At 64.3% G+C, this 55,152-nt stretch carries 58 protein-coding genes (1 of these 58 only partly in view); 37 read left to right on the top strand and 21 right to left on the bottom strand.

All coding sequences use genetic code 11. The features are described from left to right. Window positions 1-400, top strand: partial view of a ribonuclease T2 family protein gene (locus AX725_RS09465; protein ID WP_066115106.1) — the 3' portion only. It extends 317 nt beyond the left edge of the window; 400 of the gene's 717 nt are visible here — the last part of the coding sequence; its start codon lies off the left edge, out of view; its stop codon occupies window positions 398-400. Here AX725_RS09465 and AX725_RS09460 read toward each other — a convergent pair. Both AX725_RS09460 and AX725_RS09455 read right to left on the bottom strand, forming a co-directional pair. After that, window positions 397-1,746, bottom strand: a complete 1,350-nt coding sequence (locus AX725_RS09460; RefSeq protein WP_060978091.1) for an MFS transporter — start codon at window positions 1,744-1,746, stop codon at window positions 397-399. The two genes, AX725_RS09465 and AX725_RS09460, sit on opposite strands and share 4 nt — an antisense overlap. Next, window positions 1,743-2,078 (bottom strand): antibiotic biosynthesis monooxygenase family protein, encoded by a 336-nt coding sequence (locus tag AX725_RS09455; RefSeq protein WP_060978092.1) that lies wholly within the window; start codon window positions 2,076-2,078, stop codon window positions 1,743-1,745. The genes AX725_RS09460 and AX725_RS09455 overlap by 4 nt, the downstream gene beginning before the upstream one ends. Window positions 2,079-2,207: 129 nt before the next feature. Between AX725_RS09455 and AX725_RS09450 the strand changes: the two genes are divergently transcribed. Both AX725_RS09450 and rpoZ read left to right on the top strand, forming a co-directional pair. Continuing rightward, window positions 2,208-2,867 (top strand): class I SAM-dependent methyltransferase, encoded by a 660-nt coding sequence (locus tag AX725_RS09450; RefSeq protein WP_060978093.1) that lies wholly within the window; start codon window positions 2,208-2,210, stop codon window positions 2,865-2,867. Between the two features lie 66 nt (window positions 2,868-2,933). Then, window positions 2,934-3,278 (top strand): DNA-directed RNA polymerase subunit omega, encoded by a 345-nt coding sequence (rpoZ, locus tag AX725_RS09445; RefSeq protein WP_023837137.1) that lies wholly within the window; start codon window positions 2,934-2,936, stop codon window positions 3,276-3,278. 236 nt (window positions 3,279-3,514) lie between these two features. Here rpoZ and AX725_RS20510 read toward each other — a convergent pair whose 3' ends face one another. Further along, entirely contained in the window at window positions 3,515-3,817 is a 303-nt protein-coding gene (locus AX725_RS20510; protein ID WP_269454095.1) for a GIY-YIG nuclease family protein, read from the bottom strand. A gap of 92 nt (window positions 3,818-3,909) precedes the next feature. Here AX725_RS20510 and AX725_RS20910 point away from each other — a divergent pair, with 92 nt between their 5' ends. After that, window positions 3,910-4,158 carry a hypothetical protein gene (locus tag AX725_RS20910; RefSeq protein WP_155645823.1) on the top strand — a complete coding sequence of 83 codons (249 nt, stop codon included), beginning with the start codon at window positions 3,910-3,912 and terminating at the stop codon, window positions 4,156-4,158. A 176-nt stretch (window positions 4,159-4,334) separates the two neighbouring features. On the opposite strand, the gene ettA is transcribed toward AX725_RS20910, so the two are convergent. Continuing rightward, entirely contained in the window at window positions 4,335-6,014 is a 1,680-nt protein-coding gene (ettA, locus tag AX725_RS09440) for an energy-dependent translational throttle protein EttA (protein WP_060977817.1), read from the bottom strand. Between the two features lie 114 nt (window positions 6,015-6,128). Between ettA and AX725_RS09435 the strand changes: the two genes are divergently transcribed. Next, a complete protein-coding gene (locus tag AX725_RS09435) occupies window positions 6,129-7,523 on the top strand; it encodes a M20/M25/M40 family metallo-hydrolase (protein ID WP_060977818.1) in 1,395 nt (464 codons plus the stop codon). 281 nt (window positions 7,524-7,804) lie between these two features. Continuing rightward, window positions 7,805-8,344: an RcnB family protein gene (locus AX725_RS09430; RefSeq protein ID WP_060977819.1), complete on the top strand. Its 540-nt coding sequence runs from the start codon at window positions 7,805-7,807 to the stop codon at window positions 8,342-8,344. Window positions 8,345-8,428: 84 nt separating this feature from the next. Here the strand turns inward: AX725_RS09430 and AX725_RS09425 are convergent, their stop codons facing one another. After that, window positions 8,429-8,917, bottom strand: coding sequence for an SH3 domain-containing protein (locus tag AX725_RS09425; protein ID WP_060977820.1), 489 nt, complete (start codon window positions 8,915-8,917; stop codon window positions 8,429-8,431). A 133-nt stretch (window positions 8,918-9,050) separates the two neighbouring features. On the opposite strand from AX725_RS09425, the gene AX725_RS09420 reads away from it, so the two are divergent. Beyond that, window positions 9,051-10,079: a 2-hydroxyacid dehydrogenase gene (locus AX725_RS09420; protein ID WP_060977821.1), complete on the top strand. Its 1,029-nt coding sequence runs from the start codon at window positions 9,051-9,053 to the stop codon at window positions 10,077-10,079. A gap of 139 nt (window positions 10,080-10,218) precedes the next feature. Next, window positions 10,219-11,565: an ammonium transporter gene (locus AX725_RS09415; protein WP_060977822.1), complete on the top strand. Its 1,347-nt coding sequence runs from the start codon at window positions 10,219-10,221 to the stop codon at window positions 11,563-11,565. A 21-nt stretch (window positions 11,566-11,586) separates the two neighbouring features. Here AX725_RS09415 and lepA read toward each other — a convergent pair whose 3' ends face one another. Then, entirely contained in the window at window positions 11,587-13,392 is a 1,806-nt protein-coding gene (gene lepA / locus AX725_RS09410; RefSeq protein WP_060977823.1) for a translation elongation factor 4, read from the bottom strand. A gap of 104 nt (window positions 13,393-13,496) precedes the next feature. On the opposite strand from lepA, the gene AX725_RS09405 reads away from it, so the two are divergent. The 3 genes from AX725_RS09405 to AX725_RS09395 all read left to right on the top strand — a co-directional run bounded on the left by AX725_RS09405 (window position 13,497) and on the right by AX725_RS09395 (window position 17,204). After that, window positions 13,497-14,333, top strand: a complete 837-nt coding sequence (locus AX725_RS09405) for a diacylglycerol kinase family protein (protein ID WP_060977824.1) — start codon at window positions 13,497-13,499, stop codon at window positions 14,331-14,333. Further along, the gene (locus AX725_RS09400) at window positions 14,330-15,061 is read left to right on the top strand and encodes a metallophosphoesterase family protein (protein WP_060977825.1); all 732 of its coding nucleotides are present in this window, start codon (window positions 14,330-14,332) and stop codon (window positions 15,059-15,061) included. The genes AX725_RS09405 and AX725_RS09400 overlap by 4 nt, the downstream gene beginning before the upstream one ends. Before the next feature lie 91 nt (window positions 15,062-15,152). After that, complete coding sequence (locus AX725_RS09395) at window positions 15,153-17,204, top strand: GMC family oxidoreductase N-terminal domain-containing protein (protein ID WP_060977826.1); 2,052 nt, start codon at window positions 15,153-15,155, stop codon at window positions 17,202-17,204. Between the two features lie 14 nt (window positions 17,205-17,218). Here the strand turns inward: AX725_RS09395 and hrpB are convergent, their stop codons facing one another. From hrpB to AX725_RS09375, 4 genes are all read right to left on the bottom strand, one after another. Then, window positions 17,219-19,663 carry an ATP-dependent helicase HrpB gene (gene hrpB, locus AX725_RS09390; RefSeq protein ID WP_066044234.1) on the bottom strand — a complete coding sequence of 815 codons (2,445 nt, stop codon included), beginning with the start codon at window positions 19,661-19,663 and terminating at the stop codon, window positions 17,219-17,221. Between the two features lie 57 nt (window positions 19,664-19,720). After that, on the bottom strand, window positions 19,721-21,106 hold the full coding sequence (locus tag AX725_RS09385) for an MATE family efflux transporter (protein ID WP_060977082.1): 1,386 nt from the start codon (window positions 21,104-21,106) through the stop codon (window positions 19,721-19,723). A gap of 166 nt (window positions 21,107-21,272) precedes the next feature. Then, the gene (locus AX725_RS09380; protein ID WP_060977073.1) at window positions 21,273-21,647 is read right to left on the bottom strand and encodes a hypothetical protein; all 375 of its coding nucleotides are present in this window, start codon (window positions 21,645-21,647) and stop codon (window positions 21,273-21,275) included. Window positions 21,648-21,650: 3 nt separating this feature from the next. Next, window positions 21,651-22,679, bottom strand: coding sequence for a polyprenyl synthetase family protein (locus AX725_RS09375; RefSeq protein ID WP_060977081.1), 1,029 nt, complete (start codon window positions 22,677-22,679; stop codon window positions 21,651-21,653). 93 nt (window positions 22,680-22,772) lie between these two features. Here AX725_RS09375 and AX725_RS09370 point away from each other — a divergent pair, with 93 nt between their 5' ends. Continuing rightward, entirely contained in the window at window positions 22,773-23,060 is a 288-nt protein-coding gene (locus tag AX725_RS09370) for a chorismate mutase (protein WP_060977072.1), read from the top strand. Between the two features lie 4 nt (window positions 23,061-23,064). On the opposite strand, the gene AX725_RS09365 is transcribed toward AX725_RS09370, so the two are convergent. Next, window positions 23,065-23,430: a hypothetical protein gene (locus AX725_RS09365; protein WP_208597791.1), complete on the bottom strand. Its 366-nt coding sequence runs from the start codon at window positions 23,428-23,430 to the stop codon at window positions 23,065-23,067. Window positions 23,431-23,459: 29 nt separating this feature from the next. On the opposite strand from AX725_RS09365, the gene AX725_RS09360 reads away from it, so the two are divergent. Both AX725_RS09360 and AX725_RS09355 read left to right on the top strand, forming a co-directional pair. Beyond that, window positions 23,460-24,581 carry a serine hydrolase domain-containing protein gene (locus AX725_RS09360; protein ID WP_060977080.1) on the top strand — a complete coding sequence of 374 codons (1,122 nt, stop codon included), beginning with the start codon at window positions 23,460-23,462 and terminating at the stop codon, window positions 24,579-24,581. 56 nt (window positions 24,582-24,637) lie between these two features. After that, window positions 24,638-25,246 carry a hypothetical protein gene (locus tag AX725_RS09355; protein ID WP_060977070.1) on the top strand — a complete coding sequence of 203 codons (609 nt, stop codon included), beginning with the start codon at window positions 24,638-24,640 and terminating at the stop codon, window positions 25,244-25,246. A 42-nt stretch (window positions 25,247-25,288) separates the two neighbouring features. Here the strand turns inward: AX725_RS09355 and AX725_RS09350 are convergent, their stop codons facing one another. Together AX725_RS09350 and pdxH are read right to left on the bottom strand one after the other, a co-directional pair. Beyond that, a complete protein-coding gene (locus tag AX725_RS09350; protein WP_060977079.1) occupies window positions 25,289-26,098 on the bottom strand; it encodes a PhzF family phenazine biosynthesis protein in 810 nt (269 codons plus the stop codon). A gap of 11 nt (window positions 26,099-26,109) precedes the next feature. Continuing rightward, window positions 26,110-26,736, bottom strand: coding sequence for a pyridoxamine 5'-phosphate oxidase (gene pdxH / locus AX725_RS09345; protein WP_081097020.1), 627 nt, complete (start codon window positions 26,734-26,736; stop codon window positions 26,110-26,112). 85 nt (window positions 26,737-26,821) lie between these two features. Here pdxH and AX725_RS09340 point away from each other — a divergent pair, with 85 nt between their 5' ends. From AX725_RS09340 to AX725_RS09300, 9 genes are all read left to right on the top strand, one after another. Next, the gene (locus AX725_RS09340; RefSeq protein WP_060977068.1) at window positions 26,822-27,283 is read left to right on the top strand and encodes an ABA4-like family protein; all 462 of its coding nucleotides are present in this window, start codon (window positions 26,822-26,824) and stop codon (window positions 27,281-27,283) included. A 79-nt stretch (window positions 27,284-27,362) separates the two neighbouring features. Next, window positions 27,363-28,301: a DnaJ C-terminal domain-containing protein gene (locus tag AX725_RS09335; protein ID WP_060977078.1), complete on the top strand. Its 939-nt coding sequence runs from the start codon at window positions 27,363-27,365 to the stop codon at window positions 28,299-28,301. A 15-nt stretch (window positions 28,302-28,316) separates the two neighbouring features. Next, complete coding sequence (locus AX725_RS09330) at window positions 28,317-29,210, top strand: YihY/virulence factor BrkB family protein (RefSeq protein WP_060977077.1); 894 nt, start codon at window positions 28,317-28,319, stop codon at window positions 29,208-29,210. 11 nt (window positions 29,211-29,221) lie between these two features. Further along, on the top strand, window positions 29,222-30,025 hold the full coding sequence (gene fabI / locus AX725_RS09325; RefSeq protein WP_060977067.1) for an enoyl-ACP reductase FabI: 804 nt from the start codon (window positions 29,222-29,224) through the stop codon (window positions 30,023-30,025). Between the two features lie 216 nt (window positions 30,026-30,241). Then, window positions 30,242-30,457 carry a hypothetical protein gene (locus tag AX725_RS09320; protein ID WP_060977066.1) on the top strand — a complete coding sequence of 72 codons (216 nt, stop codon included), beginning with the start codon at window positions 30,242-30,244 and terminating at the stop codon, window positions 30,455-30,457. Between the two features lie 79 nt (window positions 30,458-30,536). After that, complete coding sequence (gene aroC, locus AX725_RS09315; protein ID WP_060977065.1) at window positions 30,537-31,607, top strand: chorismate synthase; 1,071 nt, start codon at window positions 30,537-30,539, stop codon at window positions 31,605-31,607. Window positions 31,608-31,772: 165 nt separating this feature from the next. Beyond that, window positions 31,773-33,122, top strand: coding sequence for a spinster family MFS transporter (locus AX725_RS09310; protein WP_081097069.1), 1,350 nt, complete (start codon window positions 31,773-31,775; stop codon window positions 33,120-33,122). Between the two features lie 40 nt (window positions 33,123-33,162). Further along, window positions 33,163-34,947 (top strand): SLC13 family permease, encoded by a 1,785-nt coding sequence (locus AX725_RS09305; protein ID WP_060977064.1) that lies wholly within the window; start codon window positions 33,163-33,165, stop codon window positions 34,945-34,947. A 69-nt stretch (window positions 34,948-35,016) separates the two neighbouring features. Next, on the top strand, window positions 35,017-36,255 hold the full coding sequence (locus AX725_RS09300; protein WP_060977075.1) for a dicarboxylate/amino acid:cation symporter: 1,239 nt from the start codon (window positions 35,017-35,019) through the stop codon (window positions 36,253-36,255). Here the strand turns inward: AX725_RS09300 and AX725_RS09295 are convergent, their stop codons facing one another. From AX725_RS09295 to AX725_RS09285, 3 genes are all read right to left on the bottom strand, one after another. Further along, window positions 36,256-36,684 (bottom strand): hypothetical protein, encoded by a 429-nt coding sequence (locus AX725_RS09295; protein WP_060977063.1) that lies wholly within the window; start codon window positions 36,682-36,684, stop codon window positions 36,256-36,258. A gap of 75 nt (window positions 36,685-36,759) precedes the next feature. After that, window positions 36,760-37,920, bottom strand: a complete 1,161-nt coding sequence (locus AX725_RS09290; protein WP_060977062.1) for a M14 family metallopeptidase — start codon at window positions 37,918-37,920, stop codon at window positions 36,760-36,762. Further along, window positions 37,917-38,543 carry a hypothetical protein gene (locus AX725_RS09285; protein WP_082730820.1) on the bottom strand — a complete coding sequence of 209 codons (627 nt, stop codon included), beginning with the start codon at window positions 38,541-38,543 and terminating at the stop codon, window positions 37,917-37,919. The genes AX725_RS09290 and AX725_RS09285 overlap by 4 nt, the downstream gene beginning before the upstream one ends. Before the next feature lie 249 nt (window positions 38,544-38,792). Between AX725_RS09285 and ykgO the strand changes: the two genes are divergently transcribed. From ykgO to AX725_RS20505, 4 genes are all read left to right on the top strand, one after another. After that, window positions 38,793-38,918 carry a type B 50S ribosomal protein L36 gene (ykgO, locus tag AX725_RS09280; RefSeq protein WP_003046794.1) on the top strand — a complete coding sequence of 42 codons (126 nt, stop codon included), beginning with the start codon at window positions 38,793-38,795 and terminating at the stop codon, window positions 38,916-38,918. A gap of 104 nt (window positions 38,919-39,022) precedes the next feature. Beyond that, window positions 39,023-39,646: an HAD family hydrolase gene (locus AX725_RS09275; protein ID WP_060977060.1), complete on the top strand. Its 624-nt coding sequence runs from the start codon at window positions 39,023-39,025 to the stop codon at window positions 39,644-39,646. Window positions 39,647-39,675: 29 nt separating this feature from the next. Continuing rightward, complete coding sequence (locus tag AX725_RS09270) at window positions 39,676-39,942, top strand: type II toxin-antitoxin system Phd/YefM family antitoxin (RefSeq protein ID WP_060977059.1); 267 nt, start codon at window positions 39,676-39,678, stop codon at window positions 39,940-39,942. Further along, entirely contained in the window at window positions 39,939-40,337 is a 399-nt protein-coding gene (locus AX725_RS20505) for a type II toxin-antitoxin system VapC family toxin (RefSeq protein ID WP_081096882.1), read from the top strand. The genes AX725_RS09270 and AX725_RS20505 overlap by 4 nt, the downstream gene beginning before the upstream one ends. Here AX725_RS20505 and pyk read toward each other — a convergent pair. Further along, a complete protein-coding gene (gene pyk, locus AX725_RS09265; RefSeq protein WP_060977058.1) occupies window positions 40,325-41,782 on the bottom strand; it encodes a pyruvate kinase in 1,458 nt (485 codons plus the stop codon). The two genes, AX725_RS20505 and pyk, sit on opposite strands and share 13 nt — an antisense overlap. 113 nt (window positions 41,783-41,895) lie before the next feature. Between pyk and AX725_RS09260 the strand changes: the two genes are divergently transcribed. The 9 genes from AX725_RS09260 (at window position 41,896) to ruvB (ending at window position 46,751) form a co-directional block, all read left to right on the top strand. Further along, window positions 41,896-42,219 carry a DUF1244 domain-containing protein gene (locus AX725_RS09260; RefSeq protein WP_060977057.1) on the top strand — a complete coding sequence of 108 codons (324 nt, stop codon included), beginning with the start codon at window positions 41,896-41,898 and terminating at the stop codon, window positions 42,217-42,219. A gap of 70 nt (window positions 42,220-42,289) precedes the next feature. Continuing rightward, on the top strand, window positions 42,290-42,532 hold the full coding sequence (locus AX725_RS09255) for a DUF2312 domain-containing protein (RefSeq protein ID WP_060977056.1): 243 nt from the start codon (window positions 42,290-42,292) through the stop codon (window positions 42,530-42,532). A gap of 7 nt (window positions 42,533-42,539) precedes the next feature. Next, window positions 42,540-43,034, top strand: a complete 495-nt coding sequence (locus AX725_RS09250; RefSeq protein WP_060977055.1) for an arsinothricin resistance N-acetyltransferase ArsN1 family B — start codon at window positions 42,540-42,542, stop codon at window positions 43,032-43,034. A 69-nt stretch (window positions 43,035-43,103) separates the two neighbouring features. Next, entirely contained in the window at window positions 43,104-43,847 is a 744-nt protein-coding gene (locus tag AX725_RS09245; RefSeq protein ID WP_060977054.1) for a YebC/PmpR family DNA-binding transcriptional regulator, read from the top strand. Between the two features lie 44 nt (window positions 43,848-43,891). Continuing rightward, window positions 43,892-44,377, top strand: a complete 486-nt coding sequence (ruvC, locus tag AX725_RS09240; RefSeq protein WP_060977053.1) for a crossover junction endodeoxyribonuclease RuvC — start codon at window positions 43,892-43,894, stop codon at window positions 44,375-44,377. Between the two features lie 161 nt (window positions 44,378-44,538). After that, window positions 44,539-45,138, top strand: a complete 600-nt coding sequence (gene ruvA, locus AX725_RS09235) for a Holliday junction branch migration protein RuvA (RefSeq protein ID WP_060977052.1) — start codon at window positions 44,539-44,541, stop codon at window positions 45,136-45,138. 46 nt (window positions 45,139-45,184) lie between these two features. After that, window positions 45,185-45,433, top strand: coding sequence for a type II toxin-antitoxin system ParD family antitoxin (locus AX725_RS09230; RefSeq protein ID WP_060977051.1), 249 nt, complete (start codon window positions 45,185-45,187; stop codon window positions 45,431-45,433). Then, window positions 45,430-45,732, top strand: a complete 303-nt coding sequence (locus AX725_RS20500) for a type II toxin-antitoxin system RelE/ParE family toxin (RefSeq protein WP_066044237.1) — start codon at window positions 45,430-45,432, stop codon at window positions 45,730-45,732. Before AX725_RS09230 ends, AX725_RS20500 begins: the two co-directional genes overlap by 4 nt. Continuing rightward, window positions 45,729-46,751 carry a Holliday junction branch migration DNA helicase RuvB gene (gene ruvB, locus AX725_RS09225; RefSeq protein WP_060977050.1) on the top strand — a complete coding sequence of 341 codons (1,023 nt, stop codon included), beginning with the start codon at window positions 45,729-45,731 and terminating at the stop codon, window positions 46,749-46,751. The genes AX725_RS20500 and ruvB overlap by 4 nt, the downstream gene beginning before the upstream one ends. A gap of 3 nt (window positions 46,752-46,754) precedes the next feature. Here the strand turns inward: ruvB and AX725_RS09220 are convergent, their stop codons facing one another. From AX725_RS09220 to AX725_RS09210, 3 genes are all read right to left on the bottom strand, one after another. Further along, a complete protein-coding gene (locus AX725_RS09220; RefSeq protein ID WP_060977049.1) occupies window positions 46,755-47,843 on the bottom strand; it encodes a PepSY-associated TM helix domain-containing protein in 1,089 nt (362 codons plus the stop codon). Then, window positions 47,843-50,011, bottom strand: a complete 2,169-nt coding sequence (locus AX725_RS09215) for a TonB-dependent receptor (protein WP_156442099.1) — start codon at window positions 50,009-50,011, stop codon at window positions 47,843-47,845. The genes AX725_RS09220 and AX725_RS09215 overlap by 1 nt, the downstream gene beginning before the upstream one ends. Window positions 50,012-50,176: 165 nt before the next feature. After that, a complete protein-coding gene (locus AX725_RS09210) occupies window positions 50,177-53,302 on the bottom strand; it encodes a TonB-dependent receptor domain-containing protein (RefSeq protein WP_060977047.1) in 3,126 nt (1,041 codons plus the stop codon). Between the two features lie 308 nt (window positions 53,303-53,610). Here AX725_RS09210 and AX725_RS09205 point away from each other — a divergent pair, with 308 nt between their 5' ends. Continuing rightward, window positions 53,611-54,153: a hypothetical protein gene (locus AX725_RS09205; protein WP_060977046.1), complete on the top strand. Its 543-nt coding sequence runs from the start codon at window positions 53,611-53,613 to the stop codon at window positions 54,151-54,153. A 114-nt stretch (window positions 54,154-54,267) separates the two neighbouring features. Here AX725_RS09205 and AX725_RS09200 read toward each other — a convergent pair whose 3' ends face one another. Further along, window positions 54,268-55,059: a TonB-dependent receptor domain-containing protein gene (locus tag AX725_RS09200; RefSeq protein ID WP_066119123.1), complete on the bottom strand. Its 792-nt coding sequence runs from the start codon at window positions 55,057-55,059 to the stop codon at window positions 54,268-54,270. Between the last annotated feature and the right edge of the window lie 93 nt (window positions 55,060-55,152).

Genomic DNA, 55,152 nt, shown 5'->3' with positions numbered 1-55,152 from the left:
CACGCCGCCCTCACCGGTGCCGCTGTCGGTGGTCCGCCAGAACCTCTGCTCCATGCCCTCGCAGCGGCTCATCCAGCATCAGTGGGACAAGCACGGCAGCTGCATGGCGCGCGATCCCGCACGCTATTTCCTGACCGCGCGAAAGCTGTACCAGTCGGTGAAGTTGCCCGATATGGAGCGGCTGTCGCGTCGCCCGCTGACCCAGGGGATGATGCGGCGCGAGATCGCGAGGCTGAACCCGGGAATGCCAGCAACCGCCATCGCGCTCAAGGCGAACGGCCGCGGCTGGCTGCAGGAGGTGCGGCTGTGCCTGGGGATGGATTACCGCCCGCGCGCCTGCCCGGCTTATGTCCGCCAGTCGCGTGGCGATACGCCCTTGAAGATCTGGCGCGGGCTCTAGTTCGGCCGCACCAGCACCTCGTCCGCCTGCAGCGCCGTGCGCCCCCAGACCAGCACGAACACGCACAGCCCGATGATGATCGCGAACGATTCGAGCGGCGCGATATTGTACAGCCACACGCCGATCGCAGGCGCGATGATATAGGCCGCGCCGTTGACCGAGGCGACGATGCCCGCCACCTGCCCCTGCTCCGCCCTTGTCACCGCGAGCGAGGAACCCGCGGTAAAGCCCGGGCGGAAAAGGCCAAATCCCAGCGAGGCAATGGCAAAGCCCAGGGTGATGGCATTGAGGCTTTCCGAAAAGGCGACCATCGTGCACCCGCTCGCAGCCAGCGCCATGCCCCAGAGCGTCGAGGTGCGCGGCCCCATCTTGAGATAGGGGATCAGCCCCCATTGCGCGAGCAATGTCGCGAACGCGCCCGCCATCAGCACCAGGCCGGTCGGGCCAGCCGCCAGCTCGGGCGTCGCGCGCAGATCGAGCCGATCGAGCAGCATGAAGCCGACCAGCCCCAGGATCATCGCGTTGGCATGGCCGCCCACAAGCCCCGCGATCAGCCATGGCCGCAGCCGCGCATCGCGCCAGGACAGGCGCTCGACCACGGGAGCGACCGGCTCGGGCTCGGCATCATGCTCGTCGGCATCATAGACCTCGCCCGCCGATCCCGAGCTCATCGGCTCGGACACCAGCCGTCCGCGCGCGGCATAGCTCGGCGTATCGTCGGGCAGCCGCAGCTTCAATGTCACCAGCACCAGCAGGCCGAAGGCCGCAAAGACGAAGAACGGGCTGGGCAAGCCGAGAAAGGGCAGGATGATCAGCGGCGCAAGCGCGGGGCCGATCACCGTGCCGAGCCCGAACGAGGAGGAGATCATCGAGAGCGCCTGCGTGCGCTCCGCACGGCTGGTGCGCGCGGCGACATAGGCCTGCACCGCAGGCGGCCCCGCCGAGCCCAACCCGCCATAAAGACTGCGGAACAGCGCGAAGATCAGCATCGTCGCGAGCGCCGAGAGATAGCCGTGCAGCCCCGCGATCAGCGTCAGCCCGCACAGCGCGAACGAGGATATGAAGCCGAGCAGCCCAAGGTTCATCAACGCCTTGCGCCCGCGTCGGTCGGACATGCGCGCCCAGCGCGGAGCACATACCATCCACAACAGCGCCGACCAGCTATAGGCCAGGCTCACCCAGAAATCGGCGACCCCCAGCCGCGTGCCGATCGCGGGCATTACCGATTGCATCGCGGTATTGCCCGCCGCGGTCACCAGCATGACCGTGAACAACAACGCCATGCGGTCGGCGGGCAGTTTCTGCGTGGCTTCGAGCGCCGGTTCGGGGGGCTGGTGCACGTTCATGGCCAGGCATAACCCCGTTCGATGCGGGCGACATGCAGCGTGTAATGCGCGTACCAGCGATCCCGCCCCGCCTCGCGCGCGGCGCGATGCTCGGGATTGTCGCGCCAGGCCTTGGCGCTCGCATCGTCCGCCCAGTAGCTCACGGTGATGCCGAATCCGCCCTGCACGCCGGCATGGTCCATGCCCAGATAGCCCGGCTGGCGCGCGGCAAGCGCGTCCATCGCATCAGCCATCATGCCATAGCCCTCGGCATCGCGGCCGCTATGCTGCGCAGCAAAGATCACGGCGATCGCGCCGTTGGCATGAATCCGGGAATCCGCTTTTCCGCTCATGCGCGCTGGTCTAGGCGCTCGGCGTCCGCTTGCAAAGTACTGCTATGCAACACTGACACACATGATTGCTTAACCCTCTGGAATCTGCAATTGTGGCACTTCGTTGACAGCCATTTCGAGGGGTTTTGCATGCATTCTACGGACCTGGTCCAGCTGCCGTTGCGGCAGCGGCTAAAAGCGCGCGCGGAGCGGGTTTTCGGGGCCTGGGGCGTGTTTGCCAGGGAATTCTTCAAGCACCCACGCATGGTGGGATCGATCGTTCCCTCGTCCGACCGCACCATCCGCAAGATGCTGGGCCCGGTCGACTGGCAGAGCGTGCAGCTGTTCGTCGAATACGGCCCCGGCGTCGGCACCTTCTGCCGCGCGGTGCTCGACCGTCTGCCGCGCAACGCGACCTATATCGCGATCGACACCAATCCCGATTTCATCCGCTATCTGCGCAAGACCATTCCCGACAGCCGCTTCATCGCGGTCCATGGATCGGCGGCCGATGTCGAGGCAATCATTGCCGCGCACGGTTTCGACCATGCCGATTACGTGCTGTCGGGCCTGCCGCTCTCGACCCTGCCCGACGGCGTGGCCGATGCGATCGCGCAAGGGACCTATCGCGCGCTGCGCCCCGGCGGCGCGTTCCTGGTCTATCAGTTTACCCGCTTCACCAACCAGCTGATCCGTCCCTATTTCGACCGTGTCGATCGCGGCTTCGAAAGCTGGAACGTGCCCCCCTGCTACCTGTTCTGGGGCTGGAAGGCCGGCGGCGAAGCCACGCAGACGCCGACCTATCATTGACTCTGCGGCCCGTAGCCGCTAGGGGCCGCCTTTCCCTCATATTCGCACAGAGTCTGGAGCCCGTTCATGGCGCGCGTTACCGTTGAAGATTGCATCGACAAGGTCACCAACCGGTTCGACCTGGTTCTGCTCGCCGCGCAGCGCGCGCGCGAGATCAGCGGCGGTGCCGAACTGACCATCGACCGCGACCGCGACAAGAACCCCGTCGTCGCGCTGCGAGAGATCGCCGACGAGACGATCCTGCCGGAAGACCTCAAGGAAAGCCTGACCCAGTCGATGCAGAAGGTCCAGGTCGACGACGATGACGATGCCGACGAAATCGGCTCGCTGAGCCTGTCCGCCGAGGCTCTCCGCCTGACGGCCTCGGCCCCGGCGCGCACCAGCAGCATGGGCGGCGATTTCGACGCCTGATTGCTGGAGTCAAGAGTTACGAAAAGCCGCGCGAGCCGGATGGTTCGCGCGGCTTTTTTGTTGGTCAAAAAACCGACCACTCCACATGCTTCCAGCCGTCACCCTGAACTTGTTTCTGGGTCCATTTGTCCCCACGCAGCTTCGGCGGCTGGGGCACGATGGATCCTGAAACGAGTTCAGGATGACGAGGGGTGGACTGCGCGCCCCGGCCCCGCGCCACCCAGCACCACGCCCGCTCAGCCTGAGCCTGTCGAAGGCCCCGCGCCCTCACCAGCGGAATTACGTAACCCCCTCGATAGCCTCGAAATCAAATCCCAATCACCCCTAATCAGCGCTTCCTTCTTCGCCCGCGACCAACCCTTGATCTGCCACTCCACCCCAAACGCATCCTCACGCGTGGGGAAATCCTCCGACCAGACCAATTCAACAGGACGCCTTTTCGCGGTATAGCCCCCGCAGACACCGCTGGCATGCTGGGACATCCGGTGTTCGAGGTCGTCAGTATGACCGGCATAATAGCTGCCGTCCCTGCACAGCAAAAGCTAAGCGTAAAAAGGCATAGCCCAGAATAGCGGTTTCGCGGGGCCTTCGACAGGCTCAGGCTGAGCGGGGGTGGGGCGGCTTTGGAACCGTGGAAGAAAAAGCCTGCCGTTCCGCAAACGACCCCATTGCGGCCATTTGCCATCAATGCGAACGTCAGAAAATGAGTAGTCGCGCGAAGTTCATTTCACTGCTTGTTGCTGCGCTGATCGCCGGGGCGTTTCTGGGCTGGTGGCTGCGGGAGCAGCGAGACATTTCCGCTTGCCTTGATGCAGGTGGCGGTTGGGAAACACCGGGCGGCTACTGTCTCGGTGCTAAGTTTGGTTCGCCAGAATACTAGCGGCAGCTTCCCACCCAATCTCAGACATTCGCGCAGGGCGGGGCTTCCTCCAAAGGCAGACATCGCCCTGATGCAGTGCTGTCAATGCATAGATTGATTGGCGGCACAACCCGGCGCGTTCACCCCCACCCAACCCTCCCCCATCGAGGGGGAGGGTCATCAGGGCAGCACCAAAATCACCGCGTCAGCTTCTTGTAGCTCATCCGCGTCGGGCGGTCGGCCTCGTCGCCGAGACGGCGGCGCTTGTCTTCCTCATAGCTCTCGAAATTGCCTTCGAACCATTCGACATGGCTGTTGCCTTCGAACGCCAGTATGTGCGTGCACAGGCGGTCGAGGAAGAAGCGGTCGTGGCTGATGACCACGGCGCAACCGGCAAAGCTCTCCAGCGCCTCTTCGAGCGCGCGCAGCGTTTCGACGTCGAGGTCATTGGTCGGCTCGTCGAGCAGCAGCACGTTGCCGCCCTCTTTCAGCATCTTGGCCATGTGCACGCGGTTGCGTTCACCGCCCGAGAGCTGGCCGACCTTCTTCTGCTGGTCCTGGCCCTTGAAGTTGAACGCACCGACATAGGCGCGGGTGGGCACGTCGTGCTTGCCGAGCTTGAAGAAATCGAGCCCGTCGGACACCTCTTCCCACACGTTCTTGTTGGGGTCCAGGTCATCGCGGCTCTGGTCGACATAGCCGAGCTTGACCGTATCGCCGATCGCGATGGTGCCGCTATCGGGCTGTTCCTTGCCGGTGATCAGCTTGAACAGCGTCGACTTGCCCGCGCCGTTCGGCCCGATCACACCGACGATGCCGCCCGGCGGCAGTGTGAACGACAGGTCCTCGAACAGCAGCTTGTCGCCATAGGCCTTGGTCAGGCCATGCGCCTCGATCACCTTGCCGCCCAGGCGCTCGGGGGTCTGGATGACGATCTGCGCCTTGCCGGGGGCGCGGTTTTCCTGCGCCTCGACCAGCTCGTCGAACGCCTTGATACGCGCCTTGGACTTGGTCTGGCGCGCCTTGGGGCTCTGCCGGATCCACGCCAGCTCGTCCTGGATCGCCTTCTGGCGGCCCTCGTCCTCGCGCGCTTCCTGCTCGAGACGCTTGGCCTTCTTGTCGAGATAGGTCGAGTAATTGCCTTCGTAGACAAAATACTTGCCGCGATCGAGCTCGAGGATCCAGTTCACCACATTGTCGAGGAAATAGCGATCGTGGGTGACGAGGATGACATTGCCCGGATAATCGACCAGATGCTTTTCCAGCCAGGCGACGCTTTCGGCGTCGAGATGGTTGGTCGGTTCGTCGAGCAGCAGGATGCTGGGCTTTTCGAGCAGCAGGCGGCATAGCGCGACGCGGCGGCGTTCACCGCCCGACAGGTTGGTGACATCGGCATCGCCCGGCGGACAACGCAAAGCCTCCATCGCGATTTCGAGCTGGTTGTCGAGCGTCCAGCCGTCGACCGCGTCGATCTTTTCCTGGAGCGTGCCCATTTCCTCCATCAGCGCGTCGAAATCGGCGTCTTCCGGCGGATCGGCCATCAGCGCGCTGATCTCGTCGAAACGCTCGACCAGATCGGCGACCGGGCGCACGCCGTCCATCACGTTCTGCTTGACGGTCTTGTTGGGGTCGAGCTCGGGCTCCTGCGCCAGATAGCCGACGGTGATCCCCTCGCCGGGCCAGGCTTCGCCGGTGAAATCCTTGTCGATCCCGGCCATCACCTTCATCAGAGTCGACTTGCCCGATCCGTTGGGGCCGACAATGCCGATCTTGGCATCGGGATAGAATTGCAGGTGGATGCCGTTGAGCACCGGCTTGTTCGCGCCGGGAAAGGTCTTGGTCAGACCCTTCATCACGAAGGAATATTGAGCAGCCATGCGGGAGTACGCCTCTATGCGGGTATGTTGGTTTGCCCCGCGCCTTAGCCGCGAGCGCGCTTTGCGGCAAGTCGCCATTGGCAAAGCCGGGACGTGGGATTAAGCCATGCGGCCATGACGAAACGCACCCTGCTGGCCCTGGCCGCCCTCGCCCTCCCCTTCCCCCTTCTTGCCCAGAATTCTCCGGCGCACGATCCGGCTGCGATCCAGCAAATGGCGCTGTCCGACGGCACCGCCTATTCGATCGTCGAAGACCTCACCACCGAGTTCGGCCCGCGCCTCGCCGGGACCGAGCGCGAGGCGGCGGCGCGCGCCTGGGCGGTCGAACGCCTGAAGGCCATGGGTTTCAGCAACGTGCGCATCGAGCCGTTCGACATGAAGACCTGGGTGCGCGGCATCGAGACGGCTGAGATCACCGGGCCGTTCACCGGCAAGATGCACATCAGCGCGCTCGGCAATTCGGCGAGCACCGGCGACAAGGGGCTGGAGGCGGAGGTCGTCTATTTCCGCACGCTCGCCGATCTGCAGGCGGCACCGGCGGGGAGCCTCAAGGGCAAGATCGCGTTCGTCAGCCACAAGATGACGCGGACGCAGAGCGGCGCGAGCTATGGCCAGTTCGGCGGCGTGCGGCGCGCCGGCCCCGGCCTGGCCGCGCAAAAGGGCGCAGCCGCGATCGTCATCCGCTCGGTCGGCACCGATTATCACCGCAACCCGCATACCGGCGGCACCAATTTCCCCGAAGGCGTGACGCCGATCCCTGCGGCCGCGCTGTCGATCCCCGATGCCGAGAATCTCGAACGGATGATCGCGCGCGCATCGAAATCCGGCCAGGCGGTCAAGATGAAGCTCGTCCTCACCCCGCGCCAGATCGGCACCACCCAATCGGGCAATGTCATCGCCGAGGTGCCGGGCAGCGATCCGCAAGCGGGCGTGATCCTGGTCGGCGGGCATCTCGATAGCTGGGATCTGGGCACCGGCGCGATCGATGACGGCGCGGGCGTCGCGATCACCGCGGCGGCGGCCAAGCTGATCATGGATGCAGGCCAGCCGAAACGCACCATCCGTGTCGTGTGGTTCGGCGCGGAAGAGGTCGGGCTGTTCGGCGGCATGGCCTATGCCAAGGCGCATGGCGCGGCGGACCATGTGCTCGCGATGGAATCGGATTTCGGCGCGGACCGCATCTGGCAGGTCGATTTCAAGCTGCCGCAAGGCACCGACGACCTGAAAATGCGCATCGCCAATGCGCTGGCACCGCTGGGCATCGGCCGCAGCAACGATGTCGCGGGCGGCGGTCCCGATGTCGGCCCGACCGTGGCGCTGGGCGTCAACGCCATCGACCTGCAACAGGACGGCACCGACTATTTCGACCTGCACCACACGCCGGACGACACGCTCGACAAGATCGATCCCAAGGCGTTGCAGCAGAATGTCGCCGCCTGGGCGACGGTGCTGAGCATCGTCGCGAACGATTCCACGGATTTGCTGCCGAAGGGCAAGGCGGGGGACTGAGCGCGGACCTCGATCCCAGCCCAACCGTCACCCTGAACTTGTTTCAGGGCCCATTCCTCCCCACGCGGCTTCGGCTTTTGGGGCAGGATGGATCCTGAAACAAGTTCAGCATGACGGGTGAAGGGAAACCCGGGGCGTTGACTCCACCCCCCCGTTACATCTCGCGACAACATTTCTTGAAAATGAGCGGCACATTCGCAACCCGTTCAGCCAAGGGCGCGTATTCCTGAACATGTCCAGAGCAGCCCCCCTCTGCTCAGGCCATGACAGGAGTAAGAACCATGAAAACCCTTTCGAAAGCCCTGATCGGGACCCTGATGCTGGCCACCACGCTGCCGGTCGCAACCGCCCCCGCCTTTGCCCAGTCGCGCGGCGAGGTGAACCGGTCCGAACGCGAGCTTCGCCGCGAGCAGCGCGAACTCCAGCGCGATCGCCGCGATCTGCAGGAAGCCCGCCGCTATGGCGACCGCCGCGATGTCCGCGAAGAGCAGCGTGATCTGCGCGACCAGCGTCGCGACGTGCGCGATGCCCGCCGCGAATATCGCGAGGACCTGCGCGACTATCGCGACTATCGCGCCAGCAATCGCCAGGCATTTCGCGGTCCCGCTTTCCGGTCGAACTTCCGCTATCAGCAGTTCCGCCCGGGCGTCCGCATCGCGCCGAATTATTACGGCCAGCGCTATGTCGTGAACAACTATCGCAACTATCGCCTGCCGAACCCCGGCGCGCGGCAGACCTGGGTGCGGCACTATAACGACATGCTGCTCGTCAACACGCGCACCGGCACGGTCGTCCGCGTGATCCCGAATTTCTACTGGTAACTGTCCTTTCGCCAGTAGGAAGCAAGTCCGCCCATTGTCCCTGGGGACGGTGGGCGGGCCCATTTCTGGGACAGCAACTGGGCGTCAGGGTTCGCCTGCGCCCCAGATCTGGTCCTGCCGGACCCAGCCCGCGCGCTTGTCGACGGCAAATTCGCACCAGCCACCCTCGCAATCGCCGAGTTCCCCGACCACGCCCGGCTCGGCGCGCCACAACAGCCTGGCATTGTCGCGCGGGGCAGACCGGATCGCGATGACCGGCCCGGTCACGATCGCGGTGCGCTTGCGGCTCAGCATGTTCGAATGCATCCAGCCGCTCCAGCCCGACGGATCGACAATCTGGCGCCAGGCGCCGTAGCGCTTCACGACCTTCACCGGCAGATGCTTGCGCCGGAACACCCATTCGATCTGATAGGTCGCCATCGGGCCAGCGCGCGCAAAGGCCTCGTCCTTCTGGACCGACGCCCAATAGGGAACCTCGACCTCTGCCTGCGCGATTGCAGCATCATGACCAGCCGCCAGCGATACGGCTGCCAGACCGGCCAGTATCAGTCCCGAAAACCATGGTGCACGCATCAAATATTCCCCCGTCGGCCAGACTATAGCATCGCACCCGACGATCCTTCACCCCGAATCGCTTAAGCCAAAAAACCCGTGCCAAGCAAGTGCCGCAGCTTGACCTTTGGGGCGGTTGAGGCATAGCACAGATATGCCATCCAGCCCCTCTTCCAGGCCATCTGCGCCGCCGCACGAACCGGGCAGCCGCCCGCGCGTGATCGTCACGCGAAAGCTCGCCCCCGCCGTCGAAGAGCGCATGGCCGAACTGTTCGATGTCAAGCTCAACGCCGACGATCATGCCTTTACCCGCGACGAACTGGCCGCTGCCATGGCGACCTGCGACGTGCTGGTGCCGACGGTCACCGATGCGCTCGACGCGGAACTGATTGCGGGCGCAGGCGAAAAGCTGAAACTGCTCGCCAATTTCGGTGCGGGCGTGGATCATATCGACCTGAAAGCCGCCCGCGCACGCGGCATCATCATCACCAACACGCCCGGCGTGTTCACCGACGATACCGCCGACATGACCATGGCGCTGATCCTCTCGGTCCCGCGCCGCCTCGCCGAGGGCGAGAAGCTGGTGCGTTCGGGCCAGTGGGAGGGCTGGAGTCCTTCGGGCATGCTCGGCCACCGCATCGGCGGCAAGCAGCTGGGCATTGTCGGCATGGGCCGGATCGGCCAGGCAGTCGCGCATCGTGCGCGCGGCTTCGGGCTCAATGTCGTCTATCACAACCGCCGCCGCCTGCCCGAAAGCCTCGAGCAGATGCTCGGCGCGAGTTTCGAGCCCGATCTCGACACGCTGATCGCCGGATCGGACATCATCACCCTGCACTGCCCGCGCAGCCCCGAGACGCGCGGCATCATCGACGCGCGCCGCATCGGCCTGATGAAGCCGAGCGCCTATCTGATCAACAGCGCGCGTGGCGAGCTGGTCGACGAGGCCGCGCTGATCGACGCGCTCGAGTCCGGCCGGATCGCGGGCGCCGGGCTCGATGTCTATCCGCGCGAGCCACAGGTCGACGAACGGCTGCTCGCGCTGAAGAATGTCGTGCTGCTGCCGCATGTCGGAAGCGCTACCTTCGAGGGCCGCGAGGTTGCCGGGCACAAGGTCATCGCCAATATTCGCTTCTGGTTTGATGGGCACAGGCCCCCCGACCAGGTCCTCGAAGGCTGGATGTAACGCCAGTCAGCTCCGACGGCCCGGCTCCATTCGCCGCAGAAATGCGCGCGCGTTAATCGATTATTTGCCAAACTGCGGCATGACGCGGCAGATATGCTGTCCCGATTGTGGACAGCAGGTATTTGGGAAAGTCGAGAGCATGATCGCAAGGCTGGCGCGCATTTTCACCCTTGCTACGGCAGCGCTCGCCGCGCCCGCATGGGCCGCCCCCGCGATGGTCGATCCCGCAACGCTCGATGTTTCCAATTCGGGCGATACCGCCTTCATGCTGATCTGCGGCGCGCTGCTGATGCTGTTCGCGGTGCCCGGCGTGCTGCTGATGCAGGCTGGGCGCGGCACCGCGCGCGCCGCGCAGGGCGTGTTCCTGCAGGGTACCGCGATCGCCGCGCTTGTCTCGCTGCTCTGGGTCGTGGTCGGCTATACCCTGGCCTTTGGCGATCCCAGCGGCGGCGTGATCGGCGGCGGCAATGCCTGGATGCTGATCGCGCTCGGCAATGTCCGCTTCGGCACCGCCGTGCCCGAAAGCGCGTTCGTGCTGTTCCAGATCGCGGGAGCGATGCTCGCCGCGCTGCTCGTCGCAGGTGCCTGGGCCGGACGTGGCCGCTTCGGCTGGGCGCTGGCATTCGGCGGGCTGTGGAGCCTGATCGTCTATGCCCCCGTCGCGCACTGGATCTGGGGTGGCGGCTGGCTCTACGGATTTGGCGTGCTTGATTATGCCGGCGGCATCGCGCTGCATTTCTGCGCAGGAATTTCCGCCTTGGTGGCCGCTCTGGTCATCGGACGGCGCACCGGCTGGCCGGGCGCTGCTGCAGCGACGCACAATCCCGTGATGGTACTCGCAGGCGGCGCGCTGTTGCTCGTCGGTAATTTCGCGTTGAACGGCGGCTGGACGCTGGCGGCGACCGACGATGCCAGCAGCGCGATCATCAACGCGCATGTCGCCGCGTGCACCAGCGCGCTGGTCTGGCTGCTGATCGAGAAGCTGCGCACCCGCACCGTCAGCGCGATGGGCGCGGTGAGCGGGCTGCTCGCAGGCCTCGCCGCGATCGCTCCGGCTTCGGGCCTGGTCTCGCCGGGTGCCGCGATCCTGATCGGCGTGATTGCCGCCCCCGCCTGCTATTTCGGCCTGCGCTTTGTCACCGAGACGCTGGCGATCGACGACAGCAACCACGCCTTCGCGCTGCACGGCATCGGCGGCCTGGTCGGCGCGCTGCTGGTCGCGATCTTCATCAGCGACGGTTTCGGCGGCGTCGGCTATGGCGAGGGCGGAAGCATGATCGGCCAGCTGGTCGCGCAGCTGATCGGCCTGGCGGGCGTGGCCATGTGGTCGATCCTCGCGACGCTGATCATCAGCTATGGCGTCGCGATGGCCATCCCGATGCGCATCTCGCCTGCGGAAGAGGCAGGCGAAGCGCTTGCCCCGCCCGCACCAGCCGCAGAAGCCGCTCCGCCCGCGGCAGAGCAGATCGCCGCACCGCAGGGCTGAGCCCCGGCGCGGCGCGGACGTTTATTCCTCGCCCATCCGAAGCGCGGCAATGAAGGCTTCCTGCGGGATGCTGACCGAGCCGTATTCGCGCATCCGCTTCTTGCCCTCTTTCTGCTTTTCCAGCAGCTTCTTCTTGCGGCTGATGTCGCCGCCATAGCATTTGGCGGTCACGTCCTTGCGCATCGCGGCGATGGTCTCGCGCGCGATCACCTTGCCGCCGATCGCCGCCTGGATCGGGATCTTGAACAGGTGGCGCGGGATCAGGTCCTTCAGCCGCTCGCACATGCCGCGTCCGCGCGTCTCGGCGCTACTGCGGTGGACGATCATGCTCAGCGCATCGACGGGCTCTGCATTGACCATGATCGACATCTTGACGAGGTCGCCCTCGCGATAGCCGATCTGGTGATAGTCGAAACTGGCATAGCCGCGTGAGATCGACTTGAGCCTATCGTAGAAATCGAACACCACCTCGTTGAGCGGCAGCTCGTAGGTCACCTGCGCACGCCCGCCGACATAGGTCAGGTTCTTCTGCAGCCCGCGCCGGTCCTGGCAGAGCTTGAGGATGCTGCCGAGATATTCGTCGGGGCAATAGATCACCGCCTCGATCCACGGCTCCTGGATCTCGTCGATCTTGGTGGGATCGGGCATGTCCGCCGGATTGTGCAGCTCGATCTCGCCATTCCCGTGGGTCAGCTTGATCTTGTACACCACCGACGGCGCGGTGGTGATGAGGTCGAGATCGTATTCGCGCGTGAGCCGCTCCTGGATGATCTCGAGGTGCAGCAGGCCGAGGAACCCGCAGCGGAAGCCGAAGCCGAGCGCCGCGCTCGATTCCATCTCGAAGCTGAACGAGGCATCGTTGAGGCGCAGCTTGCTGATGCTGTCACGCAGCTTGTCGAAGTCATTGGCATCGACCGGAAACAGCCCGCAGAACACCACCGGCTGCACTTCCTTGAAGCCGGGCAGCGGCGCGGGCGCGGGGTTCTTGACCGTGGTGATGGTATCGCCGACGCGGGTCTGGCTGATGTCCTTGATCTGCGCGGTGATGAAGCCGATCTCGCCCGCCGCCAGCTCGGGCAGGTTCTCGATCTTGGGCCGCATGCAGCCGACCCGGTCGACCAGATGCTCGGTGCCGCCGGCCATGAACTTGATCTGCTGGCCCTTCTTGATCACGCCGTTGACGACGCGCACCAGGATGACCACGCCGAGATACGGATCGTACCAGCTGTCGACCAGCATCGCCTCGAGCGGCGCATCGCGGTCGCCCTTGGGCGCGGGGATCTTCTGGACGATCTGCTCGAGAATCTCCTCGATGCCGATGCCCGACTTGGCGCTCGCCAGCACCGCTTCGGAGGCGTCGAGGCCGATAATGTCCTCGATCTCCTTCTTCACCTTTTCCGGCTCGGCGGCGGGCAGATCGATCTTGTTGATGACGGGCAGGATCTCGTGATCGTGCTCGATCGACTGATAGACGTTCGCCAGCGTCTGCGCTTCCACGCCCTGCGCCGCATCGACGACGAGCAGTGCGCCCTCGCACGCGGCGAGCGAGCGCGAGACTTCATAGGCGAAGTCGACATGGCCCGGCGTGTCCATCAGGTTCAGTTCGTAAAGCTGACCGTCCTTGGCCGTGTAGTTCAGCCGGACCGTCTGCGCCTTGATGGTGATCCCGCGCTCTTTCTCGATATCCATATTGTCGAGCACCTGCGCCGACATCTCGCGTTCGGAAAGCCCGCCGGTCCATTGGATCAGCCGGTCGGCAAGCGTCGATTTGCCGTGATCGATATGCGCGATGATGGAGAAATTGCGGATGTGCTTGAGGTCGGTCATGGCGCGCGATTAGCAGGGGTGCGCGCGACTGTCAGCAGGGAATAAGGGCCCCGCAAAATCGACATGGATCAAGAACCAAATCCGCTCTGGCGCGTAGGCGGCGCATGACCAAGACCTGGCTTATCGTGAACGAAGCGAGTGGCAGCTATGACGCCGCCGTGATCGCCGACATCGTCACCTGGTTCGCCGAGAGCGATCAGCCCGTGGACTGCATCGTCCGTTGCCCCGACGAGGACCTTCCAACCCCTGACAAGCTTGACCGCGAAGGTGTTGAAACACTGGCCATCTACGCGGGCGACGGGACCACCAACAGCGCGCTGAAGCAGGCGGCGGGATGGGATGGCGACGTGCTTATCCTGCCCGGCGGCACGATGAACCTGCTCGCCCGGGCGCTGCATGGCGATCAGCCCTGCCGATCGATCATCGCCGAGGCGGGGCGCAACCGGCGTACGAAGAAACTCAACACCGTCGAGATCGGCGAGAGCACCGCCTATGTCGGCGTCATCGCCGGGCCGACGACCAGTCTTGCCCATGTGCGCGAGAACGCACGCCATGCCCGGCTGTCCGAACTGGTTCTGGAAGCCATTCCCACCGCGATCACCGAAACGCTGGGCGGCCCGCAAGTCGGCATTGAAGGTCATGACGGGCGCTTCCCCGCGATCTTCGCTGCCCCGCGCGAAAACGCGATGGAACTGTGCGGGTTCACCGCATCGACCATCGGCGAGGTGCTCAGCCATGCCAGCGCCTGGCTGAACGGCGATTTCCGCGATGGCCCGCGTGTGAACCTGGGCGCTGCAGCCACCGCGACCCTGGTCAGCGAAGCGGAAGAGATCGGGCTGCTGATCGATGGCGAGGCGGCCGAAGCGAAGCCCGGCGACGTGCTGCGGCTGGCCGAGGCCCCGCACAATTTCATCGAAACCCGCGCGCCTGCTGCCCCATGACGCTATTGTTCCACGCCAGCGACCTGCATTTCGGTGCCGAGGACAGCGCCGCACTCGCCTGGTTCAAACAGGTCGTCGCCGACGAGCAGCCCGATATCGTCATCATCACCGGCGATCTGACGATGCGCGCACGCTCGGCCGAGTTCGCCGCCGCGCAGGCCTGGCTCGCCGATCTGGGTCGGCCCGTGCTGATCGAGCCGGGCAATCACGACCTGCCCTATTTCAACCCGGTCCGCCGGATCTGGCGGCCCTATGGCCGCGTGATGCGGCTGCAGGAGCAGTTGCACGAGGGCGTCACGCTCGACCACGTCCACCTGGTGTCGCTGCGCACCACCGCGAGGGTGCAATGGCGGTTTAACTGGTCCAAGGGCCGGGTCGGCAAGCGCGCGCTGCATCAGGCGCTCCAGGCGCTGGGTGATCCGGGCCATGACGCCAAGCTGCGCATCGTGCTGGCGCACCATCCGTTGATCGAGGCTGAAACGCAGAGCAGCGGACGCACCACCGGCGGTCGTGCCGCACTCGAGGCGATAGCGGCTGCAGGCGCGGATGCAGTGCTGTCCGGCCATGTGCATGACCCGTTCGACCTGAATGTCGACACGCAGGCAGGTCCGATCCGTCTGATCGGTGCTGGCACATTGTCCGAGCGGGTCCGCGCGACCCGGCCGTCATTCAACCGGCTGACGGTGGCGGATGGAAAGCTCGACGCCCAGGTCTGCGCGATGGACTGACCCTGCGGATTAACACCGCTTAATCTTACGGTTTCTTACAATTCGCGGGCTCGCTGCTACCCTATCCTCGGGACAAGGGGGGATTCGCGCGATGAGAAGGAAACCGTTCAATCCGTTCGAGGCGGCGATCTGGAAGCGGCTGGCGGAAACCATGCTGGTCGAACCCGCGCAGATGGCAATCTCACCGCAGCAGGTGGTCGACAATCTCCAGGGCATTTTCGGCAATATCGAGGGCAACACGCCGCGCGATACCGCGCTGTCGGTCATCGCGACCTGGGTCGTGCTAGGTGGCCCCTTCTGGCATTTCGCGCCGCGCAATTTCCGCATCTGGCGGATCGAGCGGCGGCTGAAGAACAGCCGCATCGACCTGTTCCAGGACATGGCGCGCATTCGGGGCATCGTCTATGCGGGCTACTACGGCCACTGGATCGATCAGGATGACGCGAACATCAGCGACGCGGCGGCGGAAGATGCCAACCGCGCCAACCCGGTGTTCAACGCGATCGGCTTCACCCTGCCCCGCCACCGCATCCGCGCGGGTACGCCCGATGACCCCGAAATCGCCGAATATACCGGCAACGACCTGCCCTATACCGTGTTCGTCGGCGAGGATGCGATCCCCGACAATGTCGAGGTCGTCGTTATCGGATCGGGCGCGGGCGGCGCGGTCGCGGCGTCGAACCTCGCCGATCAGGGCTATGAGGTGCTGGTGGTCGAGGCGGGCCCCTATCTGCCCAGCGCACGGATGACGCCCAACGAGGCGCATATGTCCTCTTCGCTGTTCAAGGACGGCGCGATCCAGACGACGCGCAACCGCGACATCATCGTCTTCCAGGGCCGCACGGTGGGCGGCTCCACGGTCGTCAACAATGGCATCTGCCTGCGCCTGGCGCGCGAGGGCGAGACGCACCCCGATGCGCATGACGTGCTCGCGCATTGGCGCAGCATCGGCGCGCCGGTCGACGAGGATGCGCTGGAAGCGGCCTATGCCCATGTCGAGACGCGGCTAGGCGTGCACGAGATCGACCGCAGGCTCGGGCGCAACAACGGCACGCGGCTGCTCGCCGGATGGGATGCCTATGCCGCAGGGTCGCACGATCCGCTGGACAACCGTGCGGTCACCGGCTGGTTCCGCAAGAACTGGGGTCAGAAGACCGAGCCCAATGCCTGCGTGTCGTGCGGCTATTGCAACACCGGCTGCCCCTATGGCCGCAAGAAGGCGATGCCCGAGAGCTTCCTGCGCCACGCGACGCTGCACGCCCCGCGCAAGGCGCGCATCCTGGCGCGTGCGGCGGTGTCGCATATCGGCTGGAACGGGTGCGACGATCAGGGACGAAAGATTGCGTCCTCGGTTCAGGTCATGCTGCCCGATGGGCGCGCGAAGACGATCCGCGTGAGCAAGGGCGTGGTCGTCGCGGCGGGCACGATCGCATCGAGCAACATCCTCTCGGCAAGCGGCATCGAGGGCACCGGCAAGGGCATCTCGCTCAACATCGCCTGCCCGGTCCCGGCGCTGATGCCCGATCCGGTCAACGCCTGGGACGAGGACCAGATGGCGACCTTTGTCGACCGCGCCGATTTCCTGATCGAGAGCCATTTCCAGCCGCCGATGAGCATGGCCTCGCTGGTCCCCGGCTGGTTCGACGAGCATTTCCGGCGGATGCTGAACTATAACCGGCTTGCCTCGGCGGGCGTGCTGTTCCCGGCGGATCGGCGCGGCACGATCAAGAAGGGCAAGCTCGGCTTCGAGCTCGAGCAGAGCGACCTCGCCGTGCTGCGCCGCGCGCTGGCGACGCTGACCAAGGTGCATTTCCGTGGCGGCGCGGAGGAGGTCTATCCCGCGCTGCTCCACGGCGAGACGCTGAGCAAGGGCATGAGCGATGCCGAGATCGACCGGTTCTTCGAGGAGCATATCGAGGAACCCGACGATGTCGTGCTCTCCTCGAGCCATCCGCATGGCGGCAACGCGATCCATGCCGATCCGCGCAAGGGCGTAGTCGATCTCGACCAGCGCGTGCATGGCGTGGCCAATGTGCTGGTCACCGATGCGAGCGTGATGCCGAGCTGCATCCGCGTCAACGCGCAGCTGACGACGATGGCGATGTCCGACCGGGTGACCCACGGGAAGCGCGTGTTCGGCTGACCGGCCCTGGCGCGTCAGAGCCCCTGGCGCTTCTTGGTCGCGAGGCTCGCGTTCGCCTCCCACGGCGCGTCGGGCCAGTGATGGCGCGGATAGCGGCCGCGCATGTCCTTGGCGACATCGCGCCAGCTGCCGCGCCAGAAGCCGGGCAGATCGCGCGTCGTCTGGATCGGGCGTCCCGCCGGTGAGGTAAGCGACAGGACCAGCGGGATGCGGTTCCGCCCGACGACCGGATGCTCGTCGAGACCATAGAGCGCCTGCACGCGTAGCTCGACCGTGGGGCCGGCACTCGCCGCATAATCGATCGCGTGGCGCGTGCCTGCGGGGCTCGCGAATTCGGCGGGCGCGGTCCGCTCGATCGCCTGCATCGCATCCCATCCTGCCAGCCCCTGCAGGGCGTTATGCAGATCGCCAGGGCTGATACCGCTCAGCGCCCGCTTGCCCGTCAGCAGCGGCGCGAGCCAGTCCTCCAGCGTCGCGAGCAGTTGCGCCTCGTCCAGCGCCTCGACCCCGGCGAACGCGGCGCGCTGGCGCAGCGCAAGAGCCTTGTCGCCCCAATCGAGCAGCGTGAGGCCATGATCGCGCACCGCCTGCAACAACGCCGCCAGCACCGCAGCGGCATCGGGTGCAGGATCGGGCGCGCTCGTCAGCCGGATCGTGCCCAGCCGCCGCTCGAGCCGCGCCTCGACCCGCCTGCTGTCGGCAACGAAATCGCAGCGGCTGATGCGTTCGATCCGTTCCGCGAGATGCGCCTCGACATCCGCCGGATCGAGCGCAAGGGCGCTCAGGATGCGCGCATCGGCGGCCTTGCCCTGTACCTCGCCGATCGCCAGCCACTGCGCGGTGATCAGCGGCGAGGCCGGATCGAGCCGGAAGCTGCGCCCGCCCGCACTCGCCCAGGCCTCGCCCGAACCATCGCGACGCTTCGCCACGCGATCGGGATAGGCAAAGGCGAGCAAGATGGCAGGCGGCAGATCGCGCGCTGCGACCGCGCTGACCTGTCGCTCGGCCAGCTTCGCCCAACGCTCGGCGAGCTTGCGCGACTTGGCCGCGCGCTCGCCCCGCTCGCTGCGCCAGCGGGTGAGCCGCGCATCGAGATCGTCGCCCTGCCCGCCCAGCCCGCGTTCCTGCAGCAGCAGCGCGATCTCCGCCGCCCGCATCGCGCACCCGGTTTGCGCCCCTTTCAGCAGCATCGCGGCCAGATGCGGCGGCAGCGGCAGCGCGGCGATCGACCGGCCCGGCGGCGTGATCGCCCCGCCCGTATCGACAGCGCCGAGCGCGATCAGCCGCTTGCGCGCCTCGGCCAGCAGCGGCGCAGGCGGCGGATCGAGCCAGTTGAGCCGCGCCGGATCGCTCTCGCCCCAGGCGGCGCATTGCAGCATCAGCGGGGCGAGATCGCTGTCGAGAATTTCGGGCGGATCGAAAGGCGGCAGGCCACCGGTCGCTGCCTCTTCCCACAGCCGATAGGCGACGCCCGGCCCCTGGCGCGCGGCGCGGCCCGCACGTTGCGTAGCGGCAGCCTGGCTCGCGCGTTCGGTCACCAACCGGGTGGTCGCCGCGAGCGCATCGTAGCGCGCCCGCCGCGCCAGCCCGCTATCGACGACGATCCGCACGCCATCGATAGTCAGGCTGGTCTCGGCGATGCTGGTGGCCAGGATGACCTTGCGCCGCCCATCGGGATCGCGGCGGATCGCGGCGCGCTGCTCCACCGGGGTCAGCGTGCCGTGCAGCGGCAGCACGGCGATCGCGCTGCCCAGAGTCTCCAGCCGCTCGGAGGTGCGCGTGATTTCCGCGACGCCGGGCAAGAAGGTGAGCACATCGCCTTGCGCCTCGTCGCGCAGCGCGGTGCGGATCGCCTGCGCCATCGCATCCTCGATCCGCTGCTCGCCGCGCCGCCCGAGATAGCGCAGGTCGAGCCGGTGCGAGCGGCCTTCGCTTTCGATCACCGGCGCGCCCTGCATCAGCGCAGCAAAGCGCGCGCCATCGAGCGTTGCCGACATGGCGAGCAGCCGCAGATCGGGCCGGAACGCACCCTGCGCCTCGAGTGCCAGTGCGAGCCCGAAATCGCTGTCCAGGCTGCGCTCATGCACCTCGTCGAACAACACGGCGGATACGCCCATCAGTTCGGGATCGGCCTGGATGCGGTTGACGAAAATCCCCTCGGTCAGCACCAGCACGCGCGTCGCGGCGCTCGTCTTGCTGTCCATGCGAGTCGAATAGCCGATGGTCTGGCCCACCGGTTCGCCCATGAGCTCTGCCATGCGCTCGGCAGCAGCGCGCGCGGCGAGGCGACGGGGCGAGAGCAGCAGAACCTGCCCTGTGCACCACGGCTGGTCGAGCAGTGCCAGGGCGACGGTGGTGGTCTTCCCCGCGCCCGGCGGTGCAACGAGCACGGCGTTGGGACCGCTGCCAAGCGCGAGCAGCAAATCTGGCAGCACGGAATATATGGGCAGTTCAGCCATAGCGCGCCGCCTTATATGTTTGTCCTGCGACCCTCAACCGGCTGGCCAGCCCAGGGGTCAGGCGTAAACCCCCAGCCCGAAACGCTGCCGGAGCGCCCAGCGACCGACCATGAGCACGGACACGACCGCCAACCCGGCGGCCAGCCCGATCCACACACCGACACCGTCCCAGCCCAGCCGGAACGCGAAGAACCACGCGGTGCCCATGCCGACCACCCAGTAACCGAACGCGGCAAACAGCATCGGCCAGCGCGTGTCCTGCAGCCCGCGCAGCACCCCTGCCCCGACCGCCTGAACGGCATCGACCAGCTGGAAGATCGCGGCGACCAGCAGGAAGCTCAGCGCCAGCGCAAGAGCGGGTGCGGCGCTGGCATCACCGGGATCGATGAATAGCCCCACCAGCGCGCCCGGAATCAGTGCCATGATCGCCGACATGCCGCATGCCGCCAGCACACCGAGCCCCAGCGCCGCCCAGCCCGCGCGCGCCGCAGCCTGGGCGTCGCGCGCACCATGGTGCAGGCCTACACGCACCGTCGCGGCCTGCGACAGGCTGAACGGAACCATGAAGGCGAAAGAGGCGATCTGGATCGCCACGGCATGCGCGGCGAGCGAATCGCGGCTGATCAGCCCCATGAGGAAGGCAGCCGAGCTGAAGATCGCGACCTCGAAGGCAAAGGTCACCGCGATCGGCAAGCCCAGCTTGAACATCGCGCGATAGCGCCCCCAATCGGCCACCCAGAAGCGTCCGAACAACCGGTAACGGCGAAAGGCGCGCACGCGTGTCACGACCAGAGCCATCACCGCAAACAGGGTGCAATTGGCGATCAGATTGGCGATTGCCGCGCCCTTCAGCCCGAGTTCGGGAAAGCCGAGATTGCCGAAGACCAGCGCCCAGCACGCGACCAGATTCATCGCCACGCCGCACAGGGTCACGAACACGCCCCAGATCGGCCGCTCGAGCGCCGAGACATACATGCGCAGCACGAATTGCAGCAGCCAGGGGAGCAGGCCCCACATGGCAATGCGCATGAATTGCCCGGCGTCACGCGCAAGGTCCGGCTGCTGCCCCATCAGCAGGAACAGCGCTTCGGCATTCCACAGCAGCGCCCAGATCGGCAGGCAGACCGTCAGCGCGACCCACATGCCCTGGCGCACCGTGCGGCGGATATCGCGCACCGAATGCTTGCGCCGTCCGCGCTCGGCCGCGATCATCGGCGAAGCGGCGGTCATCAGCCCCATGCCGAAGGTGCCGCAGGCGAAATACAGGTTCACCGCCAGCGCCGCCGCCGCCAGCGCCTGCACGTCATAACGCCCAAGGATGATGACCTCGGTCGTATGGATCGCCATCTGCGCCAGATTGCCAAGCACCAGCGGCCCCGCGAGCAGCAGCAGCGCGCGGATTTCGGTGGAGAGGCCATCCGTTCGCGGCTTGGCTGATGGCATATAAGATGGATCGACGGTCGGCACCGCGATAGCTTTCCCGTCCTGTCCGGAATTCAAATTCTGGCCGATTAACGCTGGCTCTGGCGCTGCCAGTAATAGCCGCCAACCAGCGCGGCAATGGTAATCACATTGCCGACGATAGCGATGGCGAGAAACAGGTCCTGCATCATGGTACGAATTTCTCACATTTTCTGAGCACTTGCAACTGTCGCGCAGCCAGTGCCCGGCCCTCTGCCTCGGTGAGATAGGGCGTCGGCCTCTCGTCTGCCAGAAATACATAGGCCTGCTGGCAGACCATCGCCTGTCTGCTGGCAGCATTCCCCTCGCCCGATCCGAGATAGCCGAAAATCGCCGCTCCGATCACGCCCAGCAAGGTTGTCACCGCCCCGAACAAAGCGATCGGGTTCCACGAATTTCCAGAATGCGAACTGCGCTCGAGACCCCGTTTCAGCTGATCAAGTTGCGCGCGCAGCTCGTGGTTCTGCACCTCAAGTTCTTCCAGCCGTCGTCCCTGCGGGTCTCGGGCCGGGGTGTCGTTCACGACCTAATATCCGCGCGCGATCGCGAATTCGACGGTTTCGATCAGCGCCGCCTTGGCCTTGCTGTTCGGGAAGCCGGCGATCGCATCGATGGCGCGCTGGCCGAAATGGCGGGCGCGGTCGAGCGTCAGGTCGATCGCATTGTGCTGGCGCAGCAGCTGGGTCGCATGCGCCAGATCCTCGTCCGAGGTACGATGGCCGATGATGGCGGCTTCCCAGAACTTGCGCTCTTCCGGCGAACCGTGCGCATAGGCGAGGATGACAGGCAGCGTCACCTTGCCGTCGCGAAAGTCGTCGCCCACGCCCTTGCCCATCGTCGCCGCGTCCGAGACATAGTCGATCGCGTCATCGACCAGCTGGAAGGCGATGCCCAAGTTGCGGCCATAGGCATCGAGCGCCAGTTCGACCTGCTCGTCACGCTCTGCGACCACCGCCGCGATGCGACAGGCGGCGGCGAACAGCGCGGCGGTCTTGGCCCCGATGATCGCAAGATAGCGCTCTTCGCTGGTCTCGATCTGGCGCTGCGCGGTCAACTGATCGACCTCGCCCTCGGCGATGATCGCCGATGCGCCCGACAGGATCTTGAGGACCTTGAGCGAGCCGTCCTCGACCATCAATTCGAACGAGCGGCTGAACAGGAAATCGCCGACCAGCACGGTGGCGGGATTGCCGAACACCAGGTTGGCGGTCTTCTTGCCGCGGCGCAGGTCCGATCCATCGACGACATCGTCGTGCAGCAGCGTTGCAGTGTGAATGAACTCGACCGCTGCCGCCAGCTTGTGATGGCGGGTGCCGGGATAATCGAGCAACTGCGCGCAGGCGAGCGTCAGCATCGGCCGCATCCGCTTGCCACCGCCGGCAATCAGATGCCCGGCAAGCTCGGGAATCAGGGGAATTTGCGATTGCATCCGGTCCAGGATGACGCTGTTTACCGAATTGAGATCCTGCGCCACGAGCGCCATGATCGGATCGAGGCTGGGAGCGGTGGTGGACACGCCCGCGGGGCGGCCAATCGGATGAACAGTCGCGGTCATGGGTTGCGATGTGGCAATCCGCATGGCTTAAGGCAAGCGCAAAGCGCAACCGCTACCAAGGCATCGCGCGATTCTCGCGAGGGTATCAACATTATGGCGCAAGACCCGGTACTGGCCGCATTCAGGCAGAGCATCGACAATATCGACGCGGCACTGATCTTCATGCTGGCCGAGCGCTTCAAGATCACCAAGGCTGTCGGAGAATACAAGGCGAAGACCGATCTGCCCCCTGCCGATCCGCGCCGCGAGGAAGAGCAGATCGCGCGGATGAAGCGGCTTGCGGTCGATGCCGATCTGGACCCTGATTTTTCGGAAAAGTTTCTGCGTTTCGTGATCGACGAGGTCATCCGCCACCACGAAAAGCTGCGCGATCAGGCCTGACGGTTCAGCGAATCGCCTCGCGGTCCTTGGGCGTCATCAGCACGCAGCCCCAGCCTTCGCGATATTCCGCGCTTTCTGCGGCCATCAGCGGCACCGTGGCATCGATCCGCTTGGCGTCCGCTGCTTCGCTCAGGCTCACAACCTCCATGCCCGGCTCCAGATCCTTCTCGCAATCGCCGAGCTCCCGCCCGCCGATATAGCGGCACGAACAGACGACGCGCGCCGAATAGGCAGCGCCCGTCTGGCTATACGCTTTGAGGGCGGGCCAGTACCAGGCCAGCGCCGCGAGCGCGATCGCCAGCAGCGCCAGCGCCACCCATTTCAGCCTGCGATGCCTGCCCGGCATCGCGCCCATTTTCCCAGTTGCCATCGGTCCCCGCCTGATTGATGGAGGCGGGCATGAAGCACCGCATCCTCCTCGCCCTTGCCGCAACCGGCCTTCTCGGCGCAACCGCTTTCGGACTTTATGGCATCGAAGGCCGGGCTGCGGACAGCGGCGAGACGATGATTGCCGACGTGCCCGGCGTGCCCACCGCTGCGCTGAATGCCGAGATCGACAAGCTGTTCAGCGAGGACGAATTTGCCGAGACCCGCGCGCTCGTCATCATGCGCGGCGGCGAGATCGTGGCGGAACGCTATGCGCCGGGTTACGATCGCGGCACCCGCTTCATCAGCTGGTCGATGGCCAAGAGCGTCACCGCGGTGCTGGTCGGGCTGATGGTCGCGGACGGACGGCTGGCGCTCGATGCCCCTGCCCCGGTGCCCGACTGGCAGCGCCCCGGCGACCCGCGCGGCGCGATCACGCTCAGGCACCTGCTCCACATGTCCTCGGGCCTGCAGCATACCGAAGCGGGCGACCCGCCCTATGAATCGGACGAGGTGCGGATGCTGTTCCTCGACGGCCGCGACAACATGGTCCGCTATGCCGAGGGCCAGCCGCTCGAGGCGGAGCCAGGATCGAAATTCGAATATTCGACGAACACCAGCGTCATCCTGTCCGACATCATCACCCGCCAGCTGACCGACAGCAAGGACCCCGACGTGCGCCGCCGCGCGATGCTGGAATATATGCGCGGGCGACTGATCGAACCGCTGGGGATGACCTCGATGGTGCCCGAATTCGACGCCTCGGGCACGCTGATCGGCGGATCGATCATCCAGGCCAATGCGCGCGACTGGGCCAAGTTCGGCGAGTTCCTGCGCAACAAGGGCTCGATTGCGGGCAACCAGTTCCTCACCCGCGGCTGGGTCGATTTCATGCTCACCAGCTCACCGAACGACCCGGCTTATGGCGGGCATATCTGGCTTAACAAGCCGCGTGCGGCCGGCCTTAAAAAGGTTCTCTATCCCGATCTGCTGCCGGGCGACGTGTTTGCGGCGCAGGGGCATCTCGGCCAGTTCGTCATCGTCAGCCCGAGCCAGAAGCTCACGCTGGTCCGGCTCGGCAAGACCCAGGACGATGTGCTCGATCCGGTCAAGGAGCAGCTCGGGCGCATTCTGGCGCTTTTCCCAAGGGACTAGGCCGGGACCGAAGCTTCTGTCAGTCTAGTCCACGCCGATTCTCAGGGGGACTGCCAATGACCTTGCTTCGAATTTCCGCTGCCTTGCCGCTGCTGTTCGCCGCGCCTGCACTGGCACAGGACGGCGCGGGCTATGCAGCCGCGCAAACGGCCGAGGCCGCGCCGTTCGTGCCGGCGGATTTCCCGGTTCCGACGCTGATCGAAGGGCCGGGCTTCAAGCTCGTCCCGCTGGGCCCAGATCTCGTGAAAATCGATTTTGACGCGTACATGTCGTCGATCGAGCATCTGCAGAAGACCTTCACCCGATCGACTGCCTGGCCGCATCCCGGGATCAGCGATGCCGATGCGATGAAGGACATGCTCACCGAACAGGGCCGGTTCCAGCGCCGTGAATCCTTCGCCTATGCGGTGCTCACGCCCGACGGCAAGCGCGAGCGCGGCTGCGTCTATGTTTATCCCAGCCCCGTTCCCGGCTATGACGCAATGGTCACTTTATGGGTGACCAAGGCCGAATATGACGCCGGGTTCGATGCGAAGCTTTATGCCTGGGTGCAGCAATGGATCGCAAAGGACTGGCCGCTGCGCAGCATCGCCTATCCGGGGCGAGCGATCGAATGGGGGACGTGGGACGCGCTGGAGGCGGCGAGCAAGGCGAAAGAAGGATGAAGCCCTCTCCCCTCCCGCAAGCGGGAGGGGAGACATACAAGCTTACCGCAGCCGGAACGTGCCCGTCACCACGGTGAAACACTTGCCCGCCAGCACCGCGCGGTCGCCGTCGAGTGTGCAGTGGAGAAGACCGCCCCGCTGGCTCGCCTGAAAGGCGGTGAAGCTGCTGCGCCCAAGCCGCGCCGCCCAGAACGGGGTGAGCACCGCATGCGACGATCCGGTCACGCTGTCCTCGTCGATGCCGACGCCGGGCACGAACACGCGGCTCAGCACATCGGTATCCTTGCCGGGCGCGGTGCAGATGAACTGATGGTTGCCCAGCGCGGCCAGCGCCTTGAAATCGGGCTCGAGCGCAAGAACGTCGTCGGCGTGATCGAACAGCAGCACATTGTAGCGCCCGACATGCACATGACATTCGCTCGGCAATCCGCCGAGCAGCGCGGTCCAGTCGGGCAAGACCGCCGGTTCGGGCGGCAGCGCGGGCAGCGACAGCGAGAGCCTATCGCCATCGCGGCTGACGCTGAGCACCCCTGCCTTGCGCGTCAGAAAGCGCACGGTATCGCCCGAAAAGCCCTGTTCGAAGACATAATGGCCCGAGGCGAGCGTCGCATGGCCGCACATCGCGACCTCGGCCACAGGGGTGAACCAACGGAGTTCGTAATCCGCCTCGGCGCTGTCGATCGGAACGATGAACGCGGTCTCGGCGAAATTGTTTTCCTCGCCGATCGACTGCAGCACAGCATCGTCTGGCCAGGCGGCCAGCGGCATGACCGCCGCCTGGTTGCCGGTGAAAGGACGGTCGGCAAAGGCGTCGATATGGCAATAGGGAACGGTGTCGGGCAGATCAGTCATGGCAAACATCCTTACGGGTAGAGCAGGCCTTCGTCCCAGCCGCTCTCGGTGCGGGTGAACACGCGGCGGTGGTGCAGCCGGTGGTCGCGATCCTCCCAGAACTCGATCCGCTGCGGCGTCACCCGGAAGCCAGACCAATGCGGCGGCCGAGGCACGGGCTTGTCGGCGAACAGCTTCTCCACTTCGGCAAAGCGCTGCTCGAAGATGCTCCGCTCGGGCAGCGGCCGCGACTGGTCCGACGCCCAGGCCCCCAGCTGCGAATCGCGCGAGCGGGTGGCGAAATAGGCATCGGCGGTGGCGTCGTCGACCGGCGTCACCGGCCCCTCGATGCGGATCTGGCGGCGCAGCGACTTCCAGTGGAACAGCAGGGCGGCATGCGGATTGGCAAGCAGTTCGCCGCCCTTGCGGCCTTCGTAATTGGTGTAGAAGATGAACCCATCCGGCCCATGGCCTTTCAGCAGCACCATGCGCACCGAAGGCCGCCCCTCGGCACCGGCGGTGGCGAGCGCCATCGCATTGCTGTCGTTGATCTCGGTCTCGCGCGCCTTGATGTACCAGTCATCAAACAGCGCAAAGGGGTCGTCGGCCATGTCCATCCTGTCTTGTCGGTCACGGGCTCGCTTGACTGCCTTAGCCATATAAGACAGTGGTGAGTCCGTCGGCGCGGTTTATGGCGCATGGGCCGCGCGTTGAACAGGATTTTGCTGAAGGGAGCGCGCGCCGATGTGGGAGCAGATTTTCGGGATCGCCAATCTTGTCGCCATGGTCGCCTGGGCGGTGCTGATCCTCGCTCCGCGCCGCGATATCGTCATGCACTCGCTGTTCTTCGGCCCTATATTCCTGCTCGCGCTGGGCTATGCGACCGGCCTCACCCTCGTGCTCACCGGCATCGTGCCGACCGATGGCGGTGCGGATTTCTCGACGATCGAGGGCGTGCGCAGCATCTTTGCCAGCGATGCCGGAGTTACCATAGGCTGGGTGCATTACCTCACCTTCGACCTGTTCGTCGGCCTGTGGATCGCGCGCAACGCCGATGCGCATGGGCTCAGCACGCTGAAAGGGCGGCTGATCCAGGCGCCGATCCTGTTCTTCACCTTTGCCGCCGGACCGTTCGGCCTCGCGCTTTACATCGTGCTGCGGATGATTTTATGGCGCGGCCCCTCCGACCGCCGCATCCCGGCTTGAAAAATGCCCTGCCCCTACCCCAGATATTGTTGTAAATCGGCAACAATGGATAACCTGACCAACAATGGCGACCACATTCATGGCTGATCCCTATGCAATTCTCGGCGTGTCCAAGGGCGCGAGCGAGAAGGACATCAAGAGCGCGTACCGCAAGCTCGCCAAGGAGCTGCACCCGGATTACAACAAGGACAATCCGGCCGCAGCCGCGCGCTTTTCCGAAGTCACGCGCGCCTATGACCTGCTCTCCGACAAGGACAAGCGCGCCCGCTTCGACCGGGGCGAGATCGATATCGACGGCAACCCGGCCGCGCCTTTCGGCTTTGGCGGCGGGGGCTTTCGCCAGCAGAGCCGGTCGAGCGACAATGCGGGCTTTTCCGGCTTCGGCAATGACGGCATCGATTTTGCCGATATCTTCGACGGCCTGTTCGGCGGCTTCGGCGGCGGAGCGCGCGGCAGCAGCTCGGGTCCCTATGGCGGCGCGCGCCAGAATGCGCCCAAGGGTGCCAATGTCGCCTACAAGATGGCGGTCGACTTCACCGACGCCGCAACCTTGAAGCCGCAGCGGATCACGCTGGCCGATGGCAAGACGATCGACCTCAAGCTGCCCAATGGCGTCGAGACCGGCACCAACATGCGCCTTTCGGGCAAGGGCCAGCCCGGCCCCGGGGGCCCCGGCGACGGCATCGTGACGATCGAGGTGCGCCCGCACCGCTTCTTCCGCCGCGATGGCGACAATGTGCGGCTCGACCTGCCGATCACGCTGAAAGAGGCGGTCGCAGGCGGCGAGGTGCGCGTGCCCACCGTCGATGGCGCCGTGATGATGAAGATCAAGCCGGGCAGCCAGTCGGGCCAGCAGATGCGCCTCAAGGGCAAGGGCTTTCACGGCAAGAACGGCGTGCGCGGAGACCAGATCATCGAACTGCAGATCCGCCTGCCCGAAGGCGGCGATGCTGCGCTAACCCAGTTCGTCGAAGGCTGGAGCGCGAATTACGATCCGCGTGCGGGGCTGACCGGCTGAGTCCGGCACGACTTGATGGCGCTGACCGATCTTCTGCGGCCGGACAAGCGGCAACAATTTCTGGCCACGTCGCGCGCGATCGTCGCTGAAGTTGCGGGCAACGTGATGACCCATGGGGGGGTCGTGGCGGGCAATTTCGCCTATCTCGCGCTGCTGAGCATCTTTCCTTTTTTCATTGTCGCAGCAGCGCTGGGCGGTGTGTTCGGCCGCAGCGAATATGGCGCGGAAGCGGTGCAGGGCTTTTTGGCCGCGGTGCCGCCGAGCGTCGCCTCGGTCCTCGCCGCGCCGATGGAAGCGGCGATGTATGCGCGCACCGGCGCGCTGCTCTGGCTCGCCGTTTTAGTCGGGCTCTGGACCACCGCGAGCCTGATCGAGTCGATCCGCGCCGTCATCCGCCGCGCCTATGGGACGGAGAGCAACAAGCCCTTCTGGAAGCTGCGACTGGGGTCGATGGCGCTGATCATCCTTGCGGTGATCGCGACCATGCTGGCACTGAGCGTCCAGGTGGTGCTCGCGGGCGCGGCAGAAGTCATCGCCAACAGCCTGTATTTCCCCGGAGAACCGCTCGCGCTGGTGGTGCTGAGCCAGCTGTTCACCTTCGCCGTGCTGCTGCTGATGCTGTACCTGGTCTATGGCATGCTCACCCCGCTGCGGTATCGCGAGGCAGGCCATCCGATCTGGCCCGGCCCGATGTTCATCGCGGTCTGGTGGATGCTGTGCCTGGCGATTCTGCCTCGGTTTCTCGGCACCTTTGCCGATTACGACCTGACCTATGGCAGCCTGGCCGGGGTGATGGTCAGCCTCATTTTCTTCTTTCTCATCGGCCTTGCTATGGTAATCGGGGCCGAGTTGAACGCCGCCATCGCGCGGGCGCGCGGCGGCCTGCCGCAGAAAACGGACAAGAACTGAAGGATCACGACATGGACGGACTGATGAAGGGCAAACGCGGCCTCATCATGGGGCTTGCCAACAACAAGTCGCTCGCCTGGGGCATTGCGCAGAAGCTGGCCGAGCACGGCGCCGAGCTGGCGTTCAGCTATCAGGGCGAGGCTTTGGGCAAGCGCGTTATTCCGCTTGCAGCAGAGCTCGGCAGCGACTTCACCTTCGATTGCGACGTGTCGGACATGGATGCGCTCGACCGGGCTTTCGAGACCCTTGCGGCGCGCTGGCCGACGATCGATTTCGTCGTTCATGCCATCGGCTTTTCGGACAAGAACGAACTGCGCGGCCTCTATGTCGACACCAGCCTCGACAACTTCCTGATGACCATGAACATCTCGGCCTATTCGCTTGTCGCCGTTGCGAAAAGGGCGCGTGCGATGATGCCCAATGGCGGCTCGATCGTGACTTTGAGCTATTACGGCGCGGAAAAGGTGATCCCGCATTACAACGTCATGGGCGTCGCCAAGGCGGCGCTGGAGACCAGCGTCAAATATCTCGCCAATGACCTCGGCCGTGAGAATATCCGCGTCAACGCGATCTCGGCGGGCCCGATCAAGACGCTGGCGGCCAGCGGCATCGGCGACTTCCGCTATATCCTGAAATGGAACGAATATAACGCACCGCTGCGCCGCAACGTGACCATCGACGATGTCGGCGGAGCAGGCCTGTACCTATGCTCGGACCTGTCCTCGGGCGTGACCGGCGAGACGCATCATGTCGATTCGGGCTATCATGTCGTGGGCATGAAGCAGGAAGACGCACCGGACATCGCGCTGGATTGATCGGGCCATGGCCGATCGTGCTCTCTGCAAGAAGCTGGGCTGCAAGCCTGGATCGGTTCTCAAAGTCATCGATTGCCCCGCTGCGGTCGCCTCGCGGCTTCCCGACAGCGCGGCGGCGGACGAGCCCACGATCATCCTGGCCTTTGTCCGCGACAGGGCGGCGCTGGCTGCGGCTGCGCCCGGTGCGCTCGCCGCTTATCGGCGCGGCGCGGCCATGTGGTTCGCCTATCCCAAGAAATCGGGATCGATCCGATCCGATCCGATATCACCAGAGACGATGGCTGGGAGAGTCTCGCCGCGCAGGACCTGCTGCCCGTCACCCAGGTGGCGATCGACAATGACTGGTCGGCGCTGCGGTTCCGCTATCGTGACGAGATCGCCAGGCTGACGCGCGCCAGCGACTATCCCGGCAAGGCACCGAGCAACGCCTGACCGTCCGCCGCGCACTGGACAGCGCGCCCGCAATGCCGCAAAGCGCGCGCAATTCCTTTCTGCCTGACGGGACAGCCGCATGAGCTTCAACACCTTTGGCCGCGTTTTCCGCTTCACCACCTGGGGCGAAAGCCATGGACCGGCTCTAGGCGCCGTGGTCGACGGATGCCCGCCGGGACTGGCTCTGAGCGAAAGCGACATCCAGCCCTTTCTCGATGCGCGCCGCCCCGGCACCTCGCGCTTCACGACGCAGCGGCAGGAGCCCGATGCGGTGCGCATCCTCTCGGGCGTGTTCGAGGGGCGCACCACCGGCACGCCGATCAGCCTGATGATCGAGAATGTCGACCAGCGATCCAAGGATTATGGCGATGTCGCCAAGGCCTATCGCCCCGGCCATGCCGATTATGCCTATGATGCCAAATACGGTTTCCGCGACTATCGCGGCGGCGGCCGGTCGAGCGCGCGAGAGACGGCAGCGCGGGTGGCCGCAGGAGCCGTCGCGCGGCTGGTCATCCCCGAGGTGACGCTCACCGCTTATGTCTGCGAACTGGGCGGCGATGCGATCGATCCGGCCCGCTTCGATGCGGCGGAGATCACGCGCAATCCGTTCTTCTGCCCCGACCCAGAGGCGGCCAAGCGCTGGGAGGCCAACGTCGATGCCGCGCGCAAATCGGGCAGTTCGCTGGGCGCGATCGTAGAGTGCGTCGCGACCGGCGTACCCGCCGGCTGGGGCGCGCCGCTTTACGCCAAGCTCGACAGCGAACTCGCAGCCGCAGCCATGTCGATCAACGCGGTTAAGGGTGTCGAGATCGGCGACGGCTTCGCCGCCGCGCGCCTCAGCGGCGAAACCAATGCCGACCCCATGCGCCCCGGTGCGGATGGTAGTCCCGAATTCCTCGCCAACCATGCCGGCGGCGTCGCGGGCGGCATCTCGACCGGCCAGCCTGTGGTGGTGCGCGTCGCATTCAAGCCGACCAGCTCGATCCTCACCCCCGTCGAGACGATCACCCGTGAGGGGGAGGCAAGCGAGATCGTGACCAAGGGTCGGCACGACCCGTGCGTCGGCATTCGCGGCACCCCGGTGGTCGAAGCGATGGTGGCGCTGGTGCTGGCCGACCAGAAGCTGCTCCACCGCGCGCAATGCGGCTGAACGCGCTTTTTCCTTATTGCTGAACCACCTGTGCCGTAGCGGCAGTTGACGTGTCCGTCACATTTTGTCGCAGGGTGATTGCCTCGCGTCGGCAAATGGCTAGCATGGCTTTCATAAGCGACCGCTGACCCGCGAGGGCAAGAGTGCGGCGCGACAGGAGAGTGCATGACCGTCACCCGCAACCCGGCAGCCGATGCCGGTGTGCCGCCGACCATGGCCGCAGACACGCCGCCTGCCCCTTCGTCGCTCCAGGGGGCCTCCAGTCCGCGCGTGATGCTGTGGACGTTGATGATCATCTATATCTTCAACTTTCTCGACCGGCAGATCGTCTCGATCCTGGCCGAGCCGATCAAGCGCGATTTTCAGCTTTCCGATACCCAGCTCGGGCTGATGACCGGCCTGGCCTTTGCGCTGTTCTACACGCTGCTGGGCATCCCGATCGCGCGCTATGCCGATCGCAGCACCACCAACCGTGTCTCGCTGATCGCCTGGTCGGTGGCGATCTGGTCGGCGATGACCATGGCGTGCGGCGCGGCGCGGACCTTTCCGCAGCTGCTGCTCGCGCGTGTCGGCGTGGGCGTCGGCGAAGCGGGCTGCACCCCGGCGGCGCATTCGCTGATCACCGACAGCGTGCCTGCCGACAAGCGCTCTTCGGCCATCGCCTTTTATGGCCTGGGCATCCCGATCGGATCGCTGCTCGGCATGGTCATCGGTGGCGGCCTCGCTGATGCCTATGGCTGGCGCACTGCCTTTTATGTGGTCGGCATGCCCGGCGTGCTGCTCGCGCTGCTGGTGCCGTTCCTGATGAAGGAGCCGCGCCGCGCCGGAATGCTCAAGGGGGCGGCAATGCCCGCCGCCAAGGTTCAGGTGCCAGTGCGCGAGGCGCTGAAGGAATTGGTGACCTCGCGCTGCTTCGTCTTCCTGTGCATCGCCGGCGGGCTGATCGCCTTCCTGTCCTATGGCAAGGGCGTATGGGTTGCGGTGCTGTTCATCCGCAATTTCGGCCTGACCCCGGGCGAGACGGGGCTGTATCTCGGCGTGACTCTGGGCATTTCGAGCATGATCGGCACATGGGGAGGCGGCAAGCTGGCCGATCATTTCGGCAAGCGTGACCGCAAGCATCTGCTCACCGGTCCGGCGCTTGCCATTGCGCTCGCAGCCCCCATCCTGTTCCTCGCCTATTCGGCGACCGACTGGAAGGTCGCACTGGCGCTGCTGGTGCTGCCGACCGCGATGAACATCATGTATTATGGGCCCGTCTATGCCTGTGTGCAGGGCCTGGTGCGACCGGAGGTGCGCGCGGTCGCGGCGTCGGTGATGCTGTTTTCGCAAAACCTGATCGGCCTGGGATTGGGCCCGCTGTTCTTCGGCATGATGTCCGATGCCTTCCAGCCCTATGCCGGGGAGGACAGCGTTCGCTGGGTGCTTTACGGCGCAGCCTGGCTGGGCCTCATCCCCGCCTTCCTGTTCTGGCGCGCGAGTTTGCGGCTGACAGCGGAACTCAAGAGCGGCTAGAGCATAGTCCCACTTCAAGCGACACGGGGGGCTGACAGCCTTGGACGACATCAGGCTGTTTATCGAAACCTGGCAGGCGCCGATCGGCCTGGCCATTCTGGGCCTGATGTTCGTCGGGTTCATCCTGGAACGCTTTCCCGCAGCGGTGGTCGCGATTCTGGGGGCCTGCGCCTTCCTGTTTCTCGGCATTATCGATTCCAAGCAGCTCTTTTCCGTCTTCTCGAACAGTGCGCCGATCACCATCGGGGCGATGTTCATCCTGTCGGGCGCGCTGCTGCGGACTGGCACCATCGATGCGATCGCCGGCGCGATCATCAATCGCGCGGCGCGGCATCCCCGGCTGGCGGTCGCCGAGATGTTCCTGGGCGTCTATGTCGCCTCTGCCTTCATGAACAACACGCCGGTGGTGGTGGTGATGATCCCGATCATCCTGCGCCTCGCCCAGGCGACGGGCTATTCGGCCAAGAAGCTGCTGATCCCGCTCAGCTTCATCTGTATCCTCGGCGGCACCACCACGCTGATCGGCACGTCGACCAACCTGATCGTCGATTCGGTCGCCAGGGCCAACGGCCAGCCGGCCTTCGGGATTTTCGAGATTACGCCTTATGGTCTGATCGCAGGCGTTGCCGGCATGATCATGCTGGCCGCATTCAGCAGCTGGCTGCTGCCCAAGGACGAGGCCGCGCCAGCAGGCAGTACCGGCAGCGACGAGGTGTTCGTTACCGAGCTCACAATCCGCAACGCCTCGACGTTGCGCGGCAAGACTCTGGGCGAGACGCCGATCGCAAAGCGCGCCAAGATTCAGGTGACCGCGATCAAGCGCGACGGGCGCTATATCCGCCACAATCTGACGAGCGAGATCCTGCAGCCTGACGATGTGGTCGTGATCCGCACCGACCTTCCCGAGCTGATGTCGCTGCGCAAGAGTCAGGACTTCAAGGTCGGCATCGTGCGCAAGGGCGATGTCGGTCCGATGGGCGAGGTGGTGGTCGAGGCGATGGTCGCGCCCAGCCATCCCAGCATAGGCAACCGGCTGTATGACATTCCGTTTCTGTCGCTGCTGAATGTCCGCATCCTGGGCCTCACGCGCTATCGCAACCTGCCGCGATCGGACCTGCCCAATGCCAAGATCCACGCCGCCGACAAGCTGGTGGTCACCGGCTCGAAGGCCGACATCGCGCGAATGTACGAAAACCCCAACCTGTTCGGCATCACCAATACCAGCGCGCGCGCCTTCCGTCGCGACAAGGCCCCGCTCGCCATCGGCGCGCTGGCAGCCGTCGTGATCCTGTCGGCACTCAACGTGCTGGCGATCGAGGTCGCAGCGATTCTTGCGGTCGGATTCATCCTTATCGCGCGCTGCATCGATGCCGAAGAAGCCTGGAGCTCGATCGACGGCAATGTCCTGGTGCTGATCTTCGGCATGCTGGCGGTCGGCCTGGCGTTGGAAGAGGCGGGCAGCGTCAAGATGGTGGTGAACGCCCTCGCGCCCTTCCTCGTCGAGGCGCCGGTCTGGGCGGTGGTCTTTGCGGTCTATGTCGTCTCGGTCCTGCTGACCGAGATCATCACCAACAATGCAGTGGCCATCCTGGTGACGCCGATCGTCATCAAGCTGGGTACCGATCTCGCCATCGACCCGCGCCCGCTGGTCATCGCGGTCATGTTCGCCGCGTCCGCGAGCTTTGCGACGCCCATCGGCTATCAGACCAACACCCTGGTCTATGCGGCGGGCAATTACCGCTTCACCGACTTCTTCAAGGCCGGCATTCCGCTCACCATCGGCGTCGGCCTGGCAACCTGTTTCGCGATCATTGCGTTGAACTGATGAAACCCGCCGCAATGCCCCTGTACGGTGGCATTTCGTCCTAGGCGGGCAACCGCATCCGGGGAACGCATCTTGGCCTTTTGGTTCCGCATTCCGCTTTGGCAGCGCGTGGTCGCCGCGCTCGCGCTCGGGATCGTCACGGGCCTGGTCTGGGGCGAAGGCGCGGCATCGATCAAATGGATCGGCGATCTGTTTATCCGCGCGATCAAGATGCTGGTCGTGCCGCTGATCTTCTTTTCGCTCGTCGCGGGGGTCGCCTCGATCGGCGATCTTCGCAAGCTCGGCGCGGTCGGCGGACGGGCGATGCTGCTGTTCCTGATCACCGGCCAGCTGGCTGCCGTTCTGGGGCTGACCATGGGGACGCTCGTCCAGCCGGGACGCGGTGTCGATGCTAGCCTGGCGGGGTCCGTGGAGGCCCCTCCACCGACCTCTGCCAGCGCAACCCAGACCATCCTGAAAATGGTGCCCGAAAATGTGGTCGAAGCGATGGCGACCACCGATGTCCTCGCGCTCATCGTGTTCTCGCTGCTTCTGGGGATCGGCATCCTGATGGCCAAGGAAGATGGGGTCCCGGTGGCACGCATCTTCGATTCGGGGGCGATCGTGATGCAGAAGGTCACGATGATCGTAATGGAGCTGACCCCGTTCGGTGTGTTCGCGCTGATGGCCTGGGTCGCCGGGACGTTCGGGTTTGAGGGGCTGGTCCCGCTCGCAAAGCTTGTGGCGCTGAATTACATCGGCTGCGCGATCATCATCCTGGTCTTCTATCCAGTGATGATCCGCCTCATCGCAAACCTGCCCGTGATCGACTTTTTTCGCGGTATGGTCGATGCGATCGCGGTCAGTTATTCCACCGCCTCATCCAACGCCACCTTGCCGGTGACGCTGCGCTGCACGCAGCGCAACCTCGGCGTATCCGCCAGCGTGTCGAGCTTTGTCGTTTCGCTGGGCGCGACGATCAACATGAACGGCACGGCCATGTATCTGTGTCTTGCCACCCTGTTCGGCGCACAGATCTTCGGCGTGGATCTGAGCTGGGGCGACTATGCAATGGTTGCTTTTACCTCCACCCTGGGCGCGGTAGGCGCAGCAGGCATTCCCGGGGCCGGCCTGATCATGATGGCCCTGGTCTTCGGCTCGGTCGGCGTCCCGCTGGAAACGATCGCGCTGGTGGCGGGGGTCGATCGCATCATGGACATGATCCGCACCACGACCAACATCACCGGCGACGCTGCGGTCGCAGTCACCGTGGCGTCCATGACCGGCGAACTGGACCGCGCCGAGATGATCTCGGCCGATGATGTTTGATCAGCCCTTCTTGGGCTGCTTGATCAGCTTGACGGGCGTGAACTGACCGAGGCCGCAACTGGCTCCGCGCTGGAGGCCGCCGCCGACATTCTGCAAGACGGTGATGATATCGACATTGCACAATTGGGTCAGCGAGGTCGAGTAGGTGAAGGACCGATCAAAACCCAGGTTGCCGCATTGCTGCGGCAGTTCGTTGCGATAGACCTTGCCGCCCGCCATCATGAAATCGATCGTCTGGTTGTCTCGCACCTGGCTGCCACGAATCTGCGCAATATTGATGCAGCTTACCGGCTCTCCGATCACTTCGGCCGGCGGCACGCGCGAAGGCTTGGCGGGTGCGTCATCGGCAAGGGCGAGCGACTGGAACGCGAACAGCGCAGCGCCGGTGGCAATGAGACCGGCAGCGATCAAGCGGCGGGGAGCGGGCATGGCGAATCCTTTCCGTGGCAGCACGGACCGGAGCATGCGCCGCTCAGCCTTGCATCGCGATGAACGGCGCAGCCGTCAGCCTGCAATCATCTCCGCCAGCACCGCCAAGCAGTCATGCGCCAGCAGCTTGGAGCGTTCGGGGCTCCAGGCCTGATCGGGGCATGGCAAATCGTCATTGTCCTTGAACGGCATTTCCAGCGTCATCGACACGCAGCCATGCGAAGGACCGAACCGCTCGGCCAGCTGGTTGGTCGACATAGACAGGTTCGCCCTGCCCGCGCCCGCCTTGGGATAGCCCTTGGCGGTCTGGAAATCGGGCGTGCGCTCGGCCAGCAGATCACGATAACGATTGTATCGCGCCCCCTGTTCGTCGGTCCAGGACGGGATGCCCTCGAACCCGGCGATGAACACGTGCGGGATGGCCTCGTCGCCATGCACGTCCATCGCCCAGTGCACGCCGGTCGCATCCATCGCGCCCAGCACGCAAAGCACTTCGGGGCTGCGCTCTGGCGACGGCTCGTGCCATTCGCGGTTAAGGTTCACGCCAGCCGCATTGGTGCGCAGATGCCCGCGCAGCGAGCCATCCGGGTTCATGTTGGGGACGACATGCAATGTGCACTTCTGGCGCAGCAGCCGCGCATGCGGATCGGCGGGATCAGTCAGCTTTTCCAGCGCACCTTCCATCCACCATTCAGCCATGGATTCGCCCGGATGCTGGCGCGCATAGAGCCAGACCTGGACCGGCCCCTCGCCCATGTCGAGGCAATCGATCGGCTGGCCGTCGAGGCTGAGGCCGAGCTCACGGTGCTGCACGCCCGGGCGGCTTGCCATTTCGGCGACCAGATCATGGTGCCGCTCCATCGAATAGGGCGCGAAATACGCGAACCAGGCGACGCCGGTGCCCATCTGATGACGGATCGTCAGCGCGCCCGCTGCTGCATCATAGCTGGTCTCGGCCCGGCCCCAATAGTCGCGGTCCTCGCTGACACAGGCGCGGTAGCCGGGCCAGCCATCGGGATAGGCCGATTCTCTGAGCCCCGTGATGACGAGCTCCAGATCGGTCCCCGGCTGCGCCGCGACGCGAAAGTGAAACCATTGAAAGAAGTCCGAATCCTTGTCCTTGCGGATGGCAAGTTCGGCGCGCCAGCTGCCATCGGGCAGCTGGGTCAGACCATGGTTGACGATGTTTCCGGAATCGAAAGCGGCGGTGATGCTGGGGATGAGTGCCTGAGTCATGGCACGCTGATAGTCGCTCCGGACTCACCGGGAAAGCCGGTAAACAATCCCTGTGCGAGTTTAGACGCATTCAGCTGCGTCTCAGCCATCGGCGAGCCTTCGCGCGCTTCGACACTGGCGCGGCCTTCCCACAGGATCGCGCCGTCGCCCGCGCGGATATTGGCGAACATCTCGGTCACCACCTCGCCCTTCGGACGCCCACCCAGGTTGATGCCTATTCCGACCCCGACACCCGAGCCGAAGCCGCCGGTGCCGCCGCCCACGCCCACCGTGACCGGACCGCGGTCATCGCCGACGGGGGAGAGCACCGAACGTTCGATCCGCACGGTTGCAGTCTGGATGTCGGCACCATCGCGCGCGCCGACCGGCAGCACTTGATAGCCGATCCGTTCGAGCTCGCGCTCCACGGCGGTGGCATAGCTGCGATATTCGAGCGCGTTGCTGTCCATGCCCTCACCAGCGACCACACGAATCGGGCCGCGTCCAAGTTCGCTGGCGCGATCGGGCGAAACGAAGCGGACAGCCTCTACCGGCCCGGCTGGCGACACGCAGCCGCTCAACCCTGCGGCCATGGCGAAGGCAACGCACAGCACCGCCATGTTAGATCTGCGAAGAAAAGCCATGATATTTGCGCCCTTTCCCGGTCTCGGCCTTGCGGGCCTGCCCGTTCGATGCCTAACCCGTTTCGCCATGAATGGCCAATGAAGCGGCCAAAAAATTGCCTGTCGCCGCCGCGCCGATGCTTGACTTTGTGCGCCCCTCCACGTATCCGCGCCGCTTTCCGGCATGGATGTTCCGGCCCGGCTATTGCGCATCTGCGCTTGGCCACGGACGCCATGACCCCAATCCGATTTCAATCAAGGGCCCACGTCATGAAGATTCGCAATTCGCTGAAGTCGCTCAAGGATCGTCATCGCGACAACCGCGTGATCCGTCGTCGCGGCCGCACCTATGTGATCAACAAGACCAACCGTCGCTTCAAGGCCCGCCAGGGCTGATCGGCCCGACGCGCCGTCAACTGGCGCGCCGGACAAGGTTTGGAATGGAGTAAGGGCTCCGGCATGGTCCGGGGCCTTTTGCTTGCGTGCCTGAGGGGGGCGATATGCAGCCGGTTGATGCCATTATCTTCGATGTCGGCAATGTCCTCTACCAATGGGATATTCGCACACTCTACGCCAAGCTGATCGACGATCCGGCTGAGCTCGACCATTTTCTTGCCAATGTGCTGACCATCGATTGGCATTCGCAGCACGACGCGGGCCGATTGCTCGACGAGATGGTTGCCGAGCTTGTTGCCGAGCACCCCGAGCATGCCGAGCTGATCGGCCATTATGTCCCGCGCTGGCTGGAAACGATCCCGGGGCCGGTGCCGGGCATGCTGGACCTCGCAGAAAAACTCGCGCTGCTCGGCTATCCGATTTTCGGCATCACCAATTTCGGCGTCGAGTTCTGGGACATGTTCCGCCCCACCGCGCCGGTCTTCGACCTGTTCCGCGACATTGTCGTGTCGGGGGCGGAGAAGCTGGTAAAGCCCGACCCCGCGATCTACCGCCTCGCCATCGACCGCTTCGACATCGATCCATCGCGCGCGCTGTTCATCGACGACCGCGCGGACAATATCGAAAGCGCCGTTTCGTGCGGGCTGCAGGGTCATGTCTTCCGCGACCATGCCACGCTCGAGGCAGAACTGATTGCGCGCGGCGTGCTGGAGAATGCCGCTACTTGAACCCGACGATCTGTGGTATTTGATTATTCATGGAGATGTCGATCCGCGAAGCCAAGGCCCGTTTCTCTGAGGCTATTGACGCCGTGATGCGCGGTGAGAAAGTCGTCATTACCGACGATGGCAAGCCGGTGGCCGAAATGAATCCACCAAAAACGGTGAAGGGCGGTATCGATTGGGCAGCCGGCGAAGCCTATCGCAAAGCCCATGGCCTGGACAAATTTGAAGGCCAAGATCTTTGGCCCCCGGAGTTTGACGACCCCGCATTCAGCCGCAAAGTGCTGGGTCTTGAGGATTGAGATTACTACTCGACACCCATTTCGTGATCTGGCTGGCAACCAATCAAGCTGCCATCAGGCCAAGTGAGTGGCGCGCTTTGAATGACTCCTCAAACCACGTCGTGGCGTCGACGATCTCAATCTGGGAAGTCCGTGTGAAATGGAACGCTCTCCATGCGTCAGGTGGTCGCAAGGGTGCTCTCGATCCACTTCTGGCCACAAGCTACCTTGGATCGATTGGCATGGAAATTATCGCATTGGACACCGACACGGCCGCCGCCCCGCTCATCATCTCCATCGCGCACAAGGACCCGTTTGATGAGCTGCTGCTGGTCCAGGCGCAGCAAAGCGGCGCGCGGCTGCTGACGCGTGACCGCACCCTGCTTAGCCATCCGCTAGCCTATCAGCCCTTGTAGCCTTTCAGCTCCTCGCCGGTCAGCGTGACGATGTGCAGCACGTTGGTCGATCCCGGTGTTCCGAACGGCACCCCCGCCAGCGCGATGATGCGGCCGCCGGCCTCGCCGAAGTGATGGCGCAGCGCCATGCGCTTGCCCTTGCCGATCATCTCCTCGAAACTGCCAATATCGCGCGTCACCACCGGATAGGCACCCCAGAGCAGGCCGACGCGCCGCGCGGTCTCGCGCGAGGGGGTGAGCACCATCACCGGCACCGCCGGTCGCTCGCGCGAGACCCGCCGCGCGGTCGATCCCGACAGGGTGAAGCATACGATCGCGCTCACCCTCACGGTATTGGCAATCTCGCTGCACGCCGCCGACAGCGCGTCCGCCGTGGTCGCATCGGGCAAGGTCTCGATGAAATGCACGCGCGCGGCATAGCCGGGGTCGCTCTCCACCTGTGTCGCGATCCGGTCCATCATGCCGACGGCGAGTTCGGGCCATTCGCCCGCCGCGGTTTCCGCCGAAAGCATCACAGCATCGGCGCCGTCATAGACCGCATTGGCGACGTCGGACACCTCGGCACGGGTCGGCGACGGGCTGGTGATCATCGATTCGAGCATCTGCGTCGCGACGACCACCGGCTTGCCCGAGCGGCGTGCGGTCTCTACGATGCGCTTCTGCATCACGGGCACCTCTTCGGGCGCCATTTCGACGCCCAGATCGCCGCGCGCGACCATCACCGCGTCGGACAGCTCGATGATGGCATCAAGCGAGGCCAGCGCGGCGGGCTTCTCGATCTTGGCGATCAGCGCCGCGCGTCCGCCGATCAGGCTGCGCGCCTCGGCGACGTCATCGGGCCGCTGGACGAAGCTCAAGGCGATCCAGTCCGCGCCCATGTCGAGCGCGAAGGCGAGATCCCGCCGGTCCTTCTCGGTCAGCGCGGCCATCGGCACCAGACTGTCGGGCACGTTCAGTCCCTTGCGATCGGAAATGAACCCACCGACCTCGACCGAGCATAGTATCTCGGCATCGCCGGGGCGCAGTACGCGCAGCACCATCTTGCCATCGTCGATCAGCAGCCGCTGGCCCTTGTCGAGCGCGGCGAAAATCTCCTTGTGCGGCAGATAGGCGCGCTGGTCGTTGCCGGGTTCGGGGTTCGAATCGAGCGTGAAATGCTGGCCGTGCTTCAGGAACGCCTTGCCGCCCTCGAACGTGCCGACGCGCAGCTTGGGGCCCTGAAGATCGCACAATATCGTGATCGGCCGCTGCAGCCGGGTTTCGATCTGGCGGATGGCGTTGATGGTTGCGGCGTGCGTCGCATGCTCGCCATGGCTCATGTTGACGCGAAAGGCATCGGCTCCGGCGCGGAACAGCTTTTCGATCATCTCGGGGCTGTTGCTGGCAGGGCCTAGCGTCGCCAGAATCTTGACCTTGCGGCTGCGCTTGGCGATAGTCTTGCTCATAATCTTCCCTTGAACTGGTCGAAGCCGCGAACGTTTGCACGTCTTCACGGCGCACTCGGCTCCTGCTTAGGGCAGAGCGCCGCCAATCGCAAAACCGAACTGGAAAAAATGCCATGACCGATGCCGTCCCCGCCCCGCCCGCCGAAGTCGATATCCCCGATGACGTTGCTGCCGTAGCGTTCCGGCGACTTGTCGCGCATCTGCGTCATCGCCACGATGCCGAGAATATCGACCTGATGGGGCTTGCCGGTTTCTGCCGCAACTGCCTTGCCGACTGGGTGATGGAAGCCGGCGGCGCGCCCGACCGCGATGCCGCGCGTAAGCTGATCTACGGCATGGACTTTGCCACCTGGAAATCGCGCTATCAGGGCGAGGCGACCGACGAGCAACTCGCCCGGATGAAGGAAAGCGTGGCGAAGAACGCTCACCCCCATTAAGGGGGCGCTCCGATTGATTCCGCGCCGGGATTCGCCCGGTGCTCCCAACCCTTGTTGAAAGACCCTTGCGATGAGCGAAACCATCTCCGCCGACGACCAGCTGCGCCTTTTCATCGAACGCATCGAGCGCCTTGAGGAAGAGCGCAAGGGCGTCGCAGACGACATCCGCGATACCTATAACGAGGCCAAGTCGCAGGGCTATGACGCCAAGATCATGCGTCAGATCGTCCGCCTGCGGAAGATGGAGCCGCACGATCGCCAGGAAATGGAAGCCATCCTGGACACCTACAAGGCGGCCCTCGGCCTCGGCTGATCGCGCGATGGCGGCGTTCGACATCCGCGACGGTCACCCCGACGACGGAGCTGCGCTCGCCGCCATCTACGCCCCCCATGTCGAAAACAGCTGGGTGAGCTTCGAGACCGAAGCGCCCGATTCCAACGAAATGGCGCGGCGGATCACCGATTACGGCCAGTCGCATGCCTGGCTGGTGGCCGAACGGGGCGGCGACATTCTGGGCTATGCCTATGCCAGCCCGCATCGCTCCCGCGCCGCCTATGCGACATCCGCCGATATCGCTATCTATATTGCCGATCATGCAAGGGGCCAAGGCGTGGGCCGCGCGCTCTACACCGCGCTGTTCGACCGGCTGCGCGCGCAATCGATCCACGCCGTGTTTGCCGGGATCGCCCTGCCCAACCCCGCCAGCATCGCGCTGCACGAAGCCATGGGCATGGTGCCGGTCGGCATCTATCGCGAGGTCGGGTGGAAGCTGGGCGGCTGGCGCGATGTCGGCTGGTGGCAGCGGTTGCTTTGATCGCCCCCGCTGGTGTAAGGGCGCGCACCAGATACAGTTTCCAACCGATGAGACAGGCAGAACCCCGCCATGGCAGGCCATAGTAAATTCAAGAACATCATGCATCGCAAGGGCGCGCAGGACAAGAAGCGCTCGGCCATGTTTTCCAAGCTCAGCCGCGAAATCACCGTCGCGGCCAAGATGGGCCTGCCCGATCCCGACATGAACCCGCGCCTGCGCCTCGCGGTCAACGCCGCCAAGGCCCAGTCGATGCCCAAGGACAATATCCAGCGCGCGATCGACAAGGCGTCTGCTGCGGGTGGCGAGGATTACGAGGAAATCCGCTATGAGGGCTATGGCCCGGGCGGCATCGCGCTGATCGTCGAGGCGCTGACCGACAACCGCAACCGCACCGCGACCAACGTCCGCACCGCGTTCAGCAAGAATGGCGGCAACCTGGGCGCATCGGGCGCGGTGAGCCACGGCTTCGACCGCATGGGCCTGATCACCTATCCAGCGAGCGCTGGCGACGAGGAAAAGGTGCTCGAAGCCGCGATGGAAGCCGGTGCAGAGGACATCGAATCGACCGAGGACGGCCACGACATCTGGACCAGCATGGAAGACCTGCACGCGGTCGCGGGAGCGCTCGAAAAAACCCTGGGCGAAGCCGAGAGCGTCAAGCTCGCCTGGCGCCCGCAGGTCAAAGTCGATGTCGCCGAAGCTGATGCCCAGTCGCTGTTCAAGCTGATCGACGCGCTCGACGATGACGACGACGTTCAGACCGTCTGGGGCAATTACGAAGTGTCGGACGCAGTGATGGAGAAGCTGGGTTGATGGATGGCAAAGCGCCCTCCCCTGAAGGGGAGGGGCTTTAAATCATGACCATCATCCTCGGCATCGACCCTGGCCTTGGCACCACTGGTTGGGGCGTCATCCGCTATCAGGGCAATCGCCTCAGCCATATCGCCAACGGACAGATCAGGACCAACGCCAAGGCCCCCCTGCCCTCGCGGCTGCTCGAACTCGACACTGCGATAGCCGTGATCGTCACCGATTACAGACCCGATGCGGCGGCGATCGAGGAAATCTACGTCAACAAGAACCCGCAGACGACGCTCAAGCTGGTCCAGGCGCGCGGTGGACTGCTGCTCAGCCTGGCGCGTGCCGGGCTCAGCGTCGGCGAATATGCGCCGCGCCTCATCAAGAAAGCCATTGTCGGCACTGGCGCGGCGGAAAAGGTCCAGATCAACGCGATGGTCCAGCGGCTGTTGCCCGGAGTACAGATTGCTGGCCCCGATGCGGCAGACGCACTCGCCGTCGCGATCACCCATGCGCATCTGGCGGCGTTCGACAAACTGCGCTAACCCAATCCTCTCCCTTGATGGGAGAGGATAACGAAGCTTGCCGCGCATGCGGCTAGCGCAGCTTGGAGAGGGTGGAGCGCCCCTCACCCAGCTCCGACTAGGACGCAAGCGCCCAAGTCTGCGCAACCCTCTCCCGCAGAGGGGAGAGGGAATGAAGCAGAATGATCGCCAAGCTTACAGGACTATTGGACAGCACCGCACATGACCATGCGGTGATCGACGTCGGCGGCGTCGGCTATCTGGTGTTTGCCTCCTCGCGCACGCTCTCCAACCTCGGCGCGCGGGGCGACAAGGTGGTCCTGCACACCGAGATGCAGGTGAGCGAGACCGACATGCGGCTGATCGGCTTTGCCTCGGCCAGCGAGCGCGATGGTTTCCGGTTGCTCACCAGCGTGCAGGGCGTGGGATCGAAGGTCGCGCTCGCCATCCTTTCCGCGCTGACGCCCGAGGAACTCGCGCGCGCCGTCGCGCAGAGCGACAAGGCGATGATCGCGCGCGCGCAAGGTGTGGGCCCCAAGCTGGCGATCCGCATCTGCAACGAGCTGAAGGACAAGATGGGCGTGATCGCGCTCGGCCCCGGCGGCGCGAGCGCGCCCGTGCCGGTCGGCAGCCACGCGGCAGATGCGGTCTCCGCGCTGCAGAACCTCGGCTTCAAGCCCGCCGAAGCCGCCCGCGCAGTGGCCGAAGCAGAGGGAGAACTGGGCGATGGCGCGAGCCTGGATGCACTGGTGCGACTGGCGCTGAAGAAGGCGGCGCGGTAACGCGGCGTTGCTGGACTTGACCCCACGTTCCGCTATAATTTCATCCATGACCGAATTGACCATCTCGGTACCGCCCGCGCTCAAGCAGTGGATCGACGAGCGTGTCGCGCAGGGGCTCTATGCCGATGCGAATGATTTCTTGCGCGCACTGCTGCGACGGGACCAGGAGCAGGCGGCGGAGGACGAAGCCTGGCTGAAAGCGATGATCGACGAGGGGTTGGCCTCGAAGGTTCTTGACGAGGAGCCGGAGGAGGTGGTTGATACGATCATCGCTGAAGACCCTGATCTTGCGTGACGAAATTACGCATCGCCGCCGCTGCTCGGGATGATCTGAGAGACATTCGCGTCTACAGCAAATCCGTCTTCGGTGCTGCAAAAGCGCGCGAATACCTGCTGGGCCTGCGGACCTGCTTCACCCGGTTGCGAGACAGGCCGATGACGGGCGTAGCCGAAAAGCGACTGGGTTCCAGTATGCGCAGTTTCAGCTACAAGACGCACCGAATCTATTTCCAGAGCGTGGATGGCGAGGTGCTGATCGTTCGCATTCTGCACCATGCTCGCAATGTGCCGAGCACAATGACGCCGGATCCATGACCACAGACCGCCTCCTCTCCCCCGACCGCATCCCTGAAGATCAGGACGCAGCGCTGCGTCCCAAGACGCTGGCCGAATTCATCGGCCAGGCGGCGGCGCGCGATAACCTGCGCGTGTTCATCGAGGCGGCGCGGGGGCGGTCCGAGGCGCTCGATCATGTGCTGCTGTTCGGCCCGCCGGGGCTCGGCAAGACCACGCTGGCGCAGATCATCGCGCGCGAAATGGGCGTCGGCTTTCGCGCGACATCCGGTCCGGTGATCGCCAAGTCGGGCGATCTGGCGGCGCTGCTGACCAACCTCGAAGAAGGCGATGTGCTGTTCATCGACGAGATCCACCGGCTCAATCCGGTGGTCGAGGAGGTGCTCTATCCGGCGATGGAGGACCGCGCGCTTGACCTCATCATCGGCGAAGGCCCAAGCGCGCGTAGTGTGCGCATTGATCTGCCCGCCTTCACCCTGATTGGCGCGACCACGCGTCAGGGCCTGCTGACCACTCCATTGCGCGATCGCTTCGGTATCCCGGTGCGCCTCAATTTCTATACCGTGGAAGAGCTGGAACTGGTCGTCAGCCGCGCCGCGCGCCTGCTGGGCCTGTCGATCGCCAGGGATGGCGCGACCGAGATCGCCAGGCGCGCGCGCGGCACCCCACGTGTCGCTGGACGCCTGCTGCGCCGGGTGCGCGATTTTGCCAATGTCGCAGGGCACGCCACGGTCAACGCCGCCGCCGCCGATGCCGCACTCACCCGGCTGGAGGTCGACAGCCTGGGCCTGGATGCGATGGACCGGCGTTACCTGATGATGATCGCGGATATCTATCGCGGCGGCCCTGTCGGCGTCGAGACGCTGGCGGCGGGGCTGTCCGAACCGCGCGACACGATCGAGGACGTGATCGAACCCTATCTGATCCAGCTCGGCCTGATCGCACGTACCGCGCGCGGACGTTGCCTCAATGCGCGCGGCTGGAAGCATCTGGGGCTCAATCCACCCGAGGGATCGCAGGAAGGCCTGTTCGACCTCTGAGTCTTACTCGGCGGGAACCGTCACGCCGCTGCCGACGCGCCGCGCGGTGCGATTGCGGCGGAACCAGAAGCTCCACACCGCAAGCGAGCCCAGCAGGCTGAGCGCCAGCCCGACCAGCGTCATGACAAGCTTGTATGCCATTCCGCCCACCTTGGCGGCGTGCAGCGGATAGAAGGTGTTGAAAGCCTGTGCCGCACCGGGGAGCTTCAACGCATCGCGCGCCTCGATCAGACGCCCCGTGCCGGGCGCAAACCACAGGGTCGTGCGGCCATTGGGCAACCATTCTTCCGGCTGCTTCATGCGCAAGGTGATCGGCTTGCCCGCCTCTTTCGGCAGGCTGAGGATGCGGATCTCCGCATCGGGGTAGAGCCTGCGCGCCGTCCCGATCATTGCGGCCCAATCAGGCTTTTCGGCGAGCGCGCCCATCTTGGCCTCGGGCGCCTTGAAGGATGCCTCTATGGTCGCAGGCGCCGATGGCCCCAGTACCAGCGCAGTGACCGGGCGGAAGACCATCGTCGTACCGGTGAACATCACCAGCGCGAGCAGTGGTGCGAACACGATGCCGAGATCGCGATGATGGCGCAGGATGGCGGGGCGGCTCAGTCGCCTCGGGATCAGGCGGAATTCGAAGGTCCGCCGCGTGCGCCACCACAGGATCGCACCGCTGATCACGAAGAACAGCCCGCACAGCCCGGCAGACGCAGCGACGATCTCGCCGGTCTCGCCCGCAAGCAGATGATGGTGCAGATCGAACAGGAACAGCTCGGGCCGCTCCCATGCATCGTCCCAGCGCGTGACGATATTGCCCGCCTGGTCGGCATAAGCCCCCGCCTCCTTGCCGAAGGATAGCCGGTTGAGCCCGAAACTGTCCGTGGCGAAGCTGATCGCGCTCGGCCGCGCTACCGGATCGGCCATCATCTGCTCGGTCGCCGCGATGATCGCGGGCGTCGCCTGCATTTGCGCATCATCGGTATGCGGCAGCATCACCCAGGCGTCGCGATGGATCAGCACCGTCCCGCTCAACCCTAGCACCAGTAGCACCAGGCCGATCAGCCCGCCCGTCCAGCGGTGGAGAAGGTCGAGCAGCTTCATCAGAAGCGCATGTCCCAGGCCAGCGTCATCGTGCGCCCGCGCCCCGCGAAGAAGGACAGGTTGTCCGTCGGTAACCGAACGTCGCTGTTATAGTCGATATACTGGCGGTTGAAGATGTTCTGCGCGCTGAGGATGATGCGCCCCGGCCCGACATCATAGCCCAGATAGGCGTCAGTCAGCGTGTAACCGCCGAAGTCGTTGCGCGGATCGCGGACCAGACCGCCGAAGGTGCGCGAAAAATAGACCTGGGTCTGAACGCGCGCCGACACCCTGCCCCGGTCAAAACTGGCAGCGAGATTGAGCCTGTCGGGCGAGATGTTGGTGCCATCAAGATCGGTATCGACCCGGTCGTCGCCATTGGTGTCGGTGCGCCCCAGGATATGCGCATAGCCGGCGGAGACGCGCAGCCCGTCGATTGGCAGCTGTACCCCCAGATTGACCTCAAGGCCTTCGATCTCGATCCGCTGGCGCTGGACGTCGAAAATGCCGTCAGGCCGCGCCACCAGCAACTGACCGCGCGTGCTCGACGACCAGAAATAGGTAACGCTGGCATCGAGCGGCCCGCGCTTCACCTCGGCACCGATCTCGCGGTTGTTCGAGATGATCGGGCTGATGTCGAGGAAATTGTCGAGATCCACCCCGAGGGTGCCGATGGCACGGGTGATGCGGCCGACATCGGGCACGGTGAAGCCCTCGGCATAGCTGGCATAAAGGCGGATGCCTTGAGCCGGTTCGATGATCACGCCGCCGTTGAACAGCACATCGTCGAACTTGGGGCTGCCGCCGCTCACCAGCACCCCGCCGCGTGGCGTCGTGGTGGTCGCAAGCGTGGTATAGTCGTCTATCTTGATCTCGACATTTTCCCAGCGCGCGCCGCCGGCTAGCCGCAGCAATCCGTCGAACAGCTTGAGGTTTGCCTGGGCGAAGGGTGCAAGGCTGCGGAAATCGGTGGGCGGCACCCAGATACGGTCGGTGGCGATCAGCCGCTGCTCGGTCTTGTCGAACAAGGCGTCGAAACCGACGATTGCGGTCAGATCCTCGAACCCTGGAATGGCGCGTTCATAGCTGATCTTGCCGCCCAGCTTGCGCGAGCGGTTCTGCGACTGGTCGAACAATGTGCCCACCGGGGCGATGCGGACATCCTGGAAGGTCGCGATCGGGCCGAGTTCGCCGCCGAACGTGTCGCGGGTCCGGTTGAAGAAGATCTGGCTGACAAGATTGCCGCCGCCAAGATCGGTATCGGTGAGCGACAGCGCGAGGCTCTCCGTCCGGTTGGCGGCAGGCTTGCCCGGGGGCGTGCCCTTGACCGCGCTGGTCGGCAGCCCGGTCAGTCGGTTGCCCGCGACCGCAACATATTCGCCATCGCCCTTGAGCTCGTAGCGGCTCGCCATGAGGTCAATCCGGGCGGTCGAGGACAGAGCATAGCCGAAGCGTCCGAACAGCGAGAGGGCGTCCGACGTCTGGGTTTCCCCCTGGGTCAGATTGATACCGACATTGCGGCCACGCGCATCGTAGAACACGCCGCGCCGCTCATAGGAAGCCCCCACCGTCGCATCGAACCGGTCGGCCTTGTACTGGAGAAGGCCCGCTGCCTTGGCACCAAATCCGTCCGAACGGAAATCATTGTCGGCGGTACCTTGAAGCAGAACGCGGCCCGACAGCCCTTCCTGCCTCGGCGCACCGACGGTGACCTGGTTGACAATACCGCCGGTGCCACCGATGCCCTGCAGCGCGTTGGAGCCGTAGATCAGTTCGACCTGCTCGATGAAGAAGCCGTCGATGGTGAACCCGTCGCGGCTACCGTCGCGCAGCGGCGTCGACTGCGGAATGCCGTTGATCGCATAAAGCGGCGAGCGCCCGCGCAGCGTCTCCCCTGCCCCCGAGAGCTTGCCGCGGGTCGGAGAGAAGGACGGGGTCAGGGTGGCCACTGAATCGGTGACGGAGCCCGACAAGATAATCTGCTGATCGAGCGCCTGCTTGTCAATGATATCGATTGTCAAAGGCAGCGCACTGGGCGGCAGGACAGTGCGTGCAGCGGTAACGACAATCTCGGATTCGTCCCTGGGCGCCTCGGCGGAGGCATCTGCAGCCGCAGCATTGTCCTGCGCCAGCGCCGGAACCGACGTCATGGTCGCCAACAGCACGGGAATCACTCGAGAAAATTTCATCACTCACCCCTTTTCTGGGGGAGCCTGTATCAATGCTCAGGCGCTATTGCAACCAATTTGCATTAGCTGGCATTCGGACCAAAGCCTGCCTAGCGAGACACCCAAACAAAAAGGGGCGGGTCTTGCGACCCACCCCCATTTGTTTGGTACTGAACCCGGACGGGATCAGAAGCGCAGGCGAGCCGCCACCGCATAACGACGACCCAGAGCGTCATAGGTCGACGGGAAGGTGTTGCCCGAGTTGAATGCGGTGGTACCCGCATTGTTACCCGTAAGCGGCGGATCCTTGTCGAACAGGTTCTGGACCGACAGCGTGAAGGTCAGCGATTCGGTGGCATTGAAGCGTGCCGACAGATCGAAATAGTCGTACGCCTTGATACGACCGAAGTTGACCGTGCGGCCACCCACGCCCGGAACGTTCGCGCCCAGCGTACCGCTGAAGAACGGACCGGAGTCGATCACGTCCAGCGGTTCCTGCTCGAACGAGGAAAGGTGGCGCCACAGCAGCGACACGTCGACATCCTTGAACGTCAGGGTGGTGCGCTGCGACCACTGGAAGTCGGGCTGCAGCGATCCGCAGTTCGCGCTGATATAACCGACACAGTCACGGTTCACAGACAGCGGGCTCGCCACGAAGGCGTTGAACCGCGACTGGAACGTGTAGTTACCAACGAACGACAAGGCCAGACCGATATCGTCAGTCAGGTCGGTCGCATAGTTGATCGAAACGTCGATACCGTCGGTTTCCAGGCTACCACCGTTCGACAGCGTCGAAGGCAGACCAGTGCTCGTGTTCGGGTCACCACTCAAGCCGCCGGTGATCGGGTCACGGCGAATCGAGGTACAAGCGATCGAGGTCGAAGCGCCGGCCGCCGGGTTGAAGATACCGTTATTGCCTACGCCAAAGCATGCGCCGATAACGTCAGCCGGAGTCGGTGCCGTGATCGCCTGCTTTACCTTGATGTTGTAATAGTCAACCGATGCCGAGAAGCCCGGCAGGAACGACGGCTGCAGCACAACGCCGATCGTGTAGCTGTCCGACTTTTCAGGACGAATGCCGAGGTTACCACCACCGGTCGACAGAACCTGACCCGAGATCGGCTCAGGAATGCTCTGGATGTTACCGGCATTTGCGCCCTGCGCCAGACAGACTGCCAGCAGTTCGCCCGTCAGCGGCGGACGGAGCGTAGTACCGTTGGTCCGCTGCGTTGCGCAGGGATCGACGCCGAGGTTGGTCAGGCCGGTATTTACCGGGCTGAACAGCTCGGAGATGTTCGGGGCGCGAACCGCACGAGCATAGTTGCCGCGGATCGAGACGCCCTGGACAGGCTCCCAAGTACCACCGACCTTGTAGGTCGTGGCGGTATAGCCGGGGCTTCCGGCCGCATCGACGGCGTAGTCCGAATAACGGAAACCGCCTTCGACAGTCAGGCTCTGGAAGAACGGACGGTCCGATACGATCGGAACGATGACTTCAGCAATAGCTTCGTAAACATCATAGCCACCGCTGATGTTCGGGGTTGCGCCGCCGGCACCACCGAGGTCACCCGACTGCGCCAGCGTATCGGCACCCTGCGAGGCGCGATACTTGCGATATTCACCACCGACAGCGAAAGAAATCGGCTCGGCTGCCCAGGGGCTGGTCACGCCGAAGTCACCGCTGATCGTTGCGCGAGCCTGAGCCAGCGACGTACGAACGAACGACGAGCTTTCCTGAACTAGGAAGTTAACTGCTTCGGGCGAAATCGTTCCAAAGAAGTTGGCCGGAACGCATCCGTTGGCCGCATTCTGACAGACGACATTGCCAGCCGCGTCGCGAGTGGTCAGCAGCGACTGGCGAACGCGCGAGTTCGTGAAATAGCCCTTGATCGTCTGGCGATTTTCACTCTCGCCATAGGCACCGAAGACATCCCAGTCGATGGTATCGGTGATAGCACCACGCGCACCCAGCTTGTAATCGAACAGGGTGGTTGCGAAGTTCGAGATACGCGGACCGGCTTCGACCGAGCGACGGAACAGAGCGGTCTGCGGGTTGTTGAAGTAACCTTCACCAGCCGCGATCACGCCGTTGCCGTTCACGTCGAACGGAACGAACGTATTGTTCCGACCGATTTCACGATAGGCGGCCGAACCCGGCAGCGCCGTAGCAGCCGCGTCGCACTCAGCCTGAGTGAAGCGCGGGGTATAGACGGTAGCGCTTGGATTAACGTCGAAAGCGCAGAACTGGTTACGCGCAGCCGCAGGCAGGAACGGATTGTTCAGGCTGAGGTTGACGGCGATACCGAAGGCACCCGACGGAGCGATGATGGTGTCGACAGTGTTCTTCGAGAACATGCCGCGCGTATACACTTCCACCGAATCGCTGACTTCGTATTTCGCTGCACCAAAGATGTTGAAGCGCTCAAACGGAGTCTGGAAGATATTGAACGGATTGAAGTTGAAGGTCGAGAATGTCGGAACAAACTGACCAGCAGCATTGATCTGATCGGTACCACCATTTGCAGTGCCAGCCAGGTTACGGACGCCCGAGAAGCGCGACGGGAACGCAGTGCCCGAACCGAGCTGCGCACCTGAGAAGGTTTCCAATGTATCGAGCGAAACGTCGCGCGCACCCTGATAGACCGGGTCCGACTGCTGATAGCCTACGCTGAACACCGCGTTACCGCGACCATCGTCGAAATTCGCGCCCATGGTGACGTCAGCGCGGAAGGTGTGACCGTCACCACGCTCGGTGATCTGCGAGCCGACATTAGCCTCCAGGCCAGCAAAGTCCTGACGGGTCACGAAGTTGACCACACCCGAAATAGCGTCTGCACCATAAGTGGTGGACGCACCACCGGTGAGCACTTCGACGCGCTCAACCAAGGCCAGGGGAATGTTGTTCAAGTCGAACACGCCCGCGAGACCCGCAGGAACGATGCGCGTGCCGTCGAGCAGCACAATGTTGCGGTTCGTGCCCAGACCGCGCAGGTTGACGAACGACGCACCACCGTTGCCGTTGTTCACCGCAGAGCCGATCGAGGGAACAACGCCCGGGATTTCGCGGAGGATTTCTTCGGCGACGTTCGACTGGAGAAGTTCGATTTCATCGGAGCTGGTTACGTTGACCGGAGCCGAACGCTCAAGATTTGGGTTCGAAATCAGCGAACCGGTGACAACGATAGTCGAATCACCGCTGGATGCCTGGTCCTGCTCCTGATCCTGGTCCTGCGCGTACGCAGGCGTTGCCAGCGCCGCCGCACCAACCAGCAGGCTGGTGCCAAGCAAGCTTAGCTTAAATTGCGTTTTCATGTGGTATTCCCCTTGATCGCCTCACCTGGCAGGCTTGGCTAAACCCAGTTCTGAAAGGTCTCTTTGGCCTTCCATTGGGCGGGTGTAGGCCAAGTCCGAAAAAGAGCGCAACCGCGATGCACGGATTTTCAACGCTTTTCCGCCGCGTGTAGCATAATAGTCACACCGGTTTCATTGCGGTGCAGCATCATGTCGCAAAGGGGGCGGGTCGCACTGCACCGCCGATACCATGCAAGGTTGAAAGCATTTCCCACAGTGGCCACGCTTGGTTTATGCCGGTTGCAACACGCATGAGGAAAGAGCGAACAATGAAGCAAGGATATAAAATCATCACCTTCGGCCTGGTCTGCGCATCGCTGCTGGCGACGCCGGTCGCGGCACAGGAGCGCAAGAAATCGCCCCCGCCTCCCACGCCCGAACTGTTCGAGGCGCTGGAAGCCTGCCGCGATATTGCTGACAATGCGCAGCGCCTCGCCTGTTTCGATGGCACATCGGCGAAGCTGTCCGCAGCAGTGGACTCCAAGCAGATCGTCGTGATCGAGGAAAAGGAGGTCAAGAAGACCAAGCGCTCACTGTTCGGTTTCCGCTTGCCCGATCTTTCGATCTTCGGCGGTAATGACGAGGACACAGAGGAGGAGAAGACCCTCAGCACGACGATCAAGACATTGCGCAAGGCCGAGGGCGGCCGCTGGAACATCGGTATTCCCGAAGGCGCAGTCTGGCAGACCACCGAAGGCGCCAGCTTCATCCCCCAGATCGGCGATGCGCTGGAGATCAAGGCCGGCGTAATGGGCGGATATTTCGTGAAGGTGCGCAACAAGCGCGCTTTGCGCGCCAAGCGGGTTGAGTGACCTGACCGACATCATCCGGAACGAAAAAGGCCGCGCCTCCGGAGAGGCGCGGCCTTTGTCATAATAACGATCTGCGCGATCGCCCATGCGGGCAATCGCGCAGGCCAAAAGCCATCAGAACTTGGCTTCCGCTCCGACATAGAAGAAGCGGCCGATATTGTTGTAGATGCCCGAACCGGCACCGGTGCCATCCAGGCCCAGAGGCGGCTGACGGTCGGTGATGTTGTCGATACCGCCGTAGAAGCGGAACCGCTCATCCACATCCAGACCGGCGCGGATATTGTGGTAGACCACGCGCGGATAGAAGTCGCGAGGGAACGCATCCGGATTTTCCGGCGGACGACCCTGAACCGAACGAACGGCCTCGATCTGCGCGGTGATCGCCATCCTGTCGATAAACTGCATGCGATAGCCGATATCGAACTTGCCGAAGTCCATGTCGACGTTGAAGTTCGCCGCCCAGCGTGGGTCACCCAGCTCGAGCAGCTGCTGGTCGATAAATTCAGGACGGTTGATGTCGGTGAAGTTATCGCGGCGGATGACATAGGTCACGACCGCCCGCAGGTTCAGGCGAATGTCGCCATCGGTTGCCGTGTAGCTGATATCGGCATCAACACCCTCGGCAATCTGCTTGGCGAAGTTGAACGGCCCCGACAGGAAGGACGCATCGTTGGGACCAACGTCGTAGTTGACGGTGCCGCCGCCGACATTGCGATTCTGCTGGCCGCGGAACGTGCCGTCAGGACGACGGAAGACGGCTGCGCAGAACGGGTTGTTGATGCCGCCCGGGGCGTCATAGCACTGGTTGATGATTGTCTGCGGCGCGAGGGAGAAGATCACGTTGTCGATGGTGATGTCATAATAGATCCTATGCAGGCCGGATCGGCTATGCCGTTGTTCCGTCAAACCTCACGGAGAACGCTACATGGAGAACTCGTCGTCATATTACTGCCCCAAGACTTCTGTCATTGTCAGCGTTGAGCTCAGCAAGCGCAACTG

This window comes from Blastomonas sp. CCH9-A1 (genome assembly GCF_001557175.1).
Classification (GTDB): Bacteria; Pseudomonadota; Alphaproteobacteria; order Sphingomonadales; family Sphingomonadaceae; genus Blastomonas; species Blastomonas delafieldii_A.
Note: the sequence above shows the minus strand (reverse complement) of the source record. Positions and strands in the feature narration are given on the sequence as shown.

What these genes read in the sequence shown, in the direction of transcription:
- AX725_RS09460 (WP_060978091.1), bottom strand. Translation starts at nt 1,746, where the DNA reads ATGAACGTGCACCAGCCCCCCGAACCGGCGCTCGAAGCCACGCAGAAA.
- AX725_RS09455 (WP_060978092.1), bottom strand. Translation starts at nt 2,078, where the DNA reads ATGAGCGGAAAAGCGGATTCCCGGATTCATGCCAACGGCGCGATCGCC.
- AX725_RS09450 (WP_060978093.1), top strand. Translation starts at nt 2,208, where the DNA reads ATGCATTCTACGGACCTGGTCCAGCTGCCGTTGCGGCAGCGGCTAAAA.
- rpoZ (WP_023837137.1), top strand. Translation starts at nt 2,934, where the DNA reads ATGGCGCGCGTTACCGTTGAAGATTGCATCGACAAGGTCACCAACCGG.
- ettA (WP_060977817.1), bottom strand. Translation starts at nt 6,014, where the DNA reads ATGGCTGCTCAATATTCCTTCGTGATGAAGGGTCTGACCAAGACCTTT.
- AX725_RS09435 (WP_060977818.1), top strand. Translation starts at nt 6,129, where the DNA reads ATGACGAAACGCACCCTGCTGGCCCTGGCCGCCCTCGCCCTCCCCTTC.
- AX725_RS09430 (WP_060977819.1), top strand. Translation starts at nt 7,805, where the DNA reads ATGAAAACCCTTTCGAAAGCCCTGATCGGGACCCTGATGCTGGCCACC.
- AX725_RS09425 (WP_060977820.1), bottom strand. Translation starts at nt 8,917, where the DNA reads ATGCGTGCACCATGGTTTTCGGGACTGATACTGGCCGGTCTGGCAGCC.
- AX725_RS09420 (WP_060977821.1), top strand. Translation starts at nt 9,051, where the DNA reads ATGCCATCCAGCCCCTCTTCCAGGCCATCTGCGCCGCCGCACGAACCG.
- AX725_RS09415 (WP_060977822.1), top strand. Translation starts at nt 10,219, where the DNA reads ATGATCGCAAGGCTGGCGCGCATTTTCACCCTTGCTACGGCAGCGCTC.
- lepA (WP_060977823.1), bottom strand. Translation starts at nt 13,392, where the DNA reads ATGACCGACCTCAAGCACATCCGCAATTTCTCCATCATCGCGCATATC.
- AX725_RS09405 (WP_060977824.1), top strand. Translation starts at nt 13,497, where the DNA reads ATGACCAAGACCTGGCTTATCGTGAACGAAGCGAGTGGCAGCTATGAC.
- AX725_RS09400 (WP_060977825.1), top strand. Translation starts at nt 14,330, where the DNA reads ATGACGCTATTGTTCCACGCCAGCGACCTGCATTTCGGTGCCGAGGAC.
- AX725_RS09395 (WP_060977826.1), top strand. Translation starts at nt 15,153, where the DNA reads ATGAGAAGGAAACCGTTCAATCCGTTCGAGGCGGCGATCTGGAAGCGG.
- hrpB (WP_066044234.1), bottom strand. Translation starts at nt 19,663, where the DNA reads ATGGCTGAACTGCCCATATATTCCGTGCTGCCAGATTTGCTGCTCGCG.
- AX725_RS09385 (WP_060977082.1), bottom strand. Translation starts at nt 21,106, where the DNA reads ATGCCATCAGCCAAGCCGCGAACGGATGGCCTCTCCACCGAAATCCGC.
- AX725_RS09375 (WP_060977081.1), bottom strand. Translation starts at nt 22,679, where the DNA reads ATGACCGCGACTGTTCATCCGATTGGCCGCCCCGCGGGCGTGTCCACC.
- AX725_RS09370 (WP_060977072.1), top strand. Translation starts at nt 22,773, where the DNA reads ATGGCGCAAGACCCGGTACTGGCCGCATTCAGGCAGAGCATCGACAAT.
- AX725_RS09365 (WP_208597791.1), bottom strand. Translation starts at nt 23,430, where the DNA reads ATGGCAACTGGGAAAATGGGCGCGATGCCGGGCAGGCATCGCAGGCTG.
- AX725_RS09360 (WP_060977080.1), top strand. Translation starts at nt 23,460, where the DNA reads ATGAAGCACCGCATCCTCCTCGCCCTTGCCGCAACCGGCCTTCTCGGC.
- AX725_RS09355 (WP_060977070.1), top strand. Translation starts at nt 24,638, where the DNA reads ATGACCTTGCTTCGAATTTCCGCTGCCTTGCCGCTGCTGTTCGCCGCG.
- AX725_RS09350 (WP_060977079.1), bottom strand. Translation starts at nt 26,098, where the DNA reads ATGACTGATCTGCCCGACACCGTTCCCTATTGCCATATCGACGCCTTT.
- pdxH (WP_081097020.1), bottom strand. Translation starts at nt 26,736, where the DNA reads ATGGCTAAGGCAGTCAAGCGAGCCCGTGACCGACAAGACAGGATGGAC.
- AX725_RS09340 (WP_060977068.1), top strand. Translation starts at nt 26,822, where the DNA reads ATGTGGGAGCAGATTTTCGGGATCGCCAATCTTGTCGCCATGGTCGCC.
- AX725_RS09335 (WP_060977078.1), top strand. Translation starts at nt 27,363, where the DNA reads ATGGCTGATCCCTATGCAATTCTCGGCGTGTCCAAGGGCGCGAGCGAG.
- AX725_RS09330 (WP_060977077.1), top strand. Translation starts at nt 28,317, where the DNA reads ATGGCGCTGACCGATCTTCTGCGGCCGGACAAGCGGCAACAATTTCTG.
- fabI (WP_060977067.1), top strand. Translation starts at nt 29,222, where the DNA reads ATGGACGGACTGATGAAGGGCAAACGCGGCCTCATCATGGGGCTTGCC.
- aroC (WP_060977065.1), top strand. Translation starts at nt 30,537, where the DNA reads ATGAGCTTCAACACCTTTGGCCGCGTTTTCCGCTTCACCACCTGGGGC.
- AX725_RS09310 (WP_081097069.1), top strand. Translation starts at nt 31,773, where the DNA reads ATGACCGTCACCCGCAACCCGGCAGCCGATGCCGGTGTGCCGCCGACC.
- AX725_RS09295 (WP_060977063.1), bottom strand. Translation starts at nt 36,684, where the DNA reads ATGCCCGCTCCCCGCCGCTTGATCGCTGCCGGTCTCATTGCCACCGGC.
- AX725_RS09290 (WP_060977062.1), bottom strand. Translation starts at nt 37,920, where the DNA reads ATGACTCAGGCACTCATCCCCAGCATCACCGCCGCTTTCGATTCCGGA.
- AX725_RS09285 (WP_082730820.1), bottom strand. Translation starts at nt 38,543, where the DNA reads ATGGCTTTTCTTCGCAGATCTAACATGGCGGTGCTGTGCGTTGCCTTC.
- ykgO (WP_003046794.1), top strand. Translation starts at nt 38,793, where the DNA reads ATGAAGATTCGCAATTCGCTGAAGTCGCTCAAGGATCGTCATCGCGAC.
- AX725_RS09275 (WP_060977060.1), top strand. Translation starts at nt 39,023, where the DNA reads ATGCAGCCGGTTGATGCCATTATCTTCGATGTCGGCAATGTCCTCTAC.
- AX725_RS09270 (WP_060977059.1), top strand. Translation starts at nt 39,676, where the DNA reads ATGGAGATGTCGATCCGCGAAGCCAAGGCCCGTTTCTCTGAGGCTATT.
- pyk (WP_060977058.1), bottom strand. Translation starts at nt 41,782, where the DNA reads ATGAGCAAGACTATCGCCAAGCGCAGCCGCAAGGTCAAGATTCTGGCG.
- AX725_RS09260 (WP_060977057.1), top strand. Translation starts at nt 41,896, where the DNA reads ATGACCGATGCCGTCCCCGCCCCGCCCGCCGAAGTCGATATCCCCGAT.
- AX725_RS09255 (WP_060977056.1), top strand. Translation starts at nt 42,290, where the DNA reads ATGAGCGAAACCATCTCCGCCGACGACCAGCTGCGCCTTTTCATCGAA.
- AX725_RS09250 (WP_060977055.1), top strand. Translation starts at nt 42,540, where the DNA reads ATGGCGGCGTTCGACATCCGCGACGGTCACCCCGACGACGGAGCTGCG.
- AX725_RS09245 (WP_060977054.1), top strand. Translation starts at nt 43,104, where the DNA reads ATGGCAGGCCATAGTAAATTCAAGAACATCATGCATCGCAAGGGCGCG.
- ruvC (WP_060977053.1), top strand. Translation starts at nt 43,892, where the DNA reads ATGACCATCATCCTCGGCATCGACCCTGGCCTTGGCACCACTGGTTGG.
- ruvA (WP_060977052.1), top strand. Translation starts at nt 44,539, where the DNA reads ATGATCGCCAAGCTTACAGGACTATTGGACAGCACCGCACATGACCAT.
- AX725_RS09230 (WP_060977051.1), top strand. Translation starts at nt 45,185, where the DNA reads ATGACCGAATTGACCATCTCGGTACCGCCCGCGCTCAAGCAGTGGATC.
- ruvB (WP_060977050.1), top strand. Translation starts at nt 45,729, where the DNA reads ATGACCACAGACCGCCTCCTCTCCCCCGACCGCATCCCTGAAGATCAG.
- AX725_RS09220 (WP_060977049.1), bottom strand. Translation starts at nt 47,843, where the DNA reads ATGAAGCTGCTCGACCTTCTCCACCGCTGGACGGGCGGGCTGATCGGC.
- AX725_RS09215 (WP_156442099.1), bottom strand. Translation starts at nt 50,011, where the DNA reads ATGAAATTTTCTCGAGTGATTCCCGTGCTGTTGGCGACCATGACGTCG.
- AX725_RS09210 (WP_060977047.1), bottom strand. Translation starts at nt 53,302, where the DNA reads ATGAAAACGCAATTTAAGCTAAGCTTGCTTGGCACCAGCCTGCTGGTT.
- AX725_RS09205 (WP_060977046.1), top strand. Translation starts at nt 53,611, where the DNA reads ATGAAGCAAGGATATAAAATCATCACCTTCGGCCTGGTCTGCGCATCG.